The sequence below is a fragment of the Ruegeria marisrubri genome (assembly GCF_001507595.1).
GTDB classification, from domain to species: Bacteria; Pseudomonadota; Alphaproteobacteria; order Rhodobacterales; family Rhodobacteraceae; genus Ruegeria; species Ruegeria marisrubri.
Genome location: NZ_LQBQ01000001.1, coordinates 840,323 through 897,993 on the forward strand (window position 1 = coordinate 840,323; position 57,671 = coordinate 897,993).

The 57,671-nt window shown below is 61.2% G+C and carries 47 protein-coding genes and 1 tRNA gene (2 of these 48 running past the window's edge); 21 read left to right on the top strand and 27 right to left on the bottom strand.

Going from position 1 to position 57,671, the window contains the following annotated elements; all coding sequences use genetic code 11:
• Positions 1 to 51, bottom strand: the 5' end (the start) of a protein-coding gene (gene recA / locus AVO45_RS04040) for a recombinase RecA (RefSeq protein WP_068344595.1). The gene continues 1,017 nt to the left of window position 1, outside the view; 51 of the gene's 1,068 nt are visible here — the first part of the coding sequence; the start codon lies at positions 49 to 51; its stop codon lies beyond the left edge, outside the window.
• Between the two features lie 191 nt (positions 52 to 242).
• Here recA and AVO45_RS04045 point away from each other — a divergent pair, with 191 nt between their 5' ends.
• Complete coding sequence (locus tag AVO45_RS04045) at positions 243 to 836, top strand: sulfotransferase family 2 domain-containing protein (protein ID WP_068344596.1); 594 nt, start codon at positions 243 to 245, stop codon at positions 834 to 836.
• Positions 837 to 891: 55 nt separating this feature from the next.
• Here the strand turns inward: AVO45_RS04045 and AVO45_RS04050 are convergent, their stop codons facing one another.
• The 3 genes from AVO45_RS04050 to guaB all read right to left on the bottom strand — a co-directional run bounded on the left by AVO45_RS04050 (position 892) and on the right by guaB (position 6,012).
• Positions 892 to 3,198, bottom strand: a complete 2,307-nt coding sequence (locus AVO45_RS04050; RefSeq protein WP_068344597.1) for a hybrid sensor histidine kinase/response regulator — start codon at positions 3,196 to 3,198, stop codon at positions 892 to 894.
• 98 nt (positions 3,199 to 3,296) lie between these two features.
• The gene (locus AVO45_RS04055) at positions 3,297 to 4,457 is read right to left on the bottom strand and encodes an RsmB/NOP family class I SAM-dependent RNA methyltransferase (protein WP_068344598.1); all 1,161 of its coding nucleotides are present in this window, start codon (positions 4,455 to 4,457) and stop codon (positions 3,297 to 3,299) included.
• Positions 4,458 to 4,563: 106 nt separating this feature from the next.
• Complete coding sequence (guaB, locus tag AVO45_RS04060; protein WP_068344599.1) at positions 4,564 to 6,012, bottom strand: IMP dehydrogenase; 1,449 nt, start codon at positions 6,010 to 6,012, stop codon at positions 4,564 to 4,566.
• Positions 6,013 to 6,260: 248 nt separating this feature from the next.
• On the opposite strand from guaB, the gene AVO45_RS04065 reads away from it, so the two are divergent.
• Both AVO45_RS04065 and AVO45_RS04070 read left to right on the top strand, forming a co-directional pair.
• Positions 6,261 to 8,303, top strand: a complete 2,043-nt coding sequence (locus AVO45_RS04065) for an ASKHA domain-containing protein (protein WP_068344710.1) — start codon at positions 6,261 to 6,263, stop codon at positions 8,301 to 8,303.
• 24 nt (positions 8,304 to 8,327) lie between these two features.
• On the top strand, positions 8,328 to 9,185 hold the full coding sequence (locus AVO45_RS04070) for a class I SAM-dependent methyltransferase (RefSeq protein ID WP_068344600.1): 858 nt from the start codon (positions 8,328 to 8,330) through the stop codon (positions 9,183 to 9,185).
• Between the two features lie 56 nt (positions 9,186 to 9,241).
• On the opposite strand, the gene AVO45_RS04075 is transcribed toward AVO45_RS04070, so the two are convergent.
• The 4 genes from AVO45_RS04075 to AVO45_RS04090 form a co-directional block, all read right to left on the bottom strand.
• A tRNA-Gly gene (locus tag AVO45_RS04075) sits at positions 9,242 to 9,315 on the bottom strand.
• 360 nt (positions 9,316 to 9,675) lie between these two features.
• Entirely contained in the window at positions 9,676 to 10,740 is a 1,065-nt protein-coding gene (locus AVO45_RS04080) for a methyltetrahydrofolate cobalamin methyltransferase (RefSeq protein ID WP_068344601.1), read from the bottom strand.
• A gap of 9 nt (positions 10,741 to 10,749) precedes the next feature.
• A complete protein-coding gene (locus AVO45_RS04085; RefSeq protein ID WP_068344711.1) occupies positions 10,750 to 11,676 on the bottom strand; it encodes a methylenetetrahydrofolate reductase in 927 nt (308 codons plus the stop codon).
• A 25-nt stretch (positions 11,677 to 11,701) separates the two neighbouring features.
• Positions 11,702 to 11,998 carry a virulence factor gene (locus AVO45_RS04090; RefSeq protein ID WP_068344602.1) on the bottom strand — a complete coding sequence of 99 codons (297 nt, stop codon included), beginning with the start codon at positions 11,996 to 11,998 and terminating at the stop codon, positions 11,702 to 11,704.
• Positions 11,999 to 12,236: 238 nt separating this feature from the next.
• Between AVO45_RS04090 and AVO45_RS04095 the strand changes: the two genes are divergently transcribed.
• Both AVO45_RS04095 and AVO45_RS04100 read left to right on the top strand, forming a co-directional pair.
• Complete coding sequence (locus tag AVO45_RS04095; RefSeq protein WP_068344603.1) at positions 12,237 to 13,349, top strand: Ppx/GppA phosphatase family protein; 1,113 nt, start codon at positions 12,237 to 12,239, stop codon at positions 13,347 to 13,349.
• A complete protein-coding gene (locus AVO45_RS04100; protein ID WP_068344604.1) occupies positions 13,349 to 14,065 on the top strand; it encodes an RlmE family RNA methyltransferase in 717 nt (238 codons plus the stop codon). Before AVO45_RS04095 ends, AVO45_RS04100 begins: the two co-directional genes overlap by 1 nt.
• 28 nt (positions 14,066 to 14,093) lie before the next feature.
• On the opposite strand, the gene AVO45_RS19635 is transcribed toward AVO45_RS04100, so the two are convergent.
• From AVO45_RS19635 to AVO45_RS04110, 3 genes are all read right to left on the bottom strand, one after another.
• Complete coding sequence (locus tag AVO45_RS19635; RefSeq protein WP_157770090.1) at positions 14,094 to 14,294, bottom strand: hypothetical protein; 201 nt, start codon at positions 14,292 to 14,294, stop codon at positions 14,094 to 14,096.
• Positions 14,295 to 14,392: 98 nt separating this feature from the next.
• The gene (locus AVO45_RS04105; protein ID WP_068344712.1) at positions 14,393 to 16,312 is read right to left on the bottom strand and encodes a multiheme c-type cytochrome; all 1,920 of its coding nucleotides are present in this window, start codon (positions 16,310 to 16,312) and stop codon (positions 14,393 to 14,395) included.
• A 35-nt stretch (positions 16,313 to 16,347) separates the two neighbouring features.
• Entirely contained in the window at positions 16,348 to 17,130 is a 783-nt protein-coding gene (locus AVO45_RS04110) for a YihY/virulence factor BrkB family protein (protein ID WP_240482057.1), read from the bottom strand.
• A gap of 272 nt (positions 17,131 to 17,402) precedes the next feature.
• On the opposite strand from AVO45_RS04110, the gene AVO45_RS04115 reads away from it, so the two are divergent.
• The 4 genes from AVO45_RS04115 (at position 17,403) to cls (ending at position 22,841) form a co-directional block, all read left to right on the top strand.
• Positions 17,403 to 18,482, top strand: coding sequence for an AI-2E family transporter (locus AVO45_RS04115; protein WP_068344606.1), 1,080 nt, complete (start codon positions 17,403 to 17,405; stop codon positions 18,480 to 18,482).
• Positions 18,483 to 18,764: 282 nt separating this feature from the next.
• Positions 18,765 to 20,354: an arylsulfatase gene (locus tag AVO45_RS04120; RefSeq protein WP_082688645.1), complete on the top strand. Its 1,590-nt coding sequence runs from the start codon at positions 18,765 to 18,767 to the stop codon at positions 20,352 to 20,354.
• A gap of 72 nt (positions 20,355 to 20,426) precedes the next feature.
• Positions 20,427 to 21,398, top strand: coding sequence for an HAD family hydrolase (locus tag AVO45_RS04125; RefSeq protein WP_068344607.1), 972 nt, complete (start codon positions 20,427 to 20,429; stop codon positions 21,396 to 21,398).
• A 27-nt stretch (positions 21,399 to 21,425) separates the two neighbouring features.
• Positions 21,426 to 22,841, top strand: a complete 1,416-nt coding sequence (gene cls, locus AVO45_RS04130; RefSeq protein WP_068344608.1) for a cardiolipin synthase — start codon at positions 21,426 to 21,428, stop codon at positions 22,839 to 22,841.
• Here cls and AVO45_RS04135 read toward each other — a convergent pair.
• Positions 22,838 to 23,272, bottom strand: coding sequence for a potassium channel family protein (locus AVO45_RS04135; RefSeq protein ID WP_068344609.1), 435 nt, complete (start codon positions 23,270 to 23,272; stop codon positions 22,838 to 22,840). The genes cls and AVO45_RS04135 overlap by 4 nt on opposite strands.
• A gap of 186 nt (positions 23,273 to 23,458) precedes the next feature.
• On the opposite strand from AVO45_RS04135, the gene AVO45_RS04140 reads away from it, so the two are divergent.
• The 3 genes from AVO45_RS04140 to AVO45_RS04150 are packed head-to-tail and all read left to right on the top strand — an operon-like array spanning position 23,459 to position 27,544.
• Positions 23,459 to 24,106, top strand: a complete 648-nt coding sequence (locus AVO45_RS04140) for an ABC transporter ATP-binding protein (RefSeq protein WP_068344714.1) — start codon at positions 23,459 to 23,461, stop codon at positions 24,104 to 24,106.
• The gene (locus AVO45_RS04145) at positions 24,103 to 26,517 is read left to right on the top strand and encodes an ABC transporter permease (protein WP_068344610.1); all 2,415 of its coding nucleotides are present in this window, start codon (positions 24,103 to 24,105) and stop codon (positions 26,515 to 26,517) included. The genes AVO45_RS04140 and AVO45_RS04145 overlap by 4 nt, the downstream gene beginning before the upstream one ends.
• Positions 26,507 to 27,544, top strand: coding sequence for a lipocalin-like domain-containing protein (locus AVO45_RS04150; protein WP_068344611.1), 1,038 nt, complete (start codon positions 26,507 to 26,509; stop codon positions 27,542 to 27,544). The genes AVO45_RS04145 and AVO45_RS04150 overlap by 11 nt, the downstream gene beginning before the upstream one ends.
• Before the next feature lie 31 nt (positions 27,545 to 27,575).
• Here the strand turns inward: AVO45_RS04150 and AVO45_RS04155 are convergent, their stop codons facing one another.
• From AVO45_RS04155 to gmd, 6 genes are all read right to left on the bottom strand, one after another.
• Positions 27,576 to 28,007, bottom strand: coding sequence for a universal stress protein (locus AVO45_RS04155; RefSeq protein WP_068344612.1), 432 nt, complete (start codon positions 28,005 to 28,007; stop codon positions 27,576 to 27,578).
• On the bottom strand, positions 28,004 to 30,613 hold the full coding sequence (locus AVO45_RS04160) for a TRAP transporter permease (protein ID WP_068344613.1): 2,610 nt from the start codon (positions 30,611 to 30,613) through the stop codon (positions 28,004 to 28,006). Before AVO45_RS04160 ends, AVO45_RS04155 begins: the two co-directional genes overlap by 4 nt.
• Positions 30,614 to 30,717: 104 nt before the next feature.
• On the bottom strand, positions 30,718 to 31,686 hold the full coding sequence (locus tag AVO45_RS04165; RefSeq protein WP_068344614.1) for a TAXI family TRAP transporter solute-binding subunit: 969 nt from the start codon (positions 31,684 to 31,686) through the stop codon (positions 30,718 to 30,720).
• A 322-nt stretch (positions 31,687 to 32,008) separates the two neighbouring features.
• Positions 32,009 to 33,166: a UDP-galactopyranose mutase gene (gene glf, locus AVO45_RS04170; protein WP_205627840.1), complete on the bottom strand. Its 1,158-nt coding sequence runs from the start codon at positions 33,164 to 33,166 to the stop codon at positions 32,009 to 32,011.
• An 84-nt stretch (positions 33,167 to 33,250) separates the two neighbouring features.
• Positions 33,251 to 34,228 (bottom strand): GDP-L-fucose synthase, encoded by a 978-nt coding sequence (gene fcl / locus AVO45_RS04175; protein WP_068344615.1) that lies wholly within the window; start codon positions 34,226 to 34,228, stop codon positions 33,251 to 33,253.
• Positions 34,229 to 34,239: 11 nt separating this feature from the next.
• On the bottom strand, positions 34,240 to 35,364 hold the full coding sequence (gene gmd / locus AVO45_RS04180; protein WP_068344616.1) for a GDP-mannose 4,6-dehydratase: 1,125 nt from the start codon (positions 35,362 to 35,364) through the stop codon (positions 34,240 to 34,242).
• 370 nt (positions 35,365 to 35,734) lie between these two features.
• Between gmd and AVO45_RS04185 the strand changes: the two genes are divergently transcribed.
• The 3 genes from AVO45_RS04185 (at position 35,735) to AVO45_RS04195 (ending at position 39,328) form a co-directional block, all read left to right on the top strand.
• Positions 35,735 to 36,601 (top strand): Rossmann-like and DUF2520 domain-containing protein, encoded by an 867-nt coding sequence (locus tag AVO45_RS04185; protein ID WP_169795990.1) that lies wholly within the window; start codon positions 35,735 to 35,737, stop codon positions 36,599 to 36,601.
• A gap of 668 nt (positions 36,602 to 37,269) precedes the next feature.
• Positions 37,270 to 38,535 carry an aminotransferase class I/II-fold pyridoxal phosphate-dependent enzyme gene (locus tag AVO45_RS04190; RefSeq protein WP_068344618.1) on the top strand — a complete coding sequence of 422 codons (1,266 nt, stop codon included), beginning with the start codon at positions 37,270 to 37,272 and terminating at the stop codon, positions 38,533 to 38,535.
• The gene (locus AVO45_RS04195; RefSeq protein ID WP_082688647.1) at positions 38,462 to 39,328 is read left to right on the top strand and encodes an SDR family NAD(P)-dependent oxidoreductase; all 867 of its coding nucleotides are present in this window, start codon (positions 38,462 to 38,464) and stop codon (positions 39,326 to 39,328) included. Before AVO45_RS04190 ends, AVO45_RS04195 begins: the two co-directional genes overlap by 74 nt.
• Before the next feature lie 5 nt (positions 39,329 to 39,333).
• On the opposite strand, the gene AVO45_RS04200 is transcribed toward AVO45_RS04195, so the two are convergent.
• Positions 39,334 to 40,389, bottom strand: coding sequence for a hypothetical protein (locus AVO45_RS04200; protein ID WP_068344620.1), 1,056 nt, complete (start codon positions 40,387 to 40,389; stop codon positions 39,334 to 39,336).
• Positions 40,386 to 41,936, bottom strand: coding sequence for a GH3 family acyl-acid amido synthetase (locus AVO45_RS04205; protein ID WP_068344621.1), 1,551 nt, complete (start codon positions 41,934 to 41,936; stop codon positions 40,386 to 40,388). Before AVO45_RS04205 ends, AVO45_RS04200 begins: the two co-directional genes overlap by 4 nt.
• Positions 41,937 to 42,143: 207 nt before the next feature.
• On the opposite strand from AVO45_RS04205, the gene AVO45_RS04210 reads away from it, so the two are divergent.
• Positions 42,144 to 44,591, top strand: a complete 2,448-nt coding sequence (locus AVO45_RS04210) for a Lon protease family protein (RefSeq protein WP_205627842.1) — start codon at positions 42,144 to 42,146, stop codon at positions 44,589 to 44,591.
• Complete coding sequence (locus tag AVO45_RS04215; protein WP_068344623.1) at positions 44,588 to 45,265, top strand: hypothetical protein; 678 nt, start codon at positions 44,588 to 44,590, stop codon at positions 45,263 to 45,265. Before AVO45_RS04210 ends, AVO45_RS04215 begins: the two co-directional genes overlap by 4 nt.
• Here AVO45_RS04215 and AVO45_RS04220 read toward each other — a convergent pair.
• Positions 45,262 to 46,248 (bottom strand): zinc-dependent alcohol dehydrogenase family protein, encoded by a 987-nt coding sequence (locus tag AVO45_RS04220; protein WP_068344716.1) that lies wholly within the window; start codon positions 46,246 to 46,248, stop codon positions 45,262 to 45,264. The genes AVO45_RS04215 and AVO45_RS04220 overlap by 4 nt on opposite strands.
• A gap of 147 nt (positions 46,249 to 46,395) precedes the next feature.
• Here AVO45_RS04220 and AVO45_RS04225 point away from each other — a divergent pair, with 147 nt between their 5' ends.
• Entirely contained in the window at positions 46,396 to 47,961 is a 1,566-nt protein-coding gene (locus AVO45_RS04225; RefSeq protein WP_157770092.1) for a bifunctional aminoglycoside phosphotransferase/ATP-binding protein, read from the top strand.
• A 97-nt stretch (positions 47,962 to 48,058) separates the two neighbouring features.
• Here AVO45_RS04225 and AVO45_RS04230 read toward each other — a convergent pair whose 3' ends face one another.
• Positions 48,059 to 49,696 carry a thiamine pyrophosphate-binding protein gene (locus tag AVO45_RS04230; protein WP_068344717.1) on the bottom strand — a complete coding sequence of 546 codons (1,638 nt, stop codon included), beginning with the start codon at positions 49,694 to 49,696 and terminating at the stop codon, positions 48,059 to 48,061.
• Between the two features lie 134 nt (positions 49,697 to 49,830).
• On the opposite strand from AVO45_RS04230, the gene AVO45_RS04235 reads away from it, so the two are divergent.
• Positions 49,831 to 50,286, top strand: a complete 456-nt coding sequence (locus tag AVO45_RS04235) for an Lrp/AsnC family transcriptional regulator (protein ID WP_068344625.1) — start codon at positions 49,831 to 49,833, stop codon at positions 50,284 to 50,286.
• A 93-nt stretch (positions 50,287 to 50,379) separates the two neighbouring features.
• Here the strand turns inward: AVO45_RS04235 and AVO45_RS04240 are convergent, their stop codons facing one another.
• Together AVO45_RS04240 and AVO45_RS04245 are read right to left on the bottom strand one after the other, a co-directional pair.
• Positions 50,380 to 51,855 (bottom strand): NAD-dependent succinate-semialdehyde dehydrogenase, encoded by a 1,476-nt coding sequence (locus tag AVO45_RS04240; protein ID WP_068344626.1) that lies wholly within the window; start codon positions 51,853 to 51,855, stop codon positions 50,380 to 50,382.
• A 1-nt stretch (position 51,856) separates the two neighbouring features.
• On the bottom strand, positions 51,857 to 53,134 hold the full coding sequence (locus AVO45_RS04245) for a 4-aminobutyrate--2-oxoglutarate transaminase (RefSeq protein WP_068344627.1): 1,278 nt from the start codon (positions 53,132 to 53,134) through the stop codon (positions 51,857 to 51,859).
• 152 nt (positions 53,135 to 53,286) lie between these two features.
• On the opposite strand from AVO45_RS04245, the gene AVO45_RS04250 reads away from it, so the two are divergent.
• Complete coding sequence (locus AVO45_RS04250; protein WP_068344628.1) at positions 53,287 to 53,853, top strand: cupin domain-containing protein; 567 nt, start codon at positions 53,287 to 53,289, stop codon at positions 53,851 to 53,853.
• Positions 53,854 to 53,866: 13 nt separating this feature from the next.
• Here the strand turns inward: AVO45_RS04250 and AVO45_RS04255 are convergent, their stop codons facing one another.
• The 3 genes from AVO45_RS04255 to AVO45_RS04265 form a co-directional block, all read right to left on the bottom strand.
• Positions 53,867 to 55,315 carry an aldehyde dehydrogenase family protein gene (locus AVO45_RS04255; RefSeq protein ID WP_205627843.1) on the bottom strand — a complete coding sequence of 483 codons (1,449 nt, stop codon included), beginning with the start codon at positions 55,313 to 55,315 and terminating at the stop codon, positions 53,867 to 53,869.
• 73 nt (positions 55,316 to 55,388) lie between these two features.
• Positions 55,389 to 56,786 carry an NAD(P)/FAD-dependent oxidoreductase gene (locus AVO45_RS04260; RefSeq protein ID WP_068344629.1) on the bottom strand — a complete coding sequence of 466 codons (1,398 nt, stop codon included), beginning with the start codon at positions 56,784 to 56,786 and terminating at the stop codon, positions 55,389 to 55,391.
• 122 nt (positions 56,787 to 56,908) lie between these two features.
• The gene (locus AVO45_RS04265; protein ID WP_068344630.1) at positions 56,909 to 57,274 is read right to left on the bottom strand and encodes a cupin domain-containing protein; all 366 of its coding nucleotides are present in this window, start codon (positions 57,272 to 57,274) and stop codon (positions 56,909 to 56,911) included.
• 188 nt (positions 57,275 to 57,462) lie between these two features.
• On the opposite strand from AVO45_RS04265, the gene AVO45_RS04270 reads away from it, so the two are divergent.
• Positions 57,463 to 57,671 carry the 5' portion of a LysR family transcriptional regulator gene (locus tag AVO45_RS04270; protein WP_068344631.1) on the top strand. Its footprint extends 685 nt past the window's final position, so 209 of the gene's 894 nt are visible here — the first part of the coding sequence; the start codon lies at positions 57,463 to 57,465; its stop codon lies off the right edge, out of view.

Consider the following 57,671-nt stretch of genomic DNA (forward strand, 5'->3'; position numbering starts at 1 on the left):
CTTTTGCTTGTCTGCGTTCTGCTTGCTGCTCATCGTCAGAAGATCCGCCATTGTCCTGTCGCCTTCCTTTTGTCACACCCGCGGCCGGGCGGCAATCGCTGCTTTGTTCGCCTCTTGTTCCTTATGAGACCAAAAAGAGAACATTTCAACTCAAAACTTCTGAATCCAATTTTCTGCAATTGTGTTAAGGATGCCTTTACGGCAGTCTGCCCGGCAGAAATTCAACAGGGAAAAGGGGCTAAATGCTTGTTTTTCTGAAAGAACGCCTGGTTTTTCTTTCCGTCCCAAAGACTGGGACGACGGCTTTTCACACAGCGTTGCGATCTCGGGCTGACATCGTCGTGTCAAACCCACCCGAGCTCAAGCATTCAACGATCTATCGATATGATCGTTTTTTTCGCCCTATTTTTACCAAGCTTTTCGACACCGACCCCGAGGTAATGGCCGTCGTGCGGGAACCGATTGACTGGCTGGGCAGCTGGTACCGTTACCGGGCGCGCCCTGCCCTGCGCGGTCAGCCTGTATCAACGCAGGGGATAAGTTTCGATGACTTCGTGAGGGCCTATCTCAGGGGCGTTCGCCCGGAATATGCCAAGGTCGGCAGTCAATCCAAATTCCTGACCCCTCGCAGGAACGGCGTCGAGGTCGAGCACCTTTTCAAATATGAACACCAGGACAAGATCCTGGAATTCCTGCAAAACCGCTTGGGAGACGCTCTTGAACTGCAAAGGGAAAATGTCTCGCCCGTCATGCCGGCGACATTGTCCCGCGAGGTCGAAGATCTCTACCGCCGCAAATGTGCCGACGAGTTTCGCCTGCACGCATCAGCCACCTGAAACCGCATGTTGGAATTGGCGGGCGCCGCATGCACGTGGTCGGAAATATTCCTTGTCAACTCAATTGCTGATGTACCGTTGCCGTCAACTGGGACAATGAAAAAGGTTTCGGCAGGAACACCGAGTTTGGAATTTCCGGACCGGAATCCCCAAAGGCGCCCTCTGCATATCCGGACATGAATACAACGCGCACCTGCGGTCTTTCCGCCATGGCCTGTCTCACCCATGTTGGGCCGTCCATTCCCGGCATGACCACATCGGTAACGAAGACATCAACAGCAAGAGTCCTGTCTTCGAGTATCCGCAGCGCCTCTTCGGCGGACTCCGCCTCCAGGACAGTATAGCCGCGCAGGCGCAAGGCGCGCGACGCAAAGGCCCGGACCGGCGCTTCGTCTTCGACCAGCAGAACCACTCCTTCGCCCTGAATGGGTCCCTGTTTTTCAATCGGGCTCATTTTTATATGTTCGGAGCTTTCGACGTCGGCGCATACCGGCAAGTACACGATAAATTGCGATCCTTTCCCCAGGGAGCTGTCGACAAAAATGTAGCCCCCTGTCTGTTTTACGATGCCGTATACGGTGGACAGCCCCAGACCGGTTCCTTCCCCCGTGCGCTTGGTCGTGTAGAAGGGCTCGAACACCTTTTGCAGCTTGTCGGGGGCTATCCCGACGCCCTCGTCGATGACCTTGACGGACACATACTCGCCGACCGGCATGATCGCCCTGTCGCGCACCATCGGCTGCTCCAGCGACACAACCTCTGTTTCGATGCGAATTTCGCCGCCCTCCGGCATGGCATCACGCGCATTGACCACGAGATTCATGAGAACCTGCTCCAACTGCCGCTTGTCGGCCCTCACCGGTTTCAGAGCTGGGTCATGACTGAGCGTGAGGGTGACTTTTTCGCCCACCAGTCGATTCAGGAGATGTATCAGGTCTGACAGGGTGTCCCGCAGATCCAGCATTTCGGGTCGTAGTGTCTGCTTGCGTGAGAAGGCAAGCAACTGACTTACCAGCGCCGCGGCGCGGTTGGCGTTCTGATTTATCTGGACAAGATCGCCATAATCCGGGTCGCTTTGATCATGACGGAGCAGCAAGAGGTCGCAATGTCCTGAAATCGCGGTCAAAAGATTGTTGAAATCATGCGCCACGCCCCCTGCCAACTGGCCGACAGCCTGCATCTTCTGGCTTTGCACAAATTGTGCCTCGAGAGTCTTCAATTCGGTCGCATCATTCAGCACTGCTATCAATCCGACCTCGCCGTCACGAGTAACCCGGTTTAGCGTCACCTGAACGAACATTTCCCTGTCGCTTCGGACCAAGCGCAGAAATTCCGACCGCGGTGCCGCAGCCTGATCGACGGTTTCCTGCAACCACTCTCTGATCGGGCGCCCAAGCCCCTGCATCACCTGATCGATCATCGTGTCTTCGGTCAATCTGCCACCGATCAGTTGCGTCGCCAGCCGGTTGGCCTCTAGCACGAGGCCGGTTGGCGACAGACGCATCAGAGGCACTGGCAGTTCGGCAAAAGAGGTGCTCCCCTTCTCTTCCAGTTCAGATTGCAAAGGAATCAGCAGCAGTTTTGTGTCTGGACCAGACTGCTGGATTTCCACTGAGACCACCGCACGGATGCCATTTTTCGTACGAATTCGGCTGATCTGTCCGGTTTTGCGCGCCGAGATGGGAACCAGCTGCTCAACGGAAGTTGCCATTTCGCCTATCAGATCCTGGGCCGCCTTGTTCATGGCGGTTTCTTTTCCGTCGCCGCCAAAGGTCAGCACCGGCAAGGAGTTGAAACCTTGAGCACCTTCCAGGCCGAGGTCAGTGACTGGATCAGTTATTCGCCAGACGAACAACTCCTCGCTCAGGCAGGCCACATGGAAACACAGGCCACCTTCACGAGACTCGACCCTTTCTTCCGCGCGCCCAAGGGCTCTGGCACGTGCCATCAAACGAAAGAGAACTGCTTTGGGATTGGCCAAGGTCGCCCTCAGAACACGGTTCAGGCGGCTCGGCGAGTCCAGCGGATAGATTTGCCTCGCCGCACCGTTTGCCGCCTGCACGACACCCTCGCAGTCGGTCACGAAACAAGGCATGGCCTCTGTTTCGATGAATTTCGCCAGAGTGTCTTTGGCGGTCGCCAATACAAACCACGCCCGCAGTCCACGCACTAATTCGACCGCCAGCACCATCGAAAGCGCAATACCCGCGGCAGCAATCCCTTGAGAGACTGTCTCCGAGAACTGTCCGAACAGAATTGCCAAGAAGGCCGCCGAGGCCAACATGAACAGGACGAGCCAACGCACGCCCAATCTCCGATGATGCGCGAGGATCGGCTGCGGAAGAATGGAAGAATTCAACATGGCGCAACGTGAAATAGAAACTCTAGATATCGTTGTCGCGCGCGCAGGTTAACCCAAGCCTAACGCGATCATTCTACCTATGATTGCTATTTACGCGCCTATACTCGCGTCAAGTGCGAAGTAAAGAAACCATCAGTTCCTTGGAAGACCAGCCAGGACTTGTGGTATTTTTCCATCCAGTCAGGCCGTTTTCGCAGGAATGTGTCGATAACAGCGCTATTTTCGACATCCAGCATCGAACATGTCGCATAGGCAAGAATTCCGCCCTGCCCGACGGTATTGGCCACTCTGGAAAGAATGTCTGCCTGCATCTGCGTGAGCTCTTCCAACCTGTCAGCGGTCAATGCCCATTTTCCCGCCGGCGACCGGCGCCACGAACCGCTGCCCGAACATGGCGCGTCCACAAGCACCACGTCAAACGGAGCCTCTCTGGCTATGTCCTTTGAATCGAGCAGGGTGACTTTCACCCCTGCCCGTTCTGCACGGCCCGGAAGATCTCGCATTCTTGCTGGCGAGACATCATGTGCGAATACCTCGACACCCTTGTGGGCCGCCAGCGCCAGCGCCTTTCCTCCGCCCCCCGCGCAATAGTCCAGCACCCGCACTCCAGGGCGCAGTTTCAATGCGGCCACGACGGCCTGACTTGCCGCATCCTGAAGTTCGACGACACCGGCACGGTAAGCCGCGCTTTGCGCCACTTTCCTCGAGCCGACCGTCACTTCCAGTGCGGTCTCACACGCCGGGTGCTTCTGGGCAGTGATCCCATCCTCAGCCAGCAGTTCCATTGCCTCGGACACTGTCGCTTTTCGAATATTGACTCGCAGATGCACCGGGGCGCGGCGCTGCAAAGCCATCGCGGCTGCTTCGCTTTCCTCTCCCAGGCTGCGAACCAAGATGGGCCACAACCAGTCCGGAATGTCCAATCGCTCTGCGTCACTCCGTGGCGGACGGCCTGTTTCCTGTGGCTGAACCGGTAAAGGCGCGTGTCCCTGGCCGGTAAACAATTCCGCAGGGTCATCGCCCTTGGCGCGAACTGCTCCAAGCATCAGCCCACGTCCGGTCTCGGCGCCCCCCCAGGCGGCATAGGAACGCTTACGCCGAAGTGCGTCAAAGACGTGATCACGTATGGCCGCACGATCCTTTGATCCGGCAAAACGACTGCGTCGCGCCCAGCCCGTCAGCGCCTTCTCGGCCGGGGTTCCCGCGAGAATATCGTCCAGGATGTCGATGGCGGCCTGAACGCGGGCAGCGGGTGTCATGGCAGGTTCAGACCTCTTGCTTGCATCGCGCCCTTGCGCGCAGAGTTGTCCGCAAATCGCGCGCGGCGCTCAACCATAGGACGCCGCCCGATCATCGGCCGGTTGGTCACATCACGCGATAATTCGGACTTTCGCGGGTGATCTGCACATCATGCACATGGCTTTCCTTGAGGCCCGCGCCGGTGATCTTCACGAACTGACAGTTCTTGCGCATCTCTTCAACCGTCGCACATCCGGTATAGCCCATTGCCGCCCGCAAACCGCCCACCAACTGATGGATCACGGCCGAGGCCGAGCCCTTGTAGGGCACCTGCCCCTCGATCCCCTCGGGCACCAGCTTGTCGCTGGCGGCGTCCTTCTGGAAATACCGGTCGGCCGAGCCACGCGCCATGGCGCCGAGGCTGCCCATGCCACGGTAGGATTTGAACGACCGGCCCTGATACAGGATCACCTCGCCGGGGGACTCGTCGGTTCCGGCAATCATCGAGCCCACCATGGCGCAGGACGCGCCCGCCGCGATGGCCTTGGCGAAGTCGCCCGAGAACTTGATGCCGCCGTCGGCGATGACCGGCGTGTCACCGGCGGCTGCCGCGCAATCCATGACCGCGGTCAGTTGCGGCACGCCGACACCGGCGACCATCCGGGTGGTACAGATCGACCCCGGCCCGATCCCGACCTTAACCGCGTCGGCGCCTGCGTCGATCAACGCCTTTGTCGCCTCGGCCGTGGCCACGTTGCCGGCAATGATCTGCACTTCGTTGGAGAGCGCCTTTGCCCGCTTCACCGCGTCGATGACGCCTTGTGAATGTCCATGGGCGGTGTCCACCACGATGATGTCGACACCCGAATCCACCAGCGCCTCGGACCGCTCGAACCCGGCATCGCCCACGGACGTCGCCGCTGCCACGCGCAGGCGACCCAGCCGGTCCTTGCAGGCCGTGGGGTTCAGCACCGCCTGTTCGGTATCCTTCAGCGTCAACAGACCCGTCAGCTTGCCGTCGCCATCCACGACCAGCAGCTTCTCGATGCGGCGGGCCTTCATCAGGCTCTTGGCCTCTTCCAGATCCGCCGGCTCCCTGAGCATGGCCAGGTTTTCGGATGTCATCATCACCCGGATCGGAGTGTCGTCCGAAGTGGCAAAGCGCATGTCGCGGTTGGTGACAATGCCGACGACGCGCCCGTCTTCCTGGACAACCGGGAAGCCGGTGAAGTTGTAGCGTTCGACAAGTTTCTTGGCGTCGGCCAGCGTCTGATCGGGGCGCAGGGTTACGGGGTTGTAAACGATACCCGATTCAAACCTCTTGACCCGGCGCACCTCGCGAGCCTGTTCTTCGACCGTCAGGTTCTTGTGGATGACGCCGATCCCTCCGGCCTGTGCCATCGCGATGGCCATGCGCGACTCGGTCACCGTGTCCATCGCCGAACTCAGAAGCGGGATGTTCATGGTGATTTCGCGCGTCACCCGCGTCGAAGTATCGGCCGTCGACGGCAGCACCGACGAAGCCGCCGGAACCAGTAGAACATCGTCAAAGGTGAGTGCCTCACGAATCTGCATATTCGAACCCCATGCATAACCCCGTTTGGCGGTGACCCTATGGCATGGTTCTTGCCCGAGGAAAACCCCTTCCAAAATACTCTTCAACGCTCTTTCACGCGTCGCGGTGCGTTTGACGCCGTCGGCAGGCCGCGGAAACCGACAAAAACGACGCAACATGACCAAAACCTGCCGTTCAATGCCTTTCTCTTTTCCGCCAAGCCCATATGTTGCCCGGCATACGCGTGAACACCAAAGGCAAGTCACTCATGACCAGCGATCCCCTTGTCGTCTTCACCCCGTCGGGCAAACGCGGCCATTTTCCGGTCGGCACTCCGATTTTGACCGCGGCGCGCCAGCTGGGCGTCGATCTCGATTCGGTGTGCGGCGGGCGCGGCATCTGCTCGAAGTGCCAGATCACCCCGAGCTACGGCGAATTCCCCAAGCATGGCGTGACGGTCAAGGAAGATGCGCTGAGCGAGTGGAACGCGGTCGAGCAACGGTATGACGAAAAACGCGGCCTGAAACCGGGGCGGCGCCTCGGGTGTCAGGCGACGGTGCAGGGCGACGTGGTGATCGACGTGCCGCCCGAAAGCCAGGTCCACCGCCAGGTCGTCCGCAAGGCTGCCACGGCGCGAGCGATCACCATGGACCCGGCCACGCGCCTCTACTTCGTCGTGGTCGAAGAACCCGACATGCACTCACCCACCGGCGATCTGGAGCGGCTGGAGCGTGCCCTGCGTCAGCAATGGGATATCGAAGCCGTTCGCGCTGATCTGTCGCTTCTGTCGAAGCTTCAGCCGACGCTCAGGAAAGGCAAATGGGAAGTGACGGTCGCGGTTCACAAGGACCACACGGACCGGGTGGCGCAGATCGTCGAGATCTGGCCCGGCCTGCACGAAGGCGGTCTGTATGGCCTTGCCATCGACCTCGGCTCGACCACCATCGCCGCGCACCTGACCGACCTGGAAACCGGCGAGGTCAAGGCTTCCTCGGGCCTGATGAACCCGCAGATCCGCTTTGGCGAAGACCTGATGAGCCGCGTGTCCTACGCCATGATGAACCCGGGCGGCGACAAGGAAATGACCCAGGCAGTGCGCGAGGCGATCAACGACCTCGCCACCGCCATCGCGGCCGAGGCCGGCATCGACCCCGAACTGATCGTGGAAACCGTGTTTGTCTGCAACCCGGTCATGCATCACCTGCTGCTGGGGCTGGACCCGGTCGAGCTGGGCCAGGCACCCTTTGCGCTTGCCACCTCTGAAAGCCTGTCGCTGCCCGCGCGCGAGATGGACCTGACCGCCATCAACCCACGCGCGCAGGTCTATATCCTGCCCTGCATCGCGGGCCATGTCGGAGCAGACTGTGCCGCCGTGGCGTTAAGCGAGGAACCGGGGAAATCCGAGGACCTGGTGTTGATCGTCGATGTCGGCACCAATGCCGAGATCCTGCTGGGCAACACCTCCCGCGTTCTTGCCTGCTCGTCGCCCACCGGACCGGCCTTCGAGGGCGCACAGATCAGTTCGGGCCAGCGCGCCGCGCCTGGCGCGATCGAGCGGATCGAGATCGACCCCGTGACCAAAGAGCCCCGTTTCCGCGTGATCGGGTCCGACAAATGGTCCGACGAAGAAGGGTTCGAGGCCGACATCGCCACCACCGGCATCACCGGCATCTGTGGCTCGGGCATCATCGAGGCCGTGGCTGAAATGCGCATGGCCGGGCTGCTGGACGAAAGCGGCCTGATCGGCTCGGCCGAGCAGACCGGCACTTCGCGCTGCATCGCCGAAGGCCGAACGAACGCCTATCTGATCCACGATGCCAGCGCCGAGGGCGGGCCGCGCATCACCGTGACCCAGGGCGACATCCGCGCCATTCAACTGGCCAAGTCGGCGCTCTATGCCGGCGCCCGCCTGCTGATGGATGAAATGGGCGTGGACAAGGTGGATCGCATAGTTCTGGCCGGGGCTTTCGGCGCGCATATCTCGACCAAGCACGCGATGGTGCTGGGCATGATCCCGGACGCACCGCTGGACAAGGTCTCCAGCGCGGGCAACGCGGCCGGCACCGGCGCGCGCATCGCGCTGTGCAACATCGCCTCGCGATCCGAGATCGAACGCGTGGTGCGCGAGATCACCAAAGTGGAAACCGCGATCGAACCCAAGTTCCAGGAGCATTTCGTCGCCGCCAACGCGATCCCGCACAAGACCGATCCGTTCCCGGAGCTGGCCAAGGTCGTTACGCTGCCTTCGCCCAGCTTCAACACGGGCGGGGACGATGAAAACTCTGGTCGCCGCCGTCGCCGGAGGGCATAGTCGCCTCCGAAAGCGGAGGTCAGAATGCAGACGGTCAACGAGGAACAGGCGGAATACTGGGGCAAGTCCGAGTCAGGCGTCAAATGGCTGACATTCGAGGACCAGATCGACCGCGTGTTTCAGCCGGTGCTGGATCTGGTTCTGGACCGGGCGGAACTATCTGATGGCATGCGTGTGCTCGATATCGGCTGCGGCACCGGCGCCAGCACGCTGGCGGCCGCACGGCTCGTCGGGCCTTCGGGCCATGTTCTGGGCGTCGACATTTCCGCGCAGTTCCTCGACCGCGCCCGCGCCCGCGCGGCTGCCGAGAGCGCAGCCAATGTCACTTTCCAATTGGCCGATGCGCAGGTCGAGCCTTTCGAGCCGCAGGACCGGGATGCAGCGATCTCTCGGTTCGGGGTCATGTTCTTCAACGACAACGTCGCCGCCTTTGCCAACATCGCCGAAGCCTTGAAGCCCGGTGGGCGCATGACATTTGCCGCATGGGGAGAGTTGTCCGGAAACCCTTGGTTCCGGATTCCGCATATCGCGGCAACGTCGGTTCTGGGGCAGCCCCCCAAGGTCGACCGGAACGCCCCCGGCCCGCTCGCCTTTCATGACATCGACCGCGTGACGGGGCTGATGGCGCAGGCGGGGCTGACCGATATCCACGGCGAAGCCATCGACCTGCGACTGAACCCGGTTGGCGACATCGAAGAAACGGCAACACTCTGTACCCGTCTTGGCCCGGCGGCCCGCGTTCTTGCGCACTTCAACGGAACCGAAAAAGACGCCAAAACGATTCAGGGCAAAGTGGCCGAAGCCCTCGAACACTATGCCGAGGGCCACGTCGTGCGCTTGCCCGCCAAAATCAACCTGTATCAGGCCCGACGAGCAGGATAATCTTTCCGCACCACGTCAGGCCAGCACCGTTAACTTTTGTTTTTGTTGATGTTTACTGGAGCGGGTAGCGGGAATCGAACCCGCGCGTTCAGCTTGGGAAGCTGACAGGCTACCATTACATCATACCCGCCGCAGGCATCGAAATATCATCACGAGCCAGACAGGTTCAAGATGATTCCGCAGCGGATTTTGCCATCCGAAACGTTTTCGCCGCCCGTTACCGACGCCGCACCTATCGTCGGGTCCGCCCCGGCAAAGGGGCCGGCCTGCGCGTTTCAGCGCCCGGAAGTCCGGATATCGCCGGGCCGGGCCAAGTCAGGGCGCACGCGTGAATCCCCCACTCATCACCCTGCTCTCCAGCCATTTTGTTGCACCTCAATAGCCACCTGTCCTAATGCGCTCTGCAGTCTGGCGGCAGCTCGAAACTTCGCAATCCAAAAAAAGACCGGGCAAATTGCCCGGCCTTCTTTGCATTGCCTTTCAGGTGCGATCAGGCGCGGCGACGACGGCCACCGCCACGACGGCCTCGGCCCTCGGCTTGCTCCGCTCCGGCCTCGGCAGGAGGCTTGTTGAACTTGATCCATTCGCCGCCATGCGGGTCGTTGTTGGTCAGCAGGTTGGCCGCGCGGATGGCCTCCATCTCCTTGCCGGCGCGCGGCTTGGTCGAGCCCATTCCGAACATCTGGACGAAGGTCTCGTCATCCATGCCATCGGGCAGAATGATTCCGGCAGCCGCGACTTCGGCCTTTTTCTCGGCGATCTTCTTCTGCGTGACCGGCAAGGCCACCGGGTTCATGATGGCCGAGGTCATGCCTGCGGCCATCGCCATCGGCAGGAAAGCATTGTTGATGCCGTGGCGGTTCGGCAGGCCAAACGAGATGTTCGAGGCGCCGCAGGTCGTGTTCACACCCAGTTCCTCGCGCAGACGGCGCACCAAGGCAAAGACCTGCTGGCCCGCAGTGGCCATCGCGCCGATCGGCATCACCAGCGGGTCGACCACGATGTCGTGCGCCGGGATGCCGTAATCGGCTGCACGCTGCACGATCTTCTTGGCCACCTCGAACCGCACATCCGGATCTTCGGAGATCCCGGTGTCATCGTTCGAGATTGCCACCACCGGCACGTTGTATTTCTTGACCAGTGGCAGAACAAGTTCCAGGCGCTCCTCCTCGCCGGTGACCGAATTCAGCAACGGGCGGCCTTCGGCAGCCTCGAGCCCGGCCTCCAACGCGCCCGGAACCGAGCTGTCGATGCACAGCGGCACATCGACCAGACCCTGCACCAGTTCGACGAGCTTGGTCATCAGCGGCGGTTCGGTCTCGTTCGGGTTCGGGTTCGAGTTGTAGACCACACCGGCATTGATATCGAGAACGGTGGCCCCTGCAGCCACCTGCGCCAGAGCGTCCTTTTCGACTGTCGAGAAGTCGCCGGCCTCCAGCTCGGCGGCCAGTTTCTTGCGGCCCGTGGGGTTGATCCGCTCGCCGATCACGCAGAACGGCTCGTCAAAGCCCAGGACGGCGGTTTTTGTTTTTGATTCTACGACTGTACGGGTCATGTCCGATCCTTAGGAGTTTACGGGCTTTGCCGAAGCGCCGCCGTTTTCGATGGCCCAGTTGGCGTTGGTCTTGATGCCGCCAAGCGGGAAGAAGTGCACATTGGTGATGTTGAACTCGGGGTTGGCCGCCTTGTGTTCGGCCAGTGCGGTGATCACGTCGGTCGGCTCGTAGGGCAACAGCAGCTTGGACACGTCCATAGCGCGCTTCTGCAGCACCTTCAGCGACGGGCCCACACCGCAGGCGATCGCGAACTTGATCAGCGTCTGCAGCTTGGCCGGACCGGCGATCCCGATATGGATCGGCAGGTCAATGCCGGCCGCTTTCAGACCGTCGGCCCATGCGATGATCGGCTTTGCGTCAAAGGCAAACTGGGTGGCCAGCGCCATTTCGGCATCGGTGGTTTCGTTGAATTTCTGCTTCCAACGCAGTGCCTCGTCGACGTTTTTGGTCGAGCCGTCCGGGTCGATGTCCTTGTTGCCCTCGGGGTGACCTGCGACATGCAGGCGCTTGAAGCCCGCCTTGTCGAACAGGCCGGTTTCCATCAGCTGCATCGAGCAGTGAAACTCGCCATGCGGCTTGGCAACGCCACCGGCCAGCAGCAGCGCCTGATCGACGCCGGCCTCGCCCTGATACATGGCGATCCAATTTTCCAGCGTCGCCGCGTCCTTGATGATCCGCGCCGGAAAGTGCGGCATCACCGGAAAGCCTTCGGCCGCGATCCGCTTGGCGGTCTTGACCATGTCTTCGATGGGCGTGCCCTCGATATGGGCGATGTAGACGCGCGTGCCTTCGGGCAGCAGGTCGCGAAAATCTTCGACCTTCTCGGCGGTGCGCGGCATCACCTCGATCGAGTAATCCTTGAGAAACGCTTCGACGGTCGGATTCACCGGGGCCTTCTCGGCCGACTCGCGTTTCTTGAAGTTCAGCAAAGCCATCAAGGCCTCCATTCAATAAAGGGGCTCATGCCCAACCGTCGTTGGCGATCAGGGCCTTGAGGCGCTCCTGATCAAACTCAGCTTGCAGGCGCAGCGCCTCTTTCTCGGCGATCTCGGCAGGCTCGCCATCAACCGCGAAAGGTTCGGCCTTGCGCCATTCGGCCAGGTAGGCATCGGTGTCCTGTGCCCCTACCTTCATGGCGGCACGATCGATGGCTTGCTCGAACCGCTCTTCCAGCTGCCGCTTGGCCCCGCGTCGGCCCTTGCCGACGATGACCTGGGCTGGAATGTCCCGCCAGTAGACGATGGTGACATCAGGCATTGCGAATGATTCCTCCTAACCAGATGAACCGGTTCTAAACGGCATTGGGGGGCGGGGTCGGTCGGATTTCGACACCTGCCGTATTTCCAGCGACTTTTCGATTACCGTGGCACCCCCAGCATGTAACCGATCCTTCACCTGTTTCAGAGATCAAAATTCTCATGACCTTCATGAGCCGCTTGCGCCAACGACCGGGGCAACCTATGGTCGGGGTAACTCGAAATCGGAGGGCGTGAACATGGCGCCCAGGCGTCCCAGAGGTGCGGGCGCGTTCCCGAAAGCGGTCGAAAGCCCCGTGCCTGGCAAACCCGATCCGGATGCGCTGTATGCGGCACTGGATCTGGGTACAAATAGCTGCCGCATGTTGATTGCCCAGCCCAAGGGCAGCGGTTTTCATGTGGTGGACAGTTTTTCCAAGTCCGTGCAACTCGGGGCCGGGCTGGAACGGACCGGACGTTTGTCGCGGTCCTCGATGGCGCGCACCATTCAGGCGCTCAGAATCTGCCAGCAAAAGCTCAAGCGCAACAAGGTCACACGGATGCGCCTTGTCGCGACCGAGGCATGCCGCAGAGCCCGCAATGCGCGCGACTTCATCCGTCAGATCAAGCGTGAAACGGGACTCACGCTCGAGATCATCCAACCCGAGGAAGAAGCCCGTCTTGCGGTGATCTCGTGCGCGCCGCTGGTCTCGACCAAGACCGAGCAGCTTCTGGTGGTGGATATCGGTGGCGGCTCGACCGAGTTGGTGTGGATCGACATCTCGTCGGTTCCGCGCCGCGACCGGCCCGCCTCGATCATGCGGCTACACAACGGGTTTCACCCGCCCGACAGCCCGTTTCCGGCCGCCAAGGTGGTGGACTGGATCAGCGTTCCGTTGGGGGTCGCCACCCTGCGCGACCAGTTCCACGACGTCGAGGATGACGCGGCCCGTTTTGCGCTGATGAGTTGGTATTTCGAGGAAAACCTGGCCGACTTCGCCCCCTACAAGGACGAACAGGCGCGCGAGGGGTTCCAGATCGTCGGCACCAGCGGCACGGTAACCACCGTGGCCGCCTCGCACCTGGGACTGAAACGTTACGATCGCACCAAGGTCGATGGCTTGCGGATGACCTCGGATCAGATTGACAAGGTGATACGAGGCTATCTAGAACTCGGCCCTCACGGCCGCCGCCGCGACCCGCGCATCGGCGAAGACCGTCAGGCGCTGATCATGTCCGGCTCGGCCATCTTGCAGGCCCTGTTGCGCTGCTGGCCGACCGATCGGCTGTCTGTGGCTGACCGGGGCCTGCGCGAAGGGCTGCTTTACGCGCAGATGAGCGCGGACGGCGTATTGGAAGACGGACCATTCTGATGGCAAAGAAACCGACCGGAAAAAACACCTCGGGCCGTGGGCAGCGCGACCTGAAGGTCAAGGTCAAGACAGCGCGGGGGCGCAAACTCAGCTCGACGCGGTGGCTGCAGCGGCAGTTGAACGACCCCTATGTCAAGCGGGCGCAGGCCGAGGGGTATCGCGGACGCGCGGCCTACAAGATCATGGAACTGGACGACAAGTTTCGCTTTCTCGTTCCGGGGGCGCGAGTGGTCGATCTGGGCTGTGCGCCGGGAGGGTGGTGCCAGGTTGCCGTCAAACGGGTGAACGCGCTGGGCGAAAAGCCGGGAAAGAAGATCGGCAAGGTTCTGGGCATCGACCTGCAGGAGGTCGAACCCATCGCCGGCGCCGAGATCCACCAGCTGGACTTCATGTCCGACGAGGCAGACGAGAAAGTCAAGGAATGGCTGGGCGGGCCGGCGGACGTTGTGATGTCGGACATGGCCGCGGCCTCGTCCGGGCACAAGCAGACGGACCACCTGAGGATCATGGCCCTGTGCGAAACGGCCGCCTATTTTGCCTTTGACGTGCTCGAGCCGGGCGGCACCTTCGTCGCCAAGGTTCTTGCGGGCGGGGCCGAGGGAGAGCTCCAGAAGCTGCTCAAGCAGAAGTTCCAGAAGGTCGCCAACATCAAGCCGCCATCCTCGCGCTCGGACAGCTCGGAAAAGTTCGTGGTGGCAACCGGCTTCCGGGGTTGAGAGGTTTTCGCCCTGCCGTCGGTCCGGGTCAGCGCGGTCGGCGGGTGATGGCAAGGCGCTGCTCGCGAAGCGACGCCATCGCCTGCCCTTGCAGCATCAGTTCCTCGCCGCGATTGATGTCACGACATTTCATCTCAGAAATCCGGCGACAGGCTTCTTCGGTTGGCTTGTTTCTAAGAAGGCCTTCCACCGCCTGAAAGCGTCTGGGACCTGGAACATCATCACGCATGGCACACCTGAAACCTGGAAAGGGCCAATTCCCCTGGCCCTGCCATAGCATCCGATTGTGCTGTCAAAGTGGCGGAAACCTGGCCTTCGCTTGCCGCCTCATGGCCGCAATTCGGCCGCAAGCCTCTGCAACTGCGGATCGTTGGGCAGAATATCCAGCGCCTCGCGCAGAACGGCACGGGCCGCCGCCGGGCCACCGTTGATCTGCGCCAACCGGACCAGCATCGGCCAGGCCTCGGCGCGCTGCGGGTCCATCTTTACCACCTCGCGAAACGCTTGTTCTGCCGCTTTCGCATCGCGAAGGGTCAACGCCATGCCCCCCAGCACCATATGCGTTTCGGGAAAGTCCAGGCGATTGGACAGCGACCGCCGCCAATCGGCCATGGCCCGCCCCACCAACGCCTTTTGGCTTGGCGACAGCGTCTCTGCCCGGACTGCCAGGAACTCCCGCGCCGCTGCAAGACGCACCGACTGCATCCCGTCTTGCAATAGCGGCGACAGACGCGTGACACGTTCATCGACCTGAGCAGACCTCTGCAAGGCCACGGCATTGGCCCGGACCAACGGGTCGCCGTCGGACAGAAGCGGAGCGGTTTGACCGGAAATTTCAGGCGATCCGTAGGGCTGCAGCAGGTAAAGCGCCGTCGCCCGGACGATCGCCGGCTGCTTCTGGCTCGATGCCAGAGCGAGCAGTTCGGAGGCGGCGTCATCGGAGGCCTCGAAAGCCTTTGCAAAGGCTTCTCCGAAATGCGCCCCCCGCCTGTCGGATTGTGGAAACCATTCGGCAATCCTCTCGGCCGCCCAATCCTGCCCCTTGTTCCCATGACAATCGGTGCAGGCATCCGGCGCGCCGATCCGGGCGCCAAGTTCGGGCCTTGGGATACGGAAACTGTGATCGCGCCGGCCGTCAACGCCCATATAGACCCGCTCGATCATGTGGCAGCTTTTGCATTGGGCACCCTCGCTGTCTTTCGGGTGATGGTGGTGTTCCGGCGAGTCGTATGCCTGCTTGGCAAGCGTCGGAAATTCGGCATTGCCCACCGGCGAGTGGCATTGGGTGCAGACGGCATTTCCCTCGGCCTTCAGGGTCGCCCCATGCGGTTCATGACAGTTCATGCAGCCGACACCCTTGGCATACATCTTGGACTGCAGGAAGGACCCGTAGACATAAACCTCGTCCAGGATCTGCCCGTCCGGGTGGTAGAGACCGGGCCTGAGAACGGACAGGTTGTAGGCATCATGAAAGGCCGTTCCGGGCAGTGGGTTTCCATCCTGCAGCGGTTCGCGGCGGGAATGGCAGCCCGCGCATTGCTGGATTTCCGCCTCGGTATCGCCCTTGCCCCAACTCATCGTGAACCCGTATTCATCCACCCCTTCGGCAAGCGCCTTGCCGGTGGCCCAGTCCAGATGGGCCGAGCCGGGACCGTGGCAAGCCTCGCAACCCACGCCGATTTCAGACTGAGAGGAAGAATACCGACCTGTCTTCGGCCCGTAGTTCTTCTGAAATCCGGTGGCGTGGCACTCGGCGCAGCGTCCGTTCCAGTTCTTGTAAGGGCCGGTCCAATGCAGCCCGTCGTCGGGCGGCAGGTCCTGGTCGGGATACAGGTGAAACCATTCGCTTTTCTCGGTGTCCCAAACGACATCGAAGCTTTGCAGCCGCCCCGGTTCGGTTTCGAACAGGTATTGCTGCAACGGAGCGACGCCGACCACGCTGTGCAGCTTGTATCGGGCAGTCGTTCCGTCCTTTTCTGTCACCTCTGCGAAATAGTCGTCGCCTTCCGTGGAAAACCGCACGGTCATTCCGTCATGCGAATACTCGGTGCCGTCGAAATTCGCCAGAACCGTATCCGGGCCGGGCTTGGTCCATGCCTTGGCGTGATGTGACGAGGCCCAGGCGCTGACTTGTTCCTTGTGGCAGTCGGCGCAGCGGTCAGAGCCTACGTAGGCGGGAACCTGAGACCAAGCCGGGACGACGAGGAAAAACAGGGTAGACAGCGATGCCAAGGACAGGTGGGACATGAAAAACCTTGAATAATCCGTTTGCATGAATTTCGTCATCCGGTCGCCTTGCTTCGGGGCCTCTTCTGGCGCAGGTCCATCAAAGCGCCGTTGAATTCGGCCCCCAGTATCAGAATGGCGGCGCTTAGATACAGGTAGATCAGTCCGGCCATGACACCGGCAAGCCCGGCATAAGTTGTGCTGTAGGTCGCAAAACTACCGATGTAGATTGCGAATGCCCGGCCGCCGGCCGCCCACAACACCAGCGTAAGAACGACCCCCGGCAGGATCTGCCGCAAGCTGTGCCGGTGTGGAGGCAATATCAGATGGGCGCCGATGACGGTAACAGTCGGAAGGGCCACTGCGAAGGTCCAGCGCAACCGCTCTATCGAAAACACCTCGGTTGCATTGACCGCCGTGTGTTCCGAAACCAGTTGGGTGTAAACGGGCAGCACCACTTCGACCGTAGCCACGGCCAGAATGGCGGCGCCGCCTACGAGGACCAGAACAATCGCAAACAATTGCGCCTTCCAGAATGGCCAGGTATCGACATCATGATAGGCTTGGGTAATCGCAACCCGCACCGCGTTCACGCCGTTCGAAGCGAAAAAGACAGCCAGCAAACCGCCCACCGTGATAACACCCGACCCCGCTCCTTCGAGAACGCCCCTCAGCTCGGCAATGATCGGGTCGGCCACCTCTTTCGGCCAGGTTCCGAAGATCAATTCGATCAATTCATCGGTGACATACCTTTGAGACAGGCTGCCGGCCAGGCCCACCGTGAACAGCATGAAGGGAAACATCGCCAGCATCAGCGACATGGCCACGTGACTGCTCATGACGAAACCGTTTTTGGCAATGAACCTGCTGACCGCAAGCCGCAAGGCGCGGAACGGCAGTGCCAAAGAAGGATTCGATGAGGCGGTCATGCCGCCACCCTAGACCGACTTTTCGTTGGGAAGAACCCGCCTGATCACATCATTTTCGCTTGCCATGGCAGATAACCCGCTGGCGCCATTGCACAAACGGTCATAGCCGTGCAGGATCACCCCTGCGCCCGCGCAGGAACAACTGCCAGTCGCGAGAACCACGCCAGTTTGCGAGCCGCCAGATGGATAGGGAATCCGAGAGAAACAGACTCCACGCGCGCCTGAGCCTGCCGGTCGCACGCGACATCATGATCGTCGGTACACTTTCAGTTCTGGCGCTCTATGCGGGGGCCGGCTTTCTGATACCGTTGACCGTCGCTTTGCTGGTCAACGTCCTGATCATTGCGCTGAGCGACCGGTTCATCGCCCTGACCCATGCCCCCATCTGGCTGGCGAATCTGGCCGGGGTCACTGTCGTTCTCGCAGGCCTGTTTGTGATCATGTATGTGCTTGGCAGCCAGGCCACGCAATTCGTTCGCGAGATCAACACCTACGAGGACGAATTTGATACCGCCGTCCGGAGGATCACGGGGCTTGTCGGCAACGATGTAACCACTTTCATACGGGACAACCTCATAAGCATCGACCTGGCATTCGTTGCCCGCGCCGCGGTCGGCAGCGCCACCTCGTTGCTGAACCACTTCCTTCTCATAAGCCTGTATGTCGCCTTCCTGATGGCCGAGCGAGTGGCCTTTCGAAAAAAGATCCGCCTTGCCGCGCGCAGTCCGGAACTTGGCGCGGACCTGTCTGCGGTCATGGATGCGATTTCCATCAGCCTGCAACGATATGTCGGGGTAAAAACCTTCATCAGCGCCGTAACGGCGCTCATCAGCTATGGCATATTCCGACTGCTGGGCCTGGAATATGCCGAGACCTGGGCGGTTCTGACCTTCGCCCTCAACTTCATTCCGTCCATCGGCTCGATCATCGCGGTCGTCTTTCCGGCCTTGATCTCGCTCGTTCAGTTCGAATCCATCGGCCCGTTTCTTGTGATCGTGTTCGGCTGCGGGACTTTGCAGTTCCTGATCGGCAACTTTCTGGATCCGGCAATGCTTGGCCGGTCGCTCAACATGTCCACCTTTCTGGTCATTCTCGCATTAACCTTCTGGACGACGGTCTGGGGGATCGTTGGCGCCTTTCTCAGCGTCCCGTTGACGGTCTGCATCCTCATCATCTTCAGCCACGTCCCCGCACTACGGCCCGTTGCGATACTGATGTCACTGGACGGGAGGCTGGGCGAGACCGACGCAGACCGGAAATGAGGAACAGCGTCGAACCCGACCCAAATAGATTCCCGGTGTTTTTCTTGACGTTACGGAAGCCCAATCTGTTCGTTTGACTTGCTTGGCGATCACCCGCTAACCTGCCGCTGCATTCTTTGGATTCCATTTATTTCAATTCTCCTTATGGGACCAGAAGTTTGCTGCCGAAGTCTTCTTTGCTGAAGACTTTTCATCCACGAGTCATCCACGAGGCCATTGCCCCCTGCAAGCTTCAGGTAAAATGGCGCAATAGAGAAACATGAATTTGTCAGGAAACAAGTCATGAATTTGTCAGGAAACAAGAAAGGTGGTTGGCGTTCCTTCCTGCGCTCTTTGACCACCGCAACCTTTGCAGCCGTTGTCGCTTTGCCTGCCCTCGCGCAAGAGCAGAAGCCCAACATTCTGGTCATCTGGGGCGACGATGTCGGCCAGTCGAATATTTCCGCCTACACGATGGGCATGATGGGCTATCGCACCCCCAACATCGACCGCATCGCCAACGAGGGGATGATCTTTACTGACTATTACGGCGAACAGTCCTGCACCGCCGGCCGGTCGTCATACATCACCGGACAGTCGGTGTTTCGCACCGGCCTCAGCAAGGTCGGTCTGCCGGGCGCTGAACTGGGCCTGAAGGAAGAGGACCCGACCATCGCCGGGCTTCTCAAGGCCGAAGGCTACGTCACCGGGCAATTCGGCAAGAACCACTTGGGCGACCGGGATGAACATCTGCCGACAAACCATGGATTCGACGAGTTTTTCGGCAACCTCTACCATCTGAACGCCGAAGAAGAACCGGAAAACGAAGACTACCCGCAAGATCCGGAGTTTCGTGAACGCTTCGGCCCGCGCGGGGTCATCAAATCCTCGGCCGATGGCAGTATCGAAGATACCGGCCCGCTGACCAAGAAACGCATGGAAACGGTTGACGAGGAAACCATCGCCGCCGCCATCGACTTCATCAAGCGCGCTCATGAACAGGGCCAGCCCTTCTATGTCTGGTGGAACGGGACCCGCATGCATTTCCGCACACATGTGAAAGACGAGATGCGCGCCAAGGCCAACGAGATCGCAGGCAAGAACGTGGATGAATACACAGCAGGCATGATCGAGCACGACTTGCATGTCGGCCAGCTTCTTGACCTGTTGGATGAGCTTGGCATCGCCGACAACACCATCGTGCACTACTCGACCGACAACGGCCCGCATTACAACACCTGGCCCGATGCCGCCGCGACCCCGTTCTTCGGCGAGAAGAACACGAACTGGGAAGGCGGCTGGCGCGTGCCCTCGATGGTGCGCTGGCCCGGCAAGATCGCGGCCGGTTCGGTCACCAACGAAATCGTGCACCACATGGACTGGCTGCCCACCTACCTGCACGCCGCCGGGCATCCCGGCATCAAGGAAGAGCTGAAGCAGGGCGGCGTCCAGGCCATCGGTCGCGAATACAAGGTGCACCTGGACGGCTACGATATCCTGCCGCTGCTGACCGGTGAAACCGACAAGAGCCCGCGCAACGAGATCTTCTATTTCTCGGATGACGGTGATCTGACGGCCCTGCGCTACCAGGACTGGAAGATCATCTTCATGGAGCAGAAGGAGTACAAGACGCTTCGCGCCTGGATCGAGCCTTTCACGCCGCTGCGCGTGCCGCTGATCTTCAACCTGCGCCGTGATCCCTATGAGCGCAGCTACCGGACGTCGAACACCTACTACGACTGGCTGATCGACCGGGTCTATTTCCTGGTGCCGGCCCAGGAATATGTGGCGAACTTCCTGGCCACCTTCCAGGAATTTCCGCCGCGCCAGAAGGCCGCCAGCTTCAGTCTGGATCAGGTCATGGAGAAGATGGCAGCTCCTGTAGGCGACTGATCCAAGTCTTCGCAGTATCGTGGGCCGCCGAGTTTCTCGGCGGCCCTGAATGTTGAAACAGGAATTTTCTTGATGCTCAGATTCCCTCTACTGGCCGCAGGCGTTCTGACCGCCAACCTGGCCGCCGCCGACCCTCTGCCTTCGTGGAACGAAACCCAAGCCAGGGATCGGATCGTCACATTCGTCGAGTCGGTGACCGACCCGGAGTCGCCAGACTATGTTACCCCTTCCGATCGTATCGCGGTATTCGACAACGACGGCACGCTATGGGCCGAACAGCCCGCCTATTTCCAACTGTTCTTCGCCTTTGACCTTTTGGCAGAGCTTGCCGCAGAAGATCCGTCGATTCTGAGCTCGGACACTTTGAAAGCGGCCGCAGAGGGTGATCTGGAGACCGTCCTGAAGGGCGGCGAGGAAGCGCTGATCGAAGTGGTGAACGCCTCGCACTCTGGTCAGAGCGTCGATGAGTTCCAGACCGATGTCGAAGAATGGCTGGATGCCAGCCAACACCCCGATACCGGTATGGCTTTTGACGAAATGACCTATCAGCCGATGGTCGAACTGCTGCGCTATCTTAGGGACGAGGGGTTCAAGACCTACATCGTGTCGGGTGGCGGCATCCACTTCATGCGGGTTTTTGCCGAACAGGCCTACGGCATTCCGCCCGAGCAGATCCTCGGAACATACGGCAACAGCACCTATGACGTGATCGACGGCGTTCCGACCATCGTCAAGGCACCGGGTATCGCCTTTGTCGATGACAAGGAAGGCAAGGCCATCAACATCGACCGCATCATTGGCAAACGCCCGATCTTTGCGGCAGGCAACTCGGACGGCGACTTTGCCATGCTGGAATGGACCACCTCCGGCCAAGGTCCCCGGTTTGGTTTGATCGTCCATCATACCGACGCCGAGCGCGAATGGGCCTATGACCGCGACAGCCACATCGGGCGCCTGGCAAATGGGCTCGACAAGGGGCCGGATATGGGCTGGCTGATCGTGGATATGGCGAAGGACTGGTCGCGGGTTTACACTGGCCGCTAGCAACCGTTCGAAAGGTCTCTGGCTTTCATGTGGACCATATTCGTCTCTGCAAGCATTTTTGCGCTTTACTGCGCAGCCATTTACTTTTCCCTGCGCGCAGCACAGACCGCGCGCACCCCGCAGGGCGCAGTCGGCTGGGTGGTGTTTCTGCTGTCTGCGCCGGTTTTTGCGGTGCCTCTGTATCTGTTCCTCGGGCATCACCGTTTTCGGGGCTACCGTATCGCGCGGCGCGAAAGTGAAAGGGTCATCGAAGGGATAAAGGACCACGCGAACTTTGTGCGCCCCGACCCGGCGACCATGAAGATCAATCCCCTACCCTTCGAGGAGATCGCGAATCTGCCGGTATCCCGTGGCAATGGCGCCGAATTGCTGATCGACGGCGAGGCGACTTTCGAAGCGATTTTCAACGCCATCGACGCGGCCAAGTCCTACATTCTCATCCAGTTCTACATCGTACGCGATGACGAACTGGGCATTGAATTGCAGGAAAAACTGATCGCCGCCGCCAAACGCGGGGTGAAAGTGCGATTTCTGACGGACGCGGTGGGCAGCTACGGCTTGCCGCGCAGCTACTACGATACAATGCGTGAAGCCGGTGTCGATGTTGCCGCCCAACGGAAACGCAAAAAGGGGCCTGTATTCCGCTTTCAACTCAACTACCGCAACCACCGCAAGACCGTGGTGATCGACGGAAAGGTCGGTTTCATCGGTGGCCACAATGTCGGGGTCGAGTATCTGGGTCAGGATCCTGAATTCGGCCCGTGGCGGGACACCCACCTGCGCCTGGAGGGGCCGGTCGTCCGGCAGTTGCAGCTTATCTTCGTCGAGGACTGGCACTGGGCCTGCGGCGAAGATCTGATCGATGAGCTGGACTGGACACGCTTGCTGTCCGAGCAGGACATGAGTGGCCTGATCGTCGCCACCGGGCCGGGAGATCAGACCGAAACCGGGGCCATGATGTTCTTTGCGGCCATCACCGAGGCCAAGGAGCGCATCTGGATCGCCAGCCCCTATTTCGTGCCGGACATCGACGTAACCACGGCCCTGCAACACGCCGCACTGCGCGGTGTCGACGTTCGCATTCTGGTGCCGGATGTGGCCGATCACACGATTCCATGGCTGGCCGCATTCGCCTATTTCGACGAAATCCGGGAGTGTGGGGCCAAGGTGTTCCGCTATACCGAAGGTTTCATGCACCAGAAGGTTTTCGTGGTCGATGATACGCTTGCAGCCGTTGGAACGACGAACCTGGACAATCGCTCGTTCCGCCTGAACTTCGAGGCGATGGCCCTGTTCTTCGACCATCGGGCCGCCGAAGCCATTGCCAGGATGCTGAGTGATGACTTCGCTGAAAGCCGGGAACTTACCCTATTGCTGCACGAGCAGCCCGCGCGCATACGCCACGGCGCTCCGATCGCACGACTGTTTGCACCCATTCTCTAAGCCAGAAAACGGCCCTCGAAGATCTTGGTCATCAAGGCCACCAAATACGCAGTGGACAGACCAAAGGCCAGCAGGCCGGTCACCGATGCGAAGGTCCCGAAGATTCGCAGGTCATGCCCCAAGACGACGTCCCCATATCCAACGGTCGTAAACGTCACCAACGAAAAGTATAGGGCTGTATTCCAGTCCGGCAGAACCGAACCCAACACCCAGACCACCGCCCAGATCCAGACCTGAATCGTATGAGTCGCGATGATAAAGACCAGGGCAAGGCTGACGGGGCCGGCAGTACGTATGATCTGCCCCTTGTGAATCCATTTCTGCGACAGGTGCCGCAGTACAAGCGTGCACCACGTCAGAAAAACGATCTCGACCAGAACGCAAACACCCAGGTAGACACTGCCCCAGAGTATTTGTTGTGCCAGCGTCATGCCGATTTCCTCTCTTAACAGGTGGCCTTTGCACGCGCAGATTGGCCGCAAGTTCCGCGCGGAACAAGCCCCATCCCAACTTCTCTGCTGGTTAAAAATATTGTGGGAAACGGATTTACCCGGACCAACGCACTGGACAGTGCTCGTTCCGGTTGCACATTGTGGATGGAAAAAACGGAACTGGTCATGCTTTTGTCAATAGAGCACGTTCGAAAGGCCTATCCGGGCCAGCGCCCGGTCTTGCAGGATGTTTCGCTCGCGCTGGACCACGGAGAGACACTCGCGCTCACCGGAGAAAGCGGAAGCGGCAAAAGCACCTTGCTCAACCTGGCAGGTGCGCTCGATGCTTTTGACAGCGGTGAGATTACGCTGGACGGCAAGGCACTGTCCGCCCTCGACGATACCGGTCGTGCAGACCTGCGGCGGGATCGTGTTGCGCTGGTTTTCCAGCAGTTCAACCTGATCCCGTCCCTGACAGTCGGGCAGAACCTTGCCTTTCATGCGCGGCTCGGGGGGCGATTGGACAAGGCGTGGCTGTCCGAGCTTTCGCATCGGCTGGGTCTGGCGGATCTGCACGACCGCTACCCGGAAAACCTGTCCGGGGGCCAGCAACAGCGGGTCGCCATAGGACGCGCCTTGGCCGCTCGCCCCAAGCTTCTGTTGGCCGACGAACCGACCGGAAATCTGGATGAAAACGCCAGCAGGGAAGTCCTGGACCTGATGCTGGAACTGGTGCGGGAAACCGGTGCAGCTCTCTTGCTGGTTACCCATTCGGTCGAGATCGCCAACCGACTGGACCGACGCGCCCATCTGGCTGGTGGGAAGATCACATGATTGCCCCGGTCGTCCAGGCGCTTGCGTCACATTGGAGACGCCACGAGGTTCAACTGGCGACGTTGCTGATAGGGATCGCCCTGGCGACCGCCCTTTGGTCCGCGGTTCAGGCGATCAATGCCGAGGCGCGGGCCAGCTATGCACGCGCCGACGCGCAGCTCTCCGTGGGCCAATTCGACGAACTGCACGCACCCGGCGGTTTCATTCCCCTCGAGCTTTACGTGAAACTGAGACGGGCGGGCTGGCAGGTCGTGGCCGTTCTCGAAGGCCCCTTCCGCGTCGACGACCGCACCTTGCGGGTCATCGGCGTGGATCTTTTGTCATACCCTGCCCTGCCGGCGATTTCCGAGGCCCGCACCGGACCGGAGCCTCTTGGGCTGACAGAGATCCTTACCGCACCGGGACGGATCTTCGCCCGCCCCGACCTGGCCCCCTTGCTCGCGAACCACCCCGAACTGCCTCCGCTCATCGAAACCACCGCGGTGCCGCCGGATCTGATCCTGACAGACATCGGCGTGGCCGAGAAGCTGTTGAGTAAAAGAGGCCAGATCTCTCGGCTGGTCATCCTGCCCGATCAACCGGCAGGCCTTCCGCCATTGGCCGACCTCGCGCCCGAGTTGGAGCGAGTTCGACCGTCCGAGGCGGTAGACACGGCGCAACTGGCGAACAGTTTTCACCTCAACCTGTCCGCATTCGGCCTCTTGGCCTTTGCGGTCGGCCTCTTCATCGTGCATGGAACGGTCGGTCTGGCTATGGCGCAACGCCGCGGGATGTTCCGAACGCTGCGCGCATTGGGGGTTCCGCTGGCCCTGTTGATCCGAATGGTTCTGTGCGAACTGACGGCCATTGCGCTTGTAGGCGGCTTTCTCGGGCTGGTTCTCGGGTATTTTCTGGCAGGAGCGCTGTTGCCGGACGTCGCCGCCACGCTGCGCGGCCTCTATGGCGCTCCGATGGAAGGCCACGTGGTCCTGCGCCCCCTCTGGGTGGGTGCAGGGTTGGCCATGGCGGTTGGCGGAACGCTGCTGGCCAGCGGTCAATCCATGTGGCGCCTGTCGAAGTTGCCGCTTCTGGACGCGCCCGGACTGCAAGCGTGGCGCACCGGCATGACCTCTCCTCTGCGCACCGCCAAATACGGCGGCGCGCTGATTGCTACGGGCACGGCGACGCTAATGCTTGGCGATGGGCTGGCAGCCGGCTTCGTGATGCTGGCCGGCCTGTTGGTAGGGGCGGCGTTGCTTTTGCCCGCATTGCTGGCGCTGTTTCTGACCGGTTTCGAAAGACGCGCGAACGGCCCGGTCGCACAATGGGTCTGGGCCGATATGCGCGCGCAACTGCCGGGCCTGTCACTGGCTCTTATGGCACTGCTTTTGGCGCTGGCGACCAATATCGGTGTCGGAACCATGGTATCCAGCTTTCGCCTGACCTTCATAGGGTGGCTGGACCAGCGCCTGACCTCGGAGCTATATCTAACCGCGCGCGATGACCAGCAGGGTGCGGAGATCGCTGAGTGGCTGCGTCCGAGGTCTGACGCTGTCCTGCCCATTCGGCGTGTCGAGTTGCGCCACGAAACCGGCCCACTGTTTCTATACGGAATCGTGGACGATCCGACCTACCGGCAGAACTGGCCGCTGATCGCCTCGGCGCCGGATGTCTGGGACCGCGTGGCTGCGGGTGAAGCGGTGCTGATCAATGAACAACTGGCGCGGCGTGCCAATCTTTGGACCGGCGATCGACTGACCATCGCGCCGGATTGGTCGCTTGAAATCGCAGGCGTCTATTCTGATTACGGAAACCCCACCGGACAGGCCCTTGTGGCGATGCAGCAGTTCGACCTCCATGTGCCGGGTGCGCCGAACCGGCGTTTTGGCATCCGGACCGATCCGGCAAAGGCAACCGAACTGGCGCAAGCACTGAGGGACAGGTTCGACCTGCCGCCCCAGGCCGTGATCCACCAAGCCGCGATCAAGGCGCAATCCCTGGAGATTTTCGAGAACACCTTCGTCGTGACCTCTGCCCTGAACATTCTGACCCTTGGCATTTCGGGGTTTGCCATTCTGACCAGCCTTCTGACACTCTGGACGCAGCGTCTACCGCAGGTCGCCCCGGTCTGGGCCCTGGGGCTGACGCGCGCGCAACTGGCGCGACTGGAACTGCTGCGCAGCGTCCTTCTGGCCGCCCTGACAGCCTGCCTCGCGCTGCCGCTCGGCCTGATCCTGGCATGGATTCTGCTGGCCATCATCAATGTCGAGGCCTTCGGCTGGCGGCTTCCGATGCATCTGTTTCCATTCGACTGGGTGGTCCTTCTGGCTCTGACGCTGCTCGCCGCCGCCGTGGCTGCGGCGATCCCGGCCCTGCGGTTGAACCGCCTGCCACCTTCGGATTTGCTGAGAGTTTTTGCAAATGAGCGTTAGATTTCTGCCCTTGTTCCTGTTTCTGCCTTTCTCCGTTCTGGCTCAGGGATTTGCGGGTCTCGGCACGGACGCAGAGGGATACGAGACGCCTCGCCCCGGCTATGAATTCCAGTTCCCGGCCGACCACGGCGCGCACCCGGCGTTCCGCATCGAGTGGTGGTATGTGACGGCGACGCTGACCGGCGATGATGGCGAGAGCTACGGCATTCAGTGGACCTTGTTTCGCTCGGCGCTCAAGCCATTCGAACGACAAGGCTGGCAAAACCCCCAACTCTGGATCGGACACGCCGCCGTTACAACGGCAGAGCACCACCGGTTTGCCGAGCGGATCGCTCGCGGCGGCATCGGACAGGCCGGGGTGATCGCCACGCCGTTTTCCGCCTGGATAGACGATTGGGAAATGGCCGGCCCCGACATGGAGACGTTGTCGCTGTCCGCGCGCGGCGCGGATTTCAGCTATGAGATGAACCTCAAGGCACAAGGACCGCTGGTCTTTCACGGCGACCGCGGCTTTTCGGTGAAATCCGCCGATGGCCAGGCCAGCTACTACTACTCGCAACCAGCCTATGCCGTCACCGGCAGTCTGCGCCTGCCCGAGGGCGACGTTCAGGTGACAGGGCAGGCCTGGATGGATCGGGAGTGGTCGTCGCAACCCTTGTCCAAAGACCAGACGGGCTGGGACTGGTTCTCGCTGAACTTCGATAGTGGCGCGCGGCTGATGGCCTTTCGATTGCGCGGAGCACGCGGCGATTTCACCTCGGCCACATGGATCGCGCCGGATGGCACGACACGGTCAATCCCTGACGGGCTCGTGGAGACGGCACCACTGGAAACCGCCCGGGTAGCAGGGCGTGAGATTCCGGTGCGATGGCGTCTGAAACTGCCTGCGGAAAACCTGGATATCGAGGTTTCCGCGCTGAACCCTGACGCCTGGATGGAAACCTCCTTCCCATATTGGGAAGGCCCGGTGACGGTGGCTGGCACTCACCAGGGACGCGGCTACCTCGAAATGACCGGCTATGAATAAATGCCCCGCAGCACGCGGGGGAATGCCCAGCTTAGCGGACCACGTAAACCGAAACGTTGGAATGGCGGATCACTCGTGAGGCGTTGGGCCCCAGAAGATAATCCTTGATGTCCGGCTTGTGTGCACCGATCACGATCAGGTCGCTGCCTGCGGCTTCCGCCGCTTTCAGGATTTCCTGGTAAGCGGTTCCAGTCGCCACAACATGCCGGACGGAGGAGTTGCGCTCTTTGCCCAAGGCCGACTCGCACATCTCTACCAGCCGGTCATGGGCCTCTTTCACCGCCTTATCGTGGAACCCGGCCTCGAAGAACCCGGAAACCCAGGTTTCTCCGAAATCGGGCAGAACCGTCACCACGTCCAGCTGCGCGCCGTCCAGATCGGCCATCCGGGCTGCCTGCTGCAAGACCGGGACATCGTGATCACCATTGCTGAGGTCAATGGCGCAAAGCACTGATTTGGTCATGCGAGTACTCCTTGTCTTGCGGCGCGGCCGCGTTGCAGGAAGGCGATCAGGCCCAGAAGGAGAAGCGCAGGAATGAACATGAGCTCCTTGGGCAGTCCCTCGGCACGCTCCAGAACGGACACGATGCGAACTGGCTCATCTCCGTAGAAGTCATAATTGCCGAGTGTTTCGAAAAGCGGCGTCCCCGGGAACGGCTCTTCCAGCTTGAGCATGCCATCCTCTTCGAACACCAGCAGGCCCTGCGCTTCAAGTCGCGCAGCCCCATCGGCACCTTCGCCGATCGTTAGCGTGACATGAGATTCGCGCAGCTTGCCGGAATCGAAATCCGGGCCCTCTACGACAAGACGCCATTCGGTGCCAGGCTCGACCGCGCCAGCCTCTTGCACCAGCTCAGACGGTGGAATCTCGGCGTAAGGATCCTGCACCATGTTCATGAAGAAACCGGGCCGGAACAGCGCGAATGCGATCAGGATGAGAGCGACGCTTTCCCAGATCCGCGAACGGGTCAGGAACCAGCCCATGGTGCCCGCGGTGAACACCAGGATGCCGATGGTCGCCACGATGAACACGATGATGCCCTGCATCCACGTCACATCGATCAGCAACAGGTCGGTGTTGAAGATGAACACGAAGGGCAGCGCCACGGTCCGCAGGCTGTAGAAGAAGGCCACGAAACCGGTGCGAATGGCATCACCGCCGGAAACGGCCGCCGCGGCAAAGCTGGCAAGCCCCACGGGTGGCGTCACATCGGCCATGATCCCGAAGTAGAAGACGAAGAGATGCACCGCGATCAGAGGCACGATCAGGCCCGAATTGGCACCCAGTTGAACCACCACGCCCGCCATCAGTGAACTGACCACGATATAATTGGCCGTGGTCGGCAGGCCCATGCCCAGCACGAGGCTCAAGAGGCCCACCATCACCAGCATCAGGATCAGGTTGCCCCCCGACAGGAACTCGACCAGATCGGCCATCACCTGCCCGACACCCGTCAGGGTGACGGTGCCGACGATCACGCCGGCGGTGGCCGTGGCCAAAGCGATACCGATCATGTTGCGCGCACCATCGATCAGACCCTGCCAGAGGTCATGCAGGCCTTCGGCGAAAGTGGCGCCCATATTGCTCTGCCCGCGCAAGATCGCCTTGAGCGGCTTCTGTGTCACCAGGATCACGAAGAGAAGCAGCGTCGCCCAGAAGGCCGACAGTCCCGGCGACTTCTGTTCGATCATCAGGAAGTAAACCAGAACGATGATCGGCAGCAGGTAATACAGCCCAGACTTGTAGATCTCCGCAACCTCGGGAAGCTCGACCTTCTCGGCACTGGGATCATCGGCTTCGAGATCCGGCCCCTTCGCCGCAAGCCAGAGCAGCGCGAAATAGGCCAGGAATGTCAGAACGGCCAGCACCCAGCCGGAATTCTCTGGCACTGCCGCCACGATCCAGCGGATCGGATACTGGACACCGTAGCAGAGCAAAGCAAAGCCCACGAAGAACACCGCCATGCCGGCGATCGTGCGCCCGAGCGAAACCACCTTGTCGCCCAGCGTCGGCATGTTCAGCTTCACCGCTTCGAGATGCACGATGTAGATGAGCGCGATGTAGGAAATCACCGCCGGCAGGAAGGCATGGGTGATCACCTCGACATAGGAAATGCCCACATACTCCACCATGAGGAAGGCAGCCGCCCCCATCACGGGTGGCATGATCTGTCCGTTGACCGACGAGGCCACCTCGACCGCGCCGGCCTTTTCCGAGGAAAAGCCCACGCGCTTCATCAGCGGAATGGTGAATGTGCCCGTCGTCACGACGTTCGCGATCGAAGAGCCCGAGATCAGACCGGTCGCAGCAGACCCCACGACCGCTGCCTTTGCAGGCCCGCCGCGCAGGTGGCCAAGGGCCCCGAAGGCCATCTTGATGAAATAGTTCCCAGCCCCGGCCTTTTCGAGCAAGGCTCCGAAGAGCACGAAGAGGAACACGAACTTGGTCGAAACCCCCAAGGCGATGCCGAACACGCCTTCTGACGTGATCCACATGTGGCTCATGGCCTTTTGCAGGCTGGCGCCCTTCCAACGAATGACTTCAGGAACCCATTCGGAGGAGCCAAAGAACACGTAGGCCAGAAAGATCGTCGCGATGATCGCCATGGCCGGCCCCAGCGCCCGCCGGGCCGCCTCGAACAACAACAACAGGCCCGCCAGAGCGAACCACTTGTCGGTATGGTCGGCCAAGCCGCCGGCGTCCACGATTTTCTGGTAGAAGATATAACCATACAGCGCGATACCCGCGCCGACGATGCCCATGATCCAGTCCTGGATCGGAATATAGTCGCGCGGGCTGGATTTCAGGGCCGGATAGGCCGCGTAGGCAAGGAAGATGGCAAAGGCCAGATGGATTTGCCGCGAATTGTTCACGACGCTGCCGGGCAGCACGACGTTCGAAATCGGCGAGGCCAGAATGACCTGGAACACCGACCATATGACGGCGACGATCGCCAGAAAAAGACCGACATTTCCCGCCGGATCGCGAGCGCCGGCATCCGAGGATGCGACCAGTTCCTGCAGTTCTTCTTCGGAGAGCGGACGATTGCCGTGCGGCTCGGAGGTCATTTGCTTGTTCCCCTTCCCGCTGCCGTTGTCTGTCGGCAGCTTGTTTTCTTGTCACGGGTATGCCACGGGGCGCCGCATTTGCGCCCCGTGAGCTTGGTCCAGGCTTACTTCAGCCAGCCCTTTTCCTTGTAGTACTTCTCGGCACCCGGATGCAGCGGCGCCGACAGGCCGTCCTTGATCATTTCTTCCGGCTTGAGGTTGGCAAAGGCCGGGTGCAGCTTCTTGAAGTCTTCAAAGTTCTCGAACACCGAGGAAACCAGCGTATAGACGGCATCTTCGGACACATTGGCCGAGGTCACCAAGGTAGCGCCCACACCAAAGGTGTGCACGTCATCAGGGTTGCCGCGATAGGTACCGCCCACGATGGTCGCTTTGCGGTAGAAGGTATTCTGGTCAACCAGCCTGTCGATGCCCGGCCCTTCGACGCTGACCAGCACCGAGTCACATGCTGTGGTTGCCTCCTGGATCGAACCCGAGGGGTGACCCACGGTATAGACCATCGCGTCGATCTGGTTGTCGCACAGCGCGGCGGATTGTTCCGCGGCCTTCAGCTCGGTGGCCAGGGCGAAGTCTTTCATGGTCCATTCCTTGGCCGCCATCACGACTTCCATTGTGCCGCGCTGACCCGAACCGGGGTTGCCGATATTCACCCGCTTGCCCTTGAGGTCGTCAAAGGTCTTGATGCCGGAATCGGCGCGTGCGACGACCGTGAACGGCTCGGGATGGATCGAGAAGACCGCGCGCAGGTCTTCGAACTTGCCCGCATCCTGGAATTTCGAAGACCCGTTGTAGGCGTGGAACTGCCAGTCGGACTGCGCGACGCCAAACTCAAGCTCGCCCTCACGGATCGTGTTGATGTTGTAGACCGAACCGCCGGTCGACTCGACCGAGCAGCGAACACCATGTTCCTTGCGCCCCTTGTTGACCAGGCGACAGATCGCGCCCCCGGTCGGATAGTAAACACCGGTTACCCCACCAGTGCCAATTGTAATGAATTCCTCCGCGAATGCGGCCGGTGCCACGAATGCCGCCGTGACAATGGCACTGAGGCTGAGTTTGTTGATCTTTTTCATCTGAGAACTCCCAAGGTGTTGTTTTTTCGAGAGGACGGCATCTCCATCCCGCGCGGAGATGATGGCCCTACATAATAAATGCGTCTAGCGTAATGGGCCAAAACATATGTTTTCCCGTGCCCCCCGATGTTCCGAACGTTCCATTTCGTTCATCACGATGTCAAGTACCGCCGGAAGCCTGTTGATGTAAAACAACAATTTGAACGCAAACAGGACATGCTCCCCCTACGCCGGCATCTTGACCGCGAAAACTGGGGAATGACGCGGACCTGTTTCCTGCTCCACCCGCCGCGAGAGACTACCGGCAGGTTTCTCAGCGGGATCAGAGCGGCCTTTGGAAAAAGGCCGGAACCGCCCTGCCGTTGGAAATGCAGGCGAGAAAGCCGCGAGCTGCGTCCAGAGACTCTCGGATGGTCACATCCATGTCGAGATACCGATAAGTGCCGAGACGGCCAACGAAGGTCACACCGCCGGTGCGATCGGCCAGTTCGACGTATTTGCCCAGCAGTTCCTTTTCCCGGACTTGCCGGATCGGGTAGTAGGGAATGTCACCGGCCTCGGCAAATCGCGAGTACTCGCGGTAACAAACGGACTTCTCATGCCTCTCCCACGGCGCGAAATGCTTGTGCTCGGTAATGCGGGTAAAGGGCACGGCTTCGTCGGCATAGTTCATTACCGCACAGCCCTGGTAATCGCCTGAATAAGTAAATCGCTCGAAATCCAGCGTGCGATAACCCAACCGACCCAACGAATAATCGAAATACCCGTCCAGCGGCCCGGAATAGAAGACGTGGTCAAATTCCGCCGCCATGCCGCGTTCGAAGGTTACGCCAAGTTTGACGGTGATCGCGGGATGATCGAGGATGCGTTCGATCATCGCGGTATAGCCGTTTTCGGGCATGCCCTGAAACTTGTGAAAGAAATAGTTGTCGTCGTAGTTGAACCGCACCGGCAGCCGCTTGAGGATCGAAGCGGGTAATTCTGACGGATGGCACCCCCACTGCTTGATCGTGTAGCCCTTGAAAAAGGCCTCGTACAGTTCCTTGCCGACAAAGCGCAGGGCCTGCTCTTCAAAGGTCTGCGGATCTTCGATCGAGGTATCTGCCTGCTCTTCGGTGATAAAGGCATATGCCTCGTCCGGGCGCATTGCCTTGCCGAAGAACTGGTTGATCGTGTGCAGATTGACCGGCAACGAATAGACGCGCCCCTTGGAGGTGGTCTTTACCCGGTTCTTGAACGGCAAGAACGTCTCGTAGTCGTTGACGTAGGTCCAGACCTCTTCGTCGTCGGTGTGAAAGATATGCGGCCCATAGACGTGAACCAGCACACCTGTCTCGGCGTCGCGCTCGGTGTGACAGTTGCCGCCGATATGGTCGCGACTGTCCACCACCGTCACCTGATAGCCGTGATCGGCAAGCTCACGCCCGATCACCGCCCCGGACAGGCCCGCGCCGACCATCAGCATAGTGCCCTTTGTCATATCCGGCTCATCCCAAATCCATCGCCTCTTGTTACTCCGCCGTTCTTGCGCACCTGTGGGTGTGACTCGTAATCTCCAATGCGCTCACTTCATGCGAAGGCCGTCTTCTGGCTGTGCGAGATACCACCGATAGGTTTCGCGGATCCCTTCCTCGAGCCCAATCCGGGCCCGCCAGCCCATGTTGGCCAGCCGTGTAACATCCATCAGCTTGCGCATGGTGCCGTCGGGCTTGGAGGTATCCTGCGTTATCCGGCCATTGAAACCCGTGACCTTGGCCACCAAGGCCGCCAGTTCGGCAATCGAGATGTCCTCTCCACTGCCCACGTTGATATGGCTCAGCATCGGCTGGGTGTTGGCCTCGTATTCCGCGCGCGGCAGGTCGAGCACGAAAAGAGACGCCTCGGCCATGTCGTCCACATGCAGGAATTCGCGCCGCGGCTGGCCCGTGCCCCAGATCACCACTTCGTCCAGCCCGTCGCGCGCCGCCTCGTGAAAGCGGCGGATCAGGGCGGGCAGAACGTGGCTGTTTTCCGGGTGAAAGTTGTCGCCCGGCCCGTAAAGGTTCGTCGGCATGACCGAGCGATAATCGACGCCATGCTGGCGGTTGTAGCTTTCGCACAGCTTGATCCCTGCGATCTTTGCGATGGCGTATGGCTCATTTGTGGGCTCCAGCGTTCCGGTCAGCAAAGCATCCTCTCGCATCGGCTGCGGAGCCTCTTTCGGGTAGATGCAGGACGAGCCCAGTTGCAGCAGTTGATTGACACCGGCGGCAAAGGCCTGATGGATCACGTTGCACTCGATCATCAGGTTTTCATAGATGAAATCCGCCGGATAGGTGTTGTTGGCGTGAATACCGCCCACCTTGGCCGCGGCAAGGATCACCACGTCCGGGCGTTCGGCCTGCATGAAATCACGCACGGCCGACTGATCGGTCAGGTCCAACTCGGCATGGGTGCGGGTGACCAGCGCCAGCGCTTCGCCCGCCGCCTTGCGGGCCTCGAGCCGGCGCAGGATCGCCCCCCCCACCATGCCGCGGTGCCCGGCCACGTAGATCTTGCGCATCGCCGGACTCCTCAGCCGTTTTCCAGGCTGACCGGCAGGTCCAGCCCGTGCTCTTTCAGCAGCGCGTGACGGCGGGCGGTCTTCAGGTCTTCGGCCACCATCTCAGCGCACATCTCCTGCACGGTGATCTCCGGCTCCCAGCCCAGTTTCTGCTTGGCCTTCGAGGGATCACCCAGCAGCGTATCGACCTCGGCGGGGCGGAAATACTGCGGGTCGATCCGCATGATCACGTCACCGGGCTTCAGCGCCGGGGCCTTGTCGCCTTCGACTGCGGTCACGGTGGCGATCTCGTCCACGCCGCTGCCGGAAAACTCCAGGCCGATGCCCAACTCGGCGGCGGCCCAGCTGATGAACTGGCGCACCGAATACTGCTCGCCGGTGGCGATCACGTAATCTTCGGGAGTATCCTGTTGCAGCATCAGCCACTGCATGCGCACGTAATCCTTGGCGTGTCCCCAGTCGCGCAAAGAGTCGATATTGCCCATGTAGAGGCAGGGCTCGAGCCCCTGAGCGATATTGGCCAGTCCCCGGGTGATCTTGCGGGTCACGAAGGTCTCGCCCCGCCGCGGGCTCTCGTGGTTGAACAGGATGCCGTTGCAGGCATACATGCCATAGGCCTCACGATAGTTCACCGTGATCCAGTAGGAATAGAGCTTGGCGACAGCATAGGGCGAGCGCGGATAGAACGGCGTGGTCTCACGCTGGGGGATTTCCTGCACCAGACCATAGAGTTCGGAGGTCGAGGCCTGGTAGAAGCGGGTCTTCTTTTCCAACCCTAGGAACCGGATCGCCTCCAGCAGACGCAGGGTGCCGATCGCGTCCACATCCGCCGTGTATTCCGGTGACTCGAAGCTGACCGCGACATGGGACTGCGCGCCCAGGTTATAGACCTCGTCCGGCTGCACGTCCTGAATGATGCGCGTCAGGTTCGAGGTGTCGCTGAGATCCCCGTAGTGCAGCCGCAGCTTGGGGTTCGGCTCGTGCGGGTCCTGGTAGATGTGGTCGATGCGCTGTGTGTTGAACGACGAGGCGCGGCGCTTGATGCCATGCACCTCGTATCCCTTGGCCAGCAGAAATTCCGCCAGATACGAGCCGTCCTGCCCCGTGATCCCCGTGATCAGAGCTGTCTTGGTCATGAATGCACCGCCAGTTCCTTGTTGATTTGAATGCCCCGTGAGGTCGCGCCAAACAACTCCAAGTGCCCGCCGATTGCAAGTGGCGAAAACCCGGTCGGCGGCCGCCCCATCATGAAGCGCGCGCCACCGAACCATCACGGCCGGGCCGTCAGGTTCTGGCGATATTGGCGTGAGTTCCCCCCGTCGCCGGATTTCACCCACGCCGCGCAAACGGCGCGCGACAGCGAAGAAACTCGGGGGCGGCATCGCTTTTCGGTCGATGGCCAGCTTTGTGTCGTCAACGCCCCTTAGGTTCTCCCTGCGGCTTTGCGTTGCCGGGAAACTTGATGCAGGTTGCTGGGTGATCCGCCACATCAAGGAGGCCCCCGGAGTGACGCAACTGAAAGTGAACCTCATCGGCGCCGGTCGGGTGGGCCAGACATTCCTGAGACTTCTGAGCGCGAATCCCAACTGCGTAATTCAAGACGTGATGAGCACGAATTATCAATCGGCGCTCAACGCCGTCGAGTTCGCCGGAGCGGGACACGCCGTCAAGGAAGTTTCCGAACTTCGGCCCGCCGACCTTTGGCTGCTGAGCGTTCCCGACAGTCAGATATCTGCTGTCGCCAACAGCCTGGCCGAAGTCCTGGGCAGCGACGGCCCGCAAGCGAAGGCACCTGTCGCCGTTCATTTCAGCGGCTTTTTTGCCGCTTACGAGATGGCCCCGCTCGGCGCGCTGGGATGGCGTCTGGCCAGCGTGCACCCCGTTCTGAGCTTTTCAGATCCCGAAACCGCCTTGAAACGGTTCAGCGGGACCTATTGCGGCCTGGAAGGGGACGACGCCGCCCTTGCGCTTGTTGACCCTTTGTTGGTCCGGATGGGTGCACGGACATTCCCGATCAGGTCGGAACACAAAAGCCTCTACCACGCTGCAGCTGTGATCTCGAACAATTTCACCGTCGTGTTGCAGGCGATCGCCCGCGAGGCCTGGGCCGCGGCCGGGGTGCCTGACGAGATCGCGCGTGAACTGAACACATCGCTGTTGCGCGCGACCTATGAGAACGTCACGGCTCTTGGGCCGCGGGACGCGCTGACTGGTCCGGCCGCGCGGGGCGACGCATATGTCGTGGACAGGCAGGGCGAAGACGTCGCCGATTGGCACGCTGCCGCCGGGGTCCTCTATAGGGAAATGAGCGCACTGGCGCACAGGCTCAAGGCAGAAGGTAAAACGCTGGCGGACACCGAACCCGAGTCCTGAGGCACTGGTTTCCCGATACCGCCCTGCCCCCGACCGGCTTCATCGAGTTCTTCGAAATTTCGGCGCTCAAACAAGACTGGCACGGCAATACTCTACTCGTCGGCGGACCACCCAGGGCGGTCCTGACTTTCTCCCTGAACGGGTGGTGTTTACGGGTCTTTCGTTTGATGCCCCTGACAAGCTTGTCGGCCACATTCTTCGGTGTGCCGGATTTCCTTGTTCATCGTCGTGCCCAAATGGCTTCGATGAACCGGAACCGAAGGTTCCGTGACGCGAAATCCTCCGTTTCTCAAACCCCCAAAAACTCTCCAACGGGTTCTGACATCAGACAATCTGCATGGCTGCAATCAACTGATCCTCGATCAGGAGGGTCCTTCCATGGATTGAAAACACGACAGCCCAGGTATCGCCGGGAATGGGATACTCATTCGGGATTGAAACAACGGAAGGTTCATATGCCGCGGCTGCTGTTGATCGAGTATTCATCAGGGCCGCAGGGAAACAAGACGAGAGCCCCCGGGCCACGCAAAGCACCCAACCGCGCCTGGCCTCTATCTGCGTGGTCGGGCGGCACCATGACGCAAATCAAATCGAAACATCTGCCACCAAGCTACCATTTGGTGGTGAAACAAGGGAAAATTCCGCTTTGATCATCACGGGAGGGCGCCATGAATGACATTACAAGACGTCCACCCGAGCGGATCAAGTCGCTGGTCCGGCTGATCAAGAATTCCGGTCTCTACCCCCAGAACCCCATCGTGAACAGCGCGACGACCGAGCCGGTGATCTGGGTGGACGGGCGCGATCACCTGCTGTTCTGCTCGAACAACCTGCTGGGCCTGTCCAACCACCCCGAGGTCAAGGAGGCCGCGGCCAAGGCGCTGGACAGGTATGGGCTCGGCTCGGGCGGATCGCGCCAGATGGCGGCGAACATCGATGTTCACCGGGCGCTCGAGCGGCGGATAGCCGAGTTTGTCGGACAGGAAGACGCGATCTGCTTTGCCGCCGGCTACATGGCCAATGTCGGCGCCATTCCCGCCATTCTCAAGGTCGATTTCATCGAGGCACTGGCCAAGGTGCACCTGGGTCATGAATCGACACTGCCCGAAGAGGCCTCGGTCACGCCGGGCTGGGAAATCTTCAGCGAGGAACTCAACCATGCCAGCGTCGTGGATGGCGTCCGACTGGCCAAGGCGAAGGTTTCGAAATTTCCGCACAAGGATGTGGAAACACTCGAGAAACATCTGTCGGCCTCAGACCGGGAAAGCAAGTTCATCCTCAGCGATGGCGTGTTCAGCATGGACGGGGACATCGCGCCGATCCCCCAGTTGGCAGAGCTTGCCAATACACACGATTCCTTGCTGATGATCGACGATGCGCACGGTGTCGGCATGCTCGGCGCAAATGGGCGGGGCAGCCTGGAGCATCATGGGGTCCAAACGTCGCAGGTCGATCTGCAGATGGGCACTTTCACCAAGGCCTTCGGCGGTGTCGGGGGCTATGTCGCCGGGGATCGCGAGATCATCGACTTTCTTCGCATCTCGGCCCGCACCTACATCTTTTCAGCCCCGCTGCCGCCGGCCATCGCGGCCGGTGTCGCCGAAGCAATCGACATCGCAGAGCGGGAGCCGTGGCGGCGCGAAAAGGCGATGGAAAACGCCCGTTACTTCCGCCGCGAGGTTCAGGCCCTGGGTTTCGACACGCTGGGCAGCGAAGTGCACATCGTGCCAGTTCTGATCGGAAACGAGTTGGATGCGGCCGAATATACCCGCCTTTTGCGGCACCGCGGCATCGTCGCGCCTCATGCGCGGTATCCTGCGGTCGCCCTCGGGCAGGCGCGCATCCGCTTCGTGATGACCTGTGAACACGAGCGCGAGCAGATCGACTATTTGCTCAAATGCCTCGGCGAAGCACGCGATACACTCAGTCACTGAAAGGAGAAAGTTGCCCGAAACGGCTGCACAGAAAACTGCCCTGATCACTGGGGCGTCATCCGGAATAGGACGCGCCTTTGCCTTGGGCTACGCTGCACGCGGGGTGAATATCGTTGCTGTCGCACGGCGCCGTGCCCCGTTGGATGCACTGGCCTCCGAACTGTCGGCCCGGCACGGCGTCACGGTCACGGTTCTGCCGGCGGACCTGTCCAAGGCCGATGACCCGGAATACCTGTTTGAAACCTTGCCAAGGCAGGGCATCGCCATCGACATTCTGGTCAACAACGCCGGTTTCGGCGTGCCGGGGCATCTGTGCGAGAACGACTGGGAACGGCACCGCGCCACGATCGAGGTCATGGCTACGGCGCCTGTGCGGCTGGCCTATCTCTTCGCTCCGACCATGATCGAGAGAGGGCATGGCCGCATCATCAACGTGTCATCATTGTCAGCCCTGCTGCCGCCCCACGCTGGCGGAACGCTGTATTACCCAGTCAAATCCTTTCTCTACCAGTTCTCGCTGGCTTTCCGAGAAGAGATGCGGGGGCGTGGCGTCAACGTGACCGCAGTCTGCCCGGGCTTTACCGCCACCAACTTTCGCGCGGCCGCAGGCGGCACGGTGGAGTCGGTTGCCGTGCCACGCTGGCTGTGGTCATCGCCCGAGGACGTGGCCGACGCCGCTATTCGCGCGGCAGAGGCCAACAAGGCAGTCGTCATACCGGGGCTGTTCAACAAGGCGGTGGCTGCTACCTTCAAGCTCTTGCCCGGCCCCGTGGCGCGACGCATCATGCAATGACGTGCTCAGAACACGTCCGCCGCGCTGACATGGAGCGGGTGGTTTGCCAGCCTCGCCGCCAGATCGGGCTCCATCCCGACCGTATCGAGACACAGTTTCACCGACCCGTTCAACCCTCTGGACAGCAATCCGAACCGGCCGTGGCGCCGCAAGCGGGCAAGAACGGGACTGCGTTCGTCCAGCATGATCAGGCCGATACGCGCCTCGTGCCGGGCAAGGCAGGCTGATAGAACCGTGAAAAACTCGGCCTCCGATCCCTCTGGCACCAGCAGGTTTCCGAACCGCAAAATTCGCAGATCGCGCAAATCGATCACACGCTTCAGCCCAGGAACCAAAGGCAGCCCTTCAAGCAGGAGTTTCCCAGCGAATCCCGGCATGGACTCTACCGACCATCTCAGAACCTCGGCCTGAACGCCCGCCGCGACATTGCCTGCACGGCGATAGACAAAGCATTCGTCGGGGTTGACGGACGCATCGACGTCCACCAGTTCATGGTCCGCATACAGGTCCTTCAGAGCAGCCCGGAAACCGTCAATTTCTTCCCGGCCAATCCGGCCAACACGAGCATCCTCATGCGGGAAAAAACGCGTGAAGAGCAGCAGGGCGATATCGGCTTCGATGCTGTGGCCTACGCGGTCGGATAGCCTCAGCGAAAACTCCGTCGTGGATTCGACATAGGCAAACCCCAACCCCGGTTTGCCCAGCCTTGCTTCGCAATAAGGGCGGATCTGGTCGATCAGGATGCCGGCAAGCCCCTGATTCCGGCGATGCCGGACGGTTGCAGCCATCGCAAAGTGGTAGGCGTCGCACTCACTCCTCCCAACCGGCTTGCGGCAATGATCCAGAACGAAGACACACAGTTCTTCGCCGTGTTCCGACAGCACGAAGTAGAGGGGATCCCTCAGCCTTTGCAGCTTGGCCTCGATGTTCAGGATCTGGTATTTCGTGTCTCTGCTGCCCCAAACTGCTCCGCGCAGCAGATCCAGCATTTGCCCCGACGGCGTGCGATGGCAGGTGATGAGCCTGCCCTTCGCCGGATCCCTCCATAAAACTTCGGTCATTGCTCCGCCTCTTCGCCATCGGCACCCAAGATTGTAGCAGTCATGTCCTGAAACAACGCGCGGTCGGTCACGATCTTCGGCACCTTGTTCTGGCCGCCAAGATGGCGCCGCAACTTCATCCATCGAACGAACCCGCCAGGCGGCGCAAAACGAACCTCGGGCGGCCCGAGCGCCAAGTCTTTTTGCCTCAATTCGGCGTAATCCTCGTTCAGCGCGCAAAGCTGCCCGTCGATGACTTCGGATATCTTCGCGATGGCCTCGGCGGAGGGGCGTTCAATCGTTTCCAGCAGGTAGAGATGATGCCCGCCGGTCTCTTCGACAGCGGCCCCCACCGAATAATCGAGCACCGACAGCCCGAATGTTGCAGCCCCCCTTGCCACTGCCTGGGCGATTTCGGCCTCGATGAGGTGTTCCCCGAAGACCGACAAACCATTTTCCACCCGCCCGACGACCTTGAGCCTGGGCGGATCGCGATCCACCAGCCGGACCACGTCCCCGAGCAGATAGGCCCAGAGCCCTGCGGCGGTTGAAATGACCAGGGCATAGTCCTGCCCGATCTCTGCATCCGCCATCCAGTGGCGCACCGGCGCTTCGGATGACAGGGTTTCGACCGGGACAAATTCGAAGAACACCTCGCCATCCAGATGCAGCCGCAAACCCTCGCCGTCGCCCCGGTCGGCGATCGCGAAAACGCCCTCGCTGGCGGAATACATTTCCCTCGTCTCGGCATGGCTCCCGCTCAGGAGTCTGCGAAAGCGGTCACGGTAGGGCTCGAAATTGATGCCTCCATGCACGATCAATTCCAGGTTCGGGAACCAGTTGGACAGGCTGGCCGGACTATGGGGATGCCGCTTCGCCATGGCGTCAAGATAGATGAGAAGCCAGTTGGGCGACCCGCCCAGACAGCGGATGTCGCGGTTGACCGAGAGTTCGGCCAGCCGATCGATCTTGACCTGCCAGTCCGGCAGGTTGGCGATCTCGGGCGGCGGCAGGATCCGGTTTCGAAACACACCCGGCAAGGCCCCCATGGCAATCGCGCTGACCGCTCCCGTTGCAACGCCCTCCTGTTGCGGCTGCAGTCCGCTCGGCCCGGTCAAGCCAAGCGCCAGCCCACCGAACAGTCGGCTGGTTGGATGGTTGGTAAAATGAAAACAGAGAAGATCAAGAAACCCCCTCCCCGCGGCCCGGCGCATTTCCCGCGTGTAGGGTATGTATTTGGAACGGCCCGTGGTGGTGCCCGAGGTCATCGCGAAAAACGGAATCTGACCCGGCCAGGTGACGTTTGTCAGGTTCGGATATTCTGTTTGCCACCATTCCTTGAGAAACTGTGAATAGCGCCGAACTGGAACCCGCTTCTGAAAGTCGCCTATAGTCGAAAGCGACGGAAATCCGTGGCGCTGACCGAAACGCGTGGCGCGGGCCCGGTGCAGCAGCCTTTGCAACACTCTTTCCTGCACGGCAACCGGGTCCTGGGCATTCAGCCTGGCAACACGCAAGCGCGCATATGCACGTGCCGGCCCGCTGAAATCCAGAACCGGGGGCTTCACCGCATTTGAACCGTTTTGATCACGAAATCTCAGTAACGCCCTCCCCTCAGAAACCTGTAACCCGCTGATATCTGGTCAAATCAAACGGTCCTTCAGTTCTTTCCTGAAAGCAAACACTCAAACCCGTCCATTGACAATGATCGAGGTCATGTCCCAAGCTTTGTTCATCTGCCAGCATGATTTCAGCAACAGAATGGCAACGTTTTGGTGACAGAACAAACCCGACATACGCCCCCTGTTTCGCTGGATCGCCTCAAGTGGCGCTGTGACCCGGCGCAATTTTCCTTTGGCACGACCGAAGACCTGAAAGAGCCCGGCGACCTGATCGGCCAGGACAGGGCCGTGGATGCGATCAACCTCGCGGCTGGTATCCGCCAGTGCGATTTCAACGTCTTTGTTCTGGGACCATCGGGAACCGGACGGTTTCGGGCGGTGAAAGAACTGTTGAAGAGCCACGCGCAGTCCCTGCCGGCCCCGGATGATCTGGTTTACGTAAACAACTTCGCAGCGCCCCACAAACCCATCGCCCTGCGCTTGCCTCCGAAAACGGCACAGGCTCTGAAATCCGAGATCGAAGATCTGGTGGATGATCTGGGAATCGACATCCCCAACCTGTTCGAAACCGACGAATACCAGGCTACGCGGCGGGCCATCGACGAGGAGTTCTCGGAAAAGCAGGAAGCGGCAATGTCCGAGTTCGCCGAGAAGGCGCGCCAGCAAAACGTGGCCCTCCTGCGCACACCGATGGGTTTCATGCTGGCCGCCACGAAGGACGGCGAGGTCGTCAAGAAGGAGGAGTTTAGCACTCTGCCCGAGAAAGAGCAGGCCGAGATCGAAAAGAAGATCGTGGCGCTGCAGGAGGAACTGTCGGAAATCCTGAGGAATGTCCCCCGGCTGGAACGCGAGCGCAGGCACCGGATCGAGGCCACCAATGCTGAAATGACGGGCCAGATCGTGTCCGCCCGCGTGGACGAGACCGTGCGGAAATTCAAGGAGATCGAGGCGATTCAGGATTTCCTGAAAGCGGTCCGCGACGACATGATCTCGAATGCCGAGATGTTCCTTGCCACGACCCAGCAGAACGATAACGGGCCATTTCCGGATGAGGTCCGAAAGGCGCACCGTGCGCCCTGGTTCCGCCGCTACATGGTCAACGTCATAGTGTCACAGGAACCCGATGAAGAGGGCCACGCCCCGGTCGTGTTCGAGCACCTGCCCACGCTTGACCGATTGACGGGCCGGATCGAGCATGTCTCGCAGATGGGGGCTCTGGTCACCGATTTCACGATGATCAAGCCGGGCGCGCTTCATCGCGCAAACGGCGGGTATCTGGTTCTGGATGCGCGAAGGCTGCTGGCGGAACCGATGGCATGGACCGCGCTCAAGCAGTGCCTGCAGAACCGGTCGATCACCATCATCTCGATGGCCGAACGGCTGAGCCTTGTTTCCACCACCTCGCTGGAGCCCGACCCGATTCCGCTTGATGTCCGGGTGGTTCTGATTGGCGACCGGCTGTTGTATGCGCTTCTGGTCACGCTGGACCCCGAGTTTTCCGAACTGTTCAAGATCGAGGCCGATTTCGAAGAGGACATCAACCTTTCCCCAGAGACCAGCGACCAGTTCGTGCGCCTGATCGGCGCGCGCGCACGCAAGAACAATCTACGACCGGTCGATGCCGGAGGGGTGGCGCGTCTGCTGGACGAAACCACGCGCCGGACCGGCGATCGGCAGAAGATGAGCCTGCATCTAGGCGACATTGACGACCTGCTCAGCGAGGCGGACCACTATGCCTCGCTGGACGGACAGAACCGGATCCGGGCCGATGACATTCGCAAGGCGGTCGAGGAAAAACAGCGCCGTTCGGCGCGGATCAAGGAGCGGATGCGCGAGGCGGTCGCGCGCAAGACCATCCTGATCGACACGGACGGCGAGGCGGTCGGCCAGGTGAACGGCCTGTCTGTCATCGGGCTGGGCAGTTTCCGCTTTGGCCGCCCATCCCGCATCACCGCCCGGACGCGTCTTGGCGCGGGCAAGCTCGTGGATATCGAACGCGAGGTCGAACTGGGCGGCCCGCTGCACTCCAAGGGTGTGCTGATCCTGTCGAACTATCTGGCCACGAAATACGCGCTCGATGTGCCCTATTCCCTGCATGCCAGCCTGACCTTCGAACAAAGCTATGGCGGCGTCGACGGTGACTCGGCCTCGGCGGCCGAACTGTTTGCCCTGATCTCCTCGCTGTCCGAGGTGCCGATCCAGCAGGGTTTCGCGGTAACCGGTTCGGTCAACCAGGGCGGTCTGGTGCAGGCCATCGGCGGCGTCAACGAAAAGATCGAGGGCTTTTTCGAAACCTGCGTCGATCAGGGCCTGACCGGACGGCAGGGCGTGGTCATTCCGGCGTCGAACCTGGATCACGTAATGCTGCGGGACGATGTTTTCGAGGCGGTCGAGCAAGGAAAGTTCAGGATATTCGCCGTCGAGACCATAGATCAGGGAATAGAAATCCTGACCGGTCGCGAAGCCGGCGAAAGGCGCAGCGACGGCACCTTCCCGCCCGGCTCGATCAACGCGCTGGTCGAGGACAAGCTTGTCAGTTTCGCCGAAAAGCGCAGGGAATTTGCCCGCAAGGACGGCGAGGAAACGGACGGAAAGCGATGACCGGGGACCAGAATCGCAAGCGCCTGCTGATCGCGGCCGAAAGCTTTGTTGACGCAAGGCCGGCCATACAGATCGCCCGCCATCTGGCCGGAGTCGCGGTGAGCGATATCGGCGGTCTTCTGGTCGAACGGGCTTTGGAAACCGACACCCTGCCCTCTTTTGCCCAACGCGTCGTGACCTCTTCCGGATCTCTGGCCCTGTTGCCGCAAGCGTCCCGGATGCGCCAGATGCTGGAAAGCGATGCCAAGGCGTTTCAGGAACAACTGACGAGGCTGGCCAGGCAGTTCTCGGTCGGATGGAGTTTCGAGCGCGAGCCCGGCGATCCCGTCGAGCGGTTCATTCATGCTTCGGCGAAATGGGATTGGCTGGTCATCGGCCACAGGCGGATCGGGAGCTATCGGGGCTGCATCGTCACGATCCAACCCGAAAATCAGGCCACGCCGGATATTCCGTCTTTGTCCGACCTGATTGCCCGCGCCTCGCACGCAAGGACAATGTCCCTCAGCGCCTCGCTGCCTGCCGAAGAGATCCTGAAACGGCTAGAGCTGACCTGCGCCGAACTCGTGCTGATCGACGCCGCACGCGGCCCGATCCGCTCACCGGAACAGATCCGGATGCTGCTGGAAGCAGCGCGGTGTCCTGTATTCATTATCCGGCCACCTGAGACCAGCTAGGAATTGACCAGAACCGCCGCCCCGGACAACCGCCCCTGTCGCAGCCTTTCCAGTGCCTCGTTGGCCCGTTCCAGCGGAAAGGGCTCGACCTCGGTGCGAATCCCGGCCTGCTTCACGATGTCAAAGAATTCCTCTCCGTCCTTGCGGGTCAGGTTGGCGACTGACCTGATCGTTCTCTCGCCCCACAGGATTTCATAGGGAAACTGCGGAATATCGCTCATGTGAATGCCACCGCAGACGACCACCCCGCCCTTTCTGGTTGCCCGCAGCGCCGTGGGGACCAATCCACCGACCGGCGCAAACAGGATCGCCGCGTCCAGAGGCTCGGGCGCCTCTTGATCCGATCCCCCGGCCCAGTCAACTCCCATACGTCGCGCGAAGTCCTGCGCATCCTTGTCCCCCGGTCTGGTAAAGGCAAGAACCCGGCGGCCTTCCCATTTTGCCACCTGCGCGACGATATGGGCCGCTGCTCCGAACCCGAAGATGCCGATCGTTTTCGCATCCCCGGCAAACCGCAGCGAACGGTGCCCGATCAGGCCTGCACAAAGCAGGGGCGCAAGTTCAGCACTGCTGGGTCCCTCGGGCAACGGGAAGACATATCGCGCATCGGCCACGCAGTATTCGGCATATCCACCGTCACGGGTGTAGCCCGTGAACAGCGGCGCATCGCAGAGGTTTTCAGCGTCGTGCCGGCAATAGTGGCAACAGCCACACGTTCGGCCCAGCCACGGCACGCCGACACGCATCCCCGGCTCCAGCGCGGATTCCAGCGCCCTGGTTTCGACGATCTCACCCACGATCTCGTGCCCGAGGATCAGCGGCAGCTTCGGCTCGGTCAGATCACCATCGAGAACATGCAGATCGGTCCGGCACACACCGCAGGCAGCAACCCTGATCAGCACTTCGCCGGCTGCAGGTTCCGGCGTCGGGACCTCGGACATCTGCAGAGGTTTTCCAGGACCCGTCATTACCATCGCACGCATGACGCACATCCTTTTTTCCAGTCGCCACTTTCCTTCTGATGATAGCGCAGTCGCCCGCAAAGCTAGCACTCTGAATTCTTCAAGACCTTGATCTTGCACAATGTGTGCGCCTCAGCGGCCCCCTATGATAGACTTGCGGTCTATTTGTTGCGCTTCGGAAAAGCTGGAGAAACGGGCATGCCGGAGACCCATGAAGGCGCCACCAATCCTGCGTCGGCAATCGGATTCCTGTCGGACCCCGCAACTCATGGCGGGACTCCGGTCGAGCGTGTGGACACGCATATTTCGCACATTTTCCTGACAAGCAAAGAGGCATACAAACTCAAAAAACCGATCAAGACCAACTTTCTTGATTTCAGCACGTTGGAAAAGCGCGAAGCCGCATGCCGGCGTGAGCTCGAGGTGAACCGTGCGGTCGCCGAAGAAATCTATCTGGATGTAGTCCCGATCACCCGGCGCGATGGCGGGCTGCATCTTGGCGGCTCCGGCGACATTGTGGACTGGGTCGTGCGAATGCGCCGGTTTGACCGCACGAAGGAGTTCGACCGGCTTGCCGAACGTGGCGCGCTGGACGTCCCTCTTGCAGAGGCCTTGGCCGATGTCGTTGCTCGAATGCACCGGGATGCACCGGTCACGCCGGAATATGGCGGGGCCAAAAGGGTCGCGGCTACGATCAGGCAAATCACCGAAGCAATCTCGACCTCACCGGCAGCTGCGAGACTGAAAAATGATCTGGATGCCTGGGCATCAGAGGCCATGCCAACCCTGTCGCGCCGCGCACCGCAGCTGGATTCACGCCGCCGCCACGGCTATGTGCGGCGATGCCACGGCGACCTCCATCTTGGTAACATTTGCTTGGTAAAAGGCCGCCCAACGCCCTTTGACGCGATCGAATTCAACGAGGAAATGGCATCGACCGACGTGATCTACGACATCGCGTTCGTCGTGATGGACATGCTGGAGCGCGGTCTGCGCGAGCAGGCGAATGCGTTCCTGAGTCGCTATCTGGCTGCGACCCGCGACTATTCAGGGCTGAGCCTGTTGCCGCTCTTCCTCTCGATGCGGGCGGCAGTACGTGCCTTGGTCGCTGCCTCCCGCGACACGCCCGACAGCCATGAACCCGATGCGCGAGAGCGTTTGGCATTCGCACTCGATTGCCTCAGACGGCGAACGACACCACGCGTCATTGCGATGGGAGGTTTGTCGGGATCCGGAAAATCCACGGTGGCGCGGCTTGTCGCTCCGCGGATCGATACCGGGCTTGGCGCCGTCGTCCTGCGTTCGGATGTGGCCAGAAAACACTTGTTCGGGGTTCCCCCCGAACAGAAATTGCCGGACGAGGCCTATCGCCCCGAAACAAGCGCGCGCGTCTACAATCGTCTGCTGCGCGATGCCGGGCACACCCTGCGTCACGGGTTTCCGGTGTTGCTCGATGCGACATTCTTGTCACCGGAAGAGCGCAAGAATGTACGACTGTTGGCAAAAAGAAACTGCGTCCCCTTTTCGGGCATCTGGCTGGAGTGTGATCCCGACCTTCTGCGCACAAGGGTTCGCAACCGCGAAGGAGACGTCTCGGACGCCGGCGTCAGGGTGCTGGACAAGCAACTGGCCTTGCATGTGTCCCCGGACGACTGGATACATGTTTCCTCCGAAATTTCGCCGGACGAAACCGCATCGCGGGTACTATCGGCACTGAATCATTCCGCGGGTTGAGCCTCCGGCAAAGAGCCGCCGGAGATAGCACAGATCCGTCACAGCTTGCCCGGGCAAACCCTTGGCTCCCCCGGGCAGCGGAATCGGCGACAGGGCTTCAGCGGATGGCGATTTCGATCAGCGACGGCCCATCACGTTCCAATGCTTCGGCGACGGCCTTGGCGATGGCCTCTGGTGTCCCGGCCTCGCAACTTGGAACCCCCATCGAGCGCGAAAGCGCCTGGAAGTCGATTGCCGGGTCCTCGACGTTCATCCCCACGAACCGTCCCGCCACCGCATTCTTGCAGCCAAGATCCTTGGCCACCCGCTGCAGCACGTCGTAGCGGCGGTTGTTGAACACGATGAAGACGACCTTCTGCCGGTAATGCGCCGCACTCCACAGGGCTTGCGGAGAATACATGGCTCCGCCGTCGCCGACGAAAGAGAAGACCGGCCCGTCATGTGCAATCGCCGCGCCGACCGAGGCAGGCATCGAGCAACCCAGAACGCCGCCACGGGCAAAGAAATACCGCCCGGGCGATGCCTCGATCAGGTCGTTCACCGCGCCAAATGTCGCCGCACTGTCATTCGAAATCAGGGCACCCTCGGGCATTGCCCGCAGCACCGACAGCACCGCCGCATCCGGGGTCAGCGGTTGTTCGTCCGCCGCCGCCTCGATCTGCGCTGCAAGCTTGGCGCGATGCTCTGCGCGTGCCTTGGCCCTCTGCTCTGCCCGCACGGCCAATGCAGCGGCATCAACCCGTGGCGCCAACGCCTCGGCCACGGCACCAAGCGTCAAACCGATGTCACCGACCAACGCCATGTCGGCCGGGAACTCGCGCCCCGAGGCCGATGCGGTCTGCGTGACGTGATACAGCTTTGCCCCCTCGGGCAAGGGGTGCACGTCGCGATAGGGATAGGCGATGAAGGCACGACCACCGGCGACCAAGACGGCCTCGCAGTCTTTCAACCGCTCACGGATCACGGCAAAGTCGGCTTTCAGCACCCCGTCCCACCACGGGTTGGACCCCGGAAACGCGGTGCGCGAGCCGACCTGAGTGCCGAACACCCGGAATCCGCCGGTTTCGGCCAGTGCCACCAAACCATCAGCCGCATCCGCCGGCAGGTCATCTCCCATCAGGATCGCAACCCTTTCGGGATCATGCGCAGCAAGGCGTTCTGCCAAGGCAGCCGCATCGGGGGAAGCGCCGAAATGCGGCTCAGCCGATTTTGGTGGCACCGGTCCTTCGACCGGCATTTCCAGCACGTCCATCGGCAGGGACAGGAACACCGGCCCCGTCGGTGGCGTCATCGCCAGCGCAAAGGCCCGGCGCAGAGCCGGCCCCACGTCCTCGGGGCGGTGGATCTCGGTCGCCCACTTGGTCAGGGGCGCCGCGATCGAGACCAGATCACCCGACAGCCACGGATCGCTCATCAGGTGGCGCGTGTCCTGCTGCCCGGCGGTGATCACCAGCGGCGTACCAGAAGCCTTCGAGGCCACCAGCACGCCCATCGCATTGCCAAGCCCTCCGGCCGCATGCAGGTTGACGAATCCCGGCCGCCGCGCCGCCAGGGCCCAGCCATCCGCCATGCCAAGCGCGGTCGCCTCCTGCAGGCCCAGCACATAGGTCAGGTCGGGTGCATCCACCAGCGCGTCCAGCAGCGGCATCTCAGTCGAGCCGGGATTGCCGAAGATATGCGTGACACCCTCGTCGCGCAGGATTTCCAGAAGAACATCTCGGGCCAGTCGTGCCATTTCATGCCTCATGTTTTGGTTGTCCGGCAATCCATAGCCGGGCGCGCGCGCTATTTGCGGCTTTTCTTGCGCCAAAATGCCCGTTATCTTGCAATCTGATTGCCCAGGAATCCGCAAACGAGCAACAAAAACCCATGGACCACATCGACCGCAGCATACTGCGCCAATTGCAGGCTGATTCTTCGATCTCGAACCAGGATCTGGCCGCAAAGGTGGGGCTGTCGCCCTCGCCCTGCCTGCGCCGGGTGCGCGCGCTGGAGGCCTCGGGCGCGATCCGGGGCTATGTGGCGCTGGTGGACGGCGAAAGCGTCGGCGCAGGCTTTCGGGCCTTTGTCGAAGTTCGGCTGGAAAAACAGTCCGAAGCGTTCTCGAACACCTTCGAGAGCACGATCCTGCGCCGCGACGAAGTTCTTGAATGTTCTTTTATTACAGGTGACTACGACTACTTGCTAAAGGTCGCGGTCGAGGACATTACGGCGTTCCACAACTTCATGACGCAGGTTCTGGGGCGGCTGCCGGGGGTGGCAAATACCCGCACAATGATCCCGGTGAAACGGATCAAGGAAACAACCGCGCTGCGCATCGCCTGACGGCAATCGGCACGGGCCGGCAACGGGTCACTTCGTCTTCATTTGAGGAAATGCCGCGCCGCCCGGCCAGACCGAAACGGCGCGGTGAGGGGATTATCCGATCCCGCCGAGACACATGTACTTGATCTCGAGGAAATCGTCGCAGCCGTATTTCGAGCCTTCCCGGCCAAGACCCGACTGCTTGATGCCGCCAAAGGGCGCCACTTCGGTCGAGATCAGCCCGGTGTTGACGCCGACCATGCCGGTCTCCAGCCGCTCGCCCACGCGCCAGATGCGGCCGATGTCGCGGCTGTAGAAATAGCCGGCCAAGCCAAACTCGCTGTCATTGGCCAGACGCACGACGTCGTCTTCATCCTCGAAGCGGATCAGCGGGGCCAGCGGGCCAAAGGTTTCCTCGCGCGACACCACCATGTCCGGGGTCACGCCCGTCAACACCGTGGGCTGGAAGAAGGTCCCACCCAGATCGGAACGGGCACCGCCCTCGATCACCTCGGCACCCTTTTCCAGCGCGTCGGCGATATGCGCCTCGACCTTTTTCACGGCCGCTTCGTTGATCATCGGCCCGGTGGTCACGCCTTCGGCGAAACCGTCACCAACGTTCAGGGCCTGAACGCGCTCTTTCAGCTTGGCGGCGAAAGCGTCATAGACACCGGCCTGCACATAGATCCGGTTGGCGCAGACGCAGGTCTGGCCGTTGTTGCGGAACTTGGCGATCATCGCGCCTTCGACCGCCGCATCAAGATCGGCGTCGTCAAAGACGATGAACGGCGCGTTGCCACCCAGTTCCAGCGACATTTTCTTGATCGTGTCCGAGCACTGCCGCATCAGGATCTTGCCCACGCGGGTCGAGCCGGTGAAGGTGATCTTGGCGACCTTTTCGTTGGCGCAAAGCTCCTGCCCCACCCCGGCTGCGTCCGTGCTTGGGATCACGTTGAAGGCACCGGCCGGGATGCCCGCGCGCTCGGCCAGAACCGCCATGGCCAGCGCCGACAGAGGCGTCAACTCGGCCGGGCGGGCAACGAAGGTGCAGCCCACCGCCAAAGCCGGAGCTACCTTGCGCGCGATCATCGCGTTCGGGAAGTTCCACGGCGTGATCGAGCCCACGACACCCACCGGCTGCTTCAGCACCACGATACGCTTGTCGCGCTGGTGGCCGGGGATGACGTCGCCATAAACGCGCTTGGCCTCTTCCGCGAACCATTCGATGAACGAGGCGCCATAGAGGATTTCCCCCCGTGCCTCGGGCCAGGGCTTGCCCATTTCGGCGGTCAGGATGGTTGCCAGATCGTCGACATTTTCGACCATCAGGTCGAACCACTTGCGCAGCACGGCGGCGCGTTCCTTGCCGGTCCACTCGGCCCAGCCCGCCTTGGCATCATACGCCGCGTCAATCGCTGCCCTGGTGTCGGCCACGTCCAGATCGGCGACATGGGCGACGACCTCGCCATTGGCGGGATTCGTCACGGCGAAGGTCGTGTCATTTTCAACCCAACAGCCGTTTACATAGGCGCGGGTCTCCAGCAGAGACGGATCCTTGAGGTTCAGCGGCTTCACGTTCTGGTCCAGCATCTCAGCCCCCTTTCACCGCGTCCACCGATGCCTCGAGAATGTCCATCGCCTCGGCAAAGATCTCGTCCGGGATGGTCAGCGGCGCAAGGAAACGAATGACGTTGCCATAGACTCCGCAGGTCAGCAGAACGAGACCGCGCTCGAGCGCCTCGGCACGGATGGCATTGGCCATGTCGGGGTTCGGGGCGCTGCCATCGGCGGTGTTGAACTCGGCCGCCACCATGAAGCCCGGGCCGCGGATGTCCACCAGTTCCGGCGTGCGCTCGGCAATCGCGGCAAGCCGCTGCTTGAGCCGCGCGCCCAGTTCGTTGGCGCGGGCGCAGAGGTCTTCCTCTTCGATCACGTCCATCACCGCGTGCGCGGCCGCGATACCCAAGGGGTTGCCGCCATAGGTGCCACCCAGACCTCCGGGCTGGGCCGCGTCCATGACGTCGGCGCGTCCGGTCACGGCCGCCAGAGGCAGACCGCCCGCCAGGCCCTTGGCCATTGTGGTGATGTCCGCGGCCACGTCATAGCCTTCCATCGCGAACAGGTGGCCGGTGCGGGCAAAACCTGTCTGTACTTCGTCGGCGATCATCAGGATGCCGTGCTGATCGCACAGCGCGCGCAGCCCACGCATCAGTTCGGCCGGAGCCGGATAGAACCCGCCCTCGCCCTGAACAGGCTCGATGATGATGGCGGCAACGCGCTCGGGGTCCAGATCGGCCTTGAACAGCTTTTCGATCGCCCCCAGCGCATCGGCGGCATTGGTGCCATGCAGCTCGACCGGGAACGGAACGTGGAACACGTCCGGCATCATCGCGCCAAAGCCCTTCTTGTAGGGCGCGACCTTGCCGGTCAGCGACATGCCCATGAAGGTGCGGCCATGGAATCCGCCGCCAAATGCGATGACGGCCGGACGACCGGTCGCTGCACGGGCGACCTTGATGGCGTTCTCGACGGCTTCGGCACCGGTGGTGACGAAGATGGTCTTTTTCTCGAAATCGCCCGGAACCTTCTCGTTCAGCCGCTCGGCGAGGCGGACATAGTTCTCGTAAGGCAGAACCTGGTGGCAGGTATGGGTGAAATTCGCCATCTGGCGCTGCACCGCGTCCATCACCTTGGGGTGGCAGTGGCCGGTATTCACGACAGCGATCCCGGCGGCAAAGTCGATATAGCGGCGCCCTTCAACGTCCCAGACCTCGGCGTTCTTGGCGCGCTCCACATAAATCTGGGTCTGCATCCCGACACCCCGGGAAATGGCCGCCTCGCGGCGTTCTGCAATCTGTGCGTTGGACATGACATTTCCTTTCGCGAATGTCGGGCCGGCGGCCCTTGTTTCTTGATCCGCGAACAGTAGAGGGTTGGGGTATCGCTTAAAAGTCTGTTTCTTGATTGGCATAACTCATTGTTTTGTTTATTTTGGTTCACCCAACGTTGAGGATATCGAACATGGCGAACACTCTTGACGAGGATCTGGAACTGGGATTGCGGCTGCGCGCCTTGCGCGAACGGGCTGGGCTGTCGCAGCGTGCTCTTGCAAAGCGCGCCAACGTGACCAATTCCACGATTTCGCTGATCGAATCCGGCAAGACGAACCCCTCGGTAGGCGCGTTACGGCGGATTCTGGATGGCATACCGGTCAGCCTGTCCGAGTTCTTTGCCTTCGAGCCGGAGCCGGAGAAAACCGTGTTCTACGCGGCAGAGGATCTGACCGAGATCGGCAAGGGCGGGGTTTCGCTGAAACAGGTCGGCACCAACCTTTTCGGCCGGGCGATGATGATCCTGATGGAAACCTACGAGGTGAACGCGGACACCGGCCGCGTCATGTATGGACACGAGGCCGAGGAAGGCGGCATCGTGATCTCGGGCCGGATCGAGGTAACGGTGGGCGACCAGCGAAAGATTCTCGGACCGGGTGACGCCTATTACTTCGACAGCCGCACGCCGCACCGGTTCCGTCAGGTCGGCCCCGAGAAATGCGTCATCGTCAGCGCCTGCACGCCGCCGACATTCTGACCGGAGCGCTGCTTCAGGCCGGAGACAGGATGTGTTTCACGCCCTGGTACCCGGACAGGCCCCAAGGCCCCAATTCGCGGCCGATACCGCTGGCCTTGAAGCCGCCCCAGGCGGAGTCCGGGTATACGATCTGGGGCGTGTTGATCCAGATCTGGCCGGCCTCGATCCGGTCGGCGATAGCCTTGCCGCGGTCCCAGTCATCGGACACCACCGATCCGACAAGGCCATAACCGGTGTCATTTGCGATCGCTATGGCCTCTTCAACCGTCCCGAAGGTCGTTGTCGCCAGCACCGGGCCAAAGATTTCTTCGCGCCAGATCGCGTGATCGTGGGGCACGTTCCGGTAAATTGTGGGCTGGATGAAGTTCCCGGACCCAAGGTCCAATCCGCCGCCCCCGGCAACGCAGTCCAGTCCATCCACCTTGGCCTTTGCCAGGTAGTCGAGGACCTTGTGGTATTGCGCGCGGGTCGTGATCGGCCCCATCTCGGCGCCCTCGTCAAAGGGCGAACCGACTTTGATGCCGCGCGTCCTCTCGACAACAGCCTCGATCAAGGCAGGCTCGATCGACCGATCCACGATCAGCCGCGAGGTGGCCGAGCAGATCTGGCCGCAATTGAAGTAAATCCCGCCAATGATGCATTCGACCGCCTGTTCGATATCCGCATCCGCCGTCACGATGATCGGCGATTTGCCCCCCAGTTCCAGCGCGACAGGCAGGCAACGCGGTGCCACCGCAGCCATCACCTTGGCGCCGATCATGTTCGATCCGGTAAAGGAAATCTTGCGCAGCTCGGGCGCCGAGGTCAGGGCAATGCCGACCTCTGCCCCGCCGGTCACGATGTTCAGAACGCCGGCTGGCAACCCGATCTCTTCGGCAATATCGGCATAGACCAGTTCGATCAGCGGCGTCATTTCCGAGGTCTTCATCACCGCCGTGCATCCCGCCGCCAGTGCGGGCGCGATCTTCCATGCGCTGGTCACCAGCGGAAAGTTCCACGGAACGATCAGCCCGACCGGCCCGACCGGCTCGTGCCGCACCAACCCGAAATGCTCGCCGCCTGCGTGGTCCACCCGCGCATTCTGTCTGGCATCGAGCGTATCGGCGAGGCTGGCATAATAGTCGAAGGTGGCAATCGCGTCGCCGACATCGATCTCGGCCTCGACGCGCGGCTTGCCGTTGTTGCGCATCTGAAGCGCGACCAGCGCATCTTGCCGGGCTTTGAGACCACGGGCAAAGCCACGCAGGAATTCGGCGCGGGTAGCGCTGTCGGTGTCTTTCCATGCTGCAAAGGCCGATGCAGCGGCAGCAGAGGCATCCGCTACATCCTGCGCGTTTCCTGCCGGAACCGCCGCAAAACGCGCGTTGGTCGACGGGTCATGCACATCCAGCAGCGCCGCGCCCTCGTCCGAACGCCATTCGCCGTTCACAAATATGCCTGTCTTTCGGTCCAGCAAGTTCACGGCCGGGTCTCCGTAGTTGTTTGGGCCGCCCCCTTGGGGCGCGGCACAAAGTGGTGAATTGAACGAAGCCGTCTCAGACCAGCGGAAAGCCCAGCTTGGTGACGCCCTTCAGCCAGAGGTTCCGCCAGCCGCCTTTCTTGTCGGCGGTATCCATCGCATACATGGTGATCTGTGCGCCGATATGGCGGAATGGCTCGGGCGGGATCCAGTTCGGCATGGTCCTTGCGAACTCCATCTCGAGCTCGGGCCTGTCGCTGCCGAACAGCTTGGCCAGACCGAACTCGGCGCCGAACCGGCTGGTCGAGACGCCGAAGCCGGAATACCCCCCGGCATAGACCGCCTTGCCTCCGAAATAGGTCTGGAAATGCACCGCCATCCGCGTGGTCAGGCCAATCGGCCCGCTCCAGGCGTGGCTGAACCGCAGGTCATCAAGCTGCGGGAAGGTGCGGAAAAAGGCGTCCGCAAGGTTCTCGTAGGGCTCGGGGGTGCGGTCGAGTTCAGGGTCGCGCGGGCTGTTCATGAAATAGCCCAGCCGGCCGCCGAACAGAATCCTGTTGTCCTTGGTCAGGCGCATGTAGTTGAGCTGTGTGCGGGTGTCATAGACGCCCTGCCGGCTGGCCCAGCCGATCCGCGCCATCTGCTCGTCGCTCAGTGGTTCGGTCATCAGTACCCGGTCGCGGACCATGGCGACACGGCTGCGGATCTTCTTGTGCCCTGCCGCAAAGGCGTTGGTGCAGAGCAGCACCTTGGGTGTATGCACCTCGCCGTCGCGGGTGACGACGCGCAGGTGACTGCCTTCGTCCTCGATCCGCTTCATCGGGCATTGTTCGTACAGCCGCACACCCAGCGACAGCGCCGCGTGCTTCAGCCCCCAGGCCAGTTTCGCCGGATGCACCGTGCCGCTGTTCTTTTTCGACCAGAGCGCGCCATGGAACAAAGGGGAATTCAGTTGCTTGCGGGTCGCTTCACGATCCAGCAGTTCGACGTCGTGGCCATGGACCTCGTGCAACTCGTATTCCTCGCGCACCACGTCGATGTGGTCCTCGCTGACGGCCACGGTCAACTCGCCATTCCATTCGGCGTCGCAGTCGATCTTGTGGCGCTGCAGCGTGTCGAGAAAGCCCCGCATGTTGGCATGGCCCAACTGCTCCAGCCGCTCCAGATCGTTCGGGAAAACCCGCACCGCATTGTGCAGCCCGTGCATGACCGAGGTCGAGACGATGCCACCAGGCCGGCCCGAGGCGCCATAGGCAACCTTTTCCGCCTCGATCAGCACGACGTCGAGACCGGGATCGGCCTCCTTGGCCTGAATCGCCGCCCAAAGGCCGGTGAATCCGCCGCCGACAATCAGCAGATCGGCATCGGTGCGGCCGATCAGTTGCGGCTCGATCGCGGGAACCTCGCCATTGCCGTCCAGCCAGAAAGGAAACAGGGTCACGTCCCGTAGTGCGGTTTTGCTGAGCTCTGTCATCTCTTCGGTCTCGTGCCGTAGTCGTCTTTTGTCGCCCGGCGGCAGAACGGAAAAGTCGGTCTGCGCCGGGCCAGGATCGGCCGCCTTGCGGGTGCGCCACAGCGGCCGGGGAGTTCGCGTCGTCAGTCGTTGTAGATCACGTAGATCTTGCGCAGGGTCTCGAGCACCTCGAAACGGCCTTCGAACCCCTTGGGCACAATATAGCTGTCGCCGGGGCCGAATTCATGCACCGTGCCATCGGGATCGGTCAGCGCGACCTTGCCCGACAGGACCAGGCAGAACTCGTTCGTGTCGGGATAGCTGAGCGTTTCGGCATAGGGCGTGCATTCCCAGGTGCCGACCAGGAACTTGCCGTTCTCGGTCTCATAGTGCAGCGCGCCGGTTTCCTCGGCCTTGCCCGAGAGAACCGCCTCGGCCGGGACGACCGAGCAGGCTTCGAGCGGGCCATTGCTCAGGCCGTCTTTGGAAAGTGCGATAACGGAGGACATCAGGTTGTTTCCCTTGTTTCTTTCCGGCGCAAGTTGTCGCCGGTTGTTGCCTGTTCACCTGCACCCGCCCACGCTCAACACAGGAGGCGCGGCATGGCACGGATCGTCTGCTGACCCAGGCTAGGGATAATCGCGCCGCCTAAAATAACGCTTTGCAATACGATACATTTGGTGATTTCAATGCATCCATGAAGATCTCGGGCTCTGACATCCACCTGCTGACCGTTTTCGATAGTGTCGTGCGAAACAACGGCTTTTCCGCCGCGCAGGCGGAGCTGGGACTCAGCCAGCCGACGATTTCCAACCATATCACCGCGCTCGAAAAGCGGCTGGGGGTAAAGCTGTGCCAGCGTGGGCGGCGCGGCTTTCTGCTGACCGAAAAGGGCCGGATGGTGCA

What these genes read in the sequence shown, in the direction of transcription:
- AVO45_RS04045 (WP_068344596.1), top strand. Translation starts at nt 243, where the DNA reads ATGCTTGTTTTTCTGAAAGAACGCCTGGTTTTTCTTTCCGTCCCAAAG.
- AVO45_RS04050 (WP_068344597.1), bottom strand. Translation starts at nt 3,198, where the DNA reads ATGTTGAATTCTTCCATTCTTCCGCAGCCGATCCTCGCGCATCATCGG.
- AVO45_RS04055 (WP_068344598.1), bottom strand. Translation starts at nt 4,457, where the DNA reads ATGACACCCGCTGCCCGCGTTCAGGCCGCCATCGACATCCTGGACGAT.
- guaB (WP_068344599.1), bottom strand. Translation starts at nt 6,012, where the DNA reads ATGCAGATTCGTGAGGCACTCACCTTTGACGATGTTCTACTGGTTCCG.
- AVO45_RS04065 (WP_068344710.1), top strand. Translation starts at nt 6,261, where the DNA reads ATGACCAGCGATCCCCTTGTCGTCTTCACCCCGTCGGGCAAACGCGGC.
- AVO45_RS04070 (WP_068344600.1), top strand. Translation starts at nt 8,328, where the DNA reads ATGCAGACGGTCAACGAGGAACAGGCGGAATACTGGGGCAAGTCCGAG.
- AVO45_RS04080 (WP_068344601.1), bottom strand. Translation starts at nt 10,740, where the DNA reads ATGACCCGTACAGTCGTAGAATCAAAAACAAAAACCGCCGTCCTGGGC.
- AVO45_RS04085 (WP_068344711.1), bottom strand. Translation starts at nt 11,676, where the DNA reads ATGGCTTTGCTGAACTTCAAGAAACGCGAGTCGGCCGAGAAGGCCCCG.
- AVO45_RS04090 (WP_068344602.1), bottom strand. Translation starts at nt 11,998, where the DNA reads ATGCCTGATGTCACCATCGTCTACTGGCGGGACATTCCAGCCCAGGTC.
- AVO45_RS04095 (WP_068344603.1), top strand. Translation starts at nt 12,237, where the DNA reads ATGGCGCCCAGGCGTCCCAGAGGTGCGGGCGCGTTCCCGAAAGCGGTC.
- AVO45_RS04100 (WP_068344604.1), top strand. Translation starts at nt 13,349, where the DNA reads ATGGCAAAGAAACCGACCGGAAAAAACACCTCGGGCCGTGGGCAGCGC.
- AVO45_RS19635 (WP_157770090.1), bottom strand. Translation starts at nt 14,294, where the DNA reads ATGCGTGATGATGTTCCAGGTCCCAGACGCTTTCAGGCGGTGGAAGGC.
- AVO45_RS04105 (WP_068344712.1), bottom strand. Translation starts at nt 16,312, where the DNA reads ATGTCCCACCTGTCCTTGGCATCGCTGTCTACCCTGTTTTTCCTCGTC.
- AVO45_RS04110 (WP_240482057.1), bottom strand. Translation starts at nt 17,130, where the DNA reads ATGAGCAGTCACGTGGCCATGTCGCTGATGCTGGCGATGTTTCCCTTC.
- AVO45_RS04115 (WP_068344606.1), top strand. Translation starts at nt 17,403, where the DNA reads ATGGATAGGGAATCCGAGAGAAACAGACTCCACGCGCGCCTGAGCCTG.
- AVO45_RS04120 (WP_082688645.1), top strand. Translation starts at nt 18,765, where the DNA reads ATGAATTTGTCAGGAAACAAGAAAGGTGGTTGGCGTTCCTTCCTGCGC.
- AVO45_RS04125 (WP_068344607.1), top strand. Translation starts at nt 20,427, where the DNA reads ATGCTCAGATTCCCTCTACTGGCCGCAGGCGTTCTGACCGCCAACCTG.
- cls (WP_068344608.1), top strand. Translation starts at nt 21,426, where the DNA reads ATGTGGACCATATTCGTCTCTGCAAGCATTTTTGCGCTTTACTGCGCA.
- AVO45_RS04135 (WP_068344609.1), bottom strand. Translation starts at nt 23,272, where the DNA reads ATGACGCTGGCACAACAAATACTCTGGGGCAGTGTCTACCTGGGTGTT.
- AVO45_RS04140 (WP_068344714.1), top strand. Translation starts at nt 23,459, where the DNA reads ATGCTTTTGTCAATAGAGCACGTTCGAAAGGCCTATCCGGGCCAGCGC.
- AVO45_RS04145 (WP_068344610.1), top strand. Translation starts at nt 24,103, where the DNA reads ATGATTGCCCCGGTCGTCCAGGCGCTTGCGTCACATTGGAGACGCCAC.
- AVO45_RS04150 (WP_068344611.1), top strand. Translation starts at nt 26,507, where the DNA reads ATGAGCGTTAGATTTCTGCCCTTGTTCCTGTTTCTGCCTTTCTCCGTT.
- AVO45_RS04155 (WP_068344612.1), bottom strand. Translation starts at nt 28,007, where the DNA reads ATGACCAAATCAGTGCTTTGCGCCATTGACCTCAGCAATGGTGATCAC.
- AVO45_RS04160 (WP_068344613.1), bottom strand. Translation starts at nt 30,613, where the DNA reads ATGACCTCCGAGCCGCACGGCAATCGTCCGCTCTCCGAAGAAGAACTG.
- AVO45_RS04165 (WP_068344614.1), bottom strand. Translation starts at nt 31,686, where the DNA reads ATGAAAAAGATCAACAAACTCAGCCTCAGTGCCATTGTCACGGCGGCA.
- glf (WP_205627840.1), bottom strand. Translation starts at nt 33,166, where the DNA reads ATGACAAAGGGCACTATGCTGATGGTCGGCGCGGGCCTGTCCGGGGCG.
- fcl (WP_068344615.1), bottom strand. Translation starts at nt 34,228, where the DNA reads ATGCGCAAGATCTACGTGGCCGGGCACCGCGGCATGGTGGGGGGGGCG.
- gmd (WP_068344616.1), bottom strand. Translation starts at nt 35,364, where the DNA reads ATGACCAAGACAGCTCTGATCACGGGGATCACGGGGCAGGACGGCTCG.
- AVO45_RS04190 (WP_068344618.1), top strand. Translation starts at nt 37,270, where the DNA reads ATGAATGACATTACAAGACGTCCACCCGAGCGGATCAAGTCGCTGGTC.
- AVO45_RS04200 (WP_068344620.1), bottom strand. Translation starts at nt 40,389, where the DNA reads ATGACCGAAGTTTTATGGAGGGATCCGGCGAAGGGCAGGCTCATCACC.
- AVO45_RS04215 (WP_068344623.1), top strand. Translation starts at nt 44,588, where the DNA reads ATGACCGGGGACCAGAATCGCAAGCGCCTGCTGATCGCGGCCGAAAGC.
- AVO45_RS04220 (WP_068344716.1), bottom strand. Translation starts at nt 46,248, where the DNA reads ATGCGTGCGATGGTAATGACGGGTCCTGGAAAACCTCTGCAGATGTCC.
- AVO45_RS04230 (WP_068344717.1), bottom strand. Translation starts at nt 49,696, where the DNA reads ATGGCACGACTGGCCCGAGATGTTCTTCTGGAAATCCTGCGCGACGAG.
- AVO45_RS04235 (WP_068344625.1), top strand. Translation starts at nt 49,831, where the DNA reads ATGGACCACATCGACCGCAGCATACTGCGCCAATTGCAGGCTGATTCT.
- AVO45_RS04240 (WP_068344626.1), bottom strand. Translation starts at nt 51,855, where the DNA reads ATGCTGGACCAGAACGTGAAGCCGCTGAACCTCAAGGATCCGTCTCTG.
- AVO45_RS04245 (WP_068344627.1), bottom strand. Translation starts at nt 53,134, where the DNA reads ATGTCCAACGCACAGATTGCAGAACGCCGCGAGGCGGCCATTTCCCGG.
- AVO45_RS04250 (WP_068344628.1), top strand. Translation starts at nt 53,287, where the DNA reads ATGGCGAACACTCTTGACGAGGATCTGGAACTGGGATTGCGGCTGCGC.
- AVO45_RS04260 (WP_068344629.1), bottom strand. Translation starts at nt 56,786, where the DNA reads ATGACAGAGCTCAGCAAAACCGCACTACGGGACGTGACCCTGTTTCCT.
- AVO45_RS04265 (WP_068344630.1), bottom strand. Translation starts at nt 57,274, where the DNA reads ATGTCCTCCGTTATCGCACTTTCCAAAGACGGCCTGAGCAATGGCCCG.